Origin of the sequence: Nonomuraea composti (assembly GCF_012034275.1) — a bacterium.
GTDB lineage: Bacteria > Actinomycetota > Actinomycetes > Streptosporangiales > Streptosporangiaceae > Nonomuraea > Nonomuraea composti.
Genome location: NZ_JAATEP010000008.1, coordinates 1 through 57,671, shown reverse-complemented (window position 1 = coordinate 57,671; position 57,671 = coordinate 1). Strand labels below are relative to the sequence as shown.

48 protein-coding genes and 1 pseudogene (1 of these 49 running past the window's edge) are annotated in these 57,671 nt (G+C 67.4%); 19 read left to right on the top strand and 30 right to left on the bottom strand.

The window, feature by feature from the left end; translation table 11 throughout:
• From HCN51_RS13415 to HCN51_RS13380, 8 genes are all read right to left on the bottom strand, one after another.
• On the bottom strand, positions 1 to 885 hold the 5' portion of the coding sequence (locus HCN51_RS13415; protein WP_346433630.1) for a tyrosine-type recombinase/integrase. Its footprint begins 405 nt before the window's first position; 885 of the gene's 1,290 nt are visible here — the first part of the coding sequence; its start codon is at positions 883 to 885; the stop codon falls past the left edge of the window.
• Between the two features lie 89 nt (positions 886 to 974).
• Positions 975 to 1,166 carry a helix-turn-helix transcriptional regulator gene (locus tag HCN51_RS13410; protein ID WP_168009989.1) on the bottom strand — a complete coding sequence of 64 codons (192 nt, stop codon included), beginning with the start codon at positions 1,164 to 1,166 and terminating at the stop codon, positions 975 to 977.
• Positions 1,163 to 2,776, bottom strand: a complete 1,614-nt coding sequence (locus HCN51_RS13405) for a replication initiator (RefSeq protein WP_168009988.1) — start codon at positions 2,774 to 2,776, stop codon at positions 1,163 to 1,165. Before HCN51_RS13405 ends, HCN51_RS13410 begins: the two co-directional genes overlap by 4 nt.
• Positions 2,773 to 2,922: a hypothetical protein gene (locus tag HCN51_RS13400; protein ID WP_168009987.1), complete on the bottom strand. Its 150-nt coding sequence runs from the start codon at positions 2,920 to 2,922 to the stop codon at positions 2,773 to 2,775. Before HCN51_RS13400 ends, HCN51_RS13405 begins: the two co-directional genes overlap by 4 nt.
• The gene (locus HCN51_RS13395; protein ID WP_168009986.1) at positions 2,919 to 4,337 is read right to left on the bottom strand and encodes an FtsK/SpoIIIE domain-containing protein; all 1,419 of its coding nucleotides are present in this window, start codon (positions 4,335 to 4,337) and stop codon (positions 2,919 to 2,921) included. Before HCN51_RS13395 ends, HCN51_RS13400 begins: the two co-directional genes overlap by 4 nt.
• A gap of 84 nt (positions 4,338 to 4,421) precedes the next feature.
• The gene (locus HCN51_RS13390) at positions 4,422 to 4,736 is read right to left on the bottom strand and encodes a hypothetical protein (RefSeq protein ID WP_168009985.1); all 315 of its coding nucleotides are present in this window, start codon (positions 4,734 to 4,736) and stop codon (positions 4,422 to 4,424) included.
• Positions 4,733 to 4,999: a hypothetical protein gene (locus HCN51_RS13385; protein ID WP_168009984.1), complete on the bottom strand. Its 267-nt coding sequence runs from the start codon at positions 4,997 to 4,999 to the stop codon at positions 4,733 to 4,735. Before HCN51_RS13385 ends, HCN51_RS13390 begins: the two co-directional genes overlap by 4 nt.
• Positions 4,999 to 5,412, bottom strand: coding sequence for a plasmid replication, integration and excision activator (locus tag HCN51_RS13380; RefSeq protein ID WP_127935275.1), 414 nt, complete (start codon positions 5,410 to 5,412; stop codon positions 4,999 to 5,001). The genes HCN51_RS13385 and HCN51_RS13380 overlap by 1 nt, the downstream gene beginning before the upstream one ends.
• A gap of 163 nt (positions 5,413 to 5,575) precedes the next feature.
• Between HCN51_RS13380 and HCN51_RS13375 the strand changes: the two genes are divergently transcribed.
• Positions 5,576 to 5,989 (top strand): hypothetical protein, encoded by a 414-nt coding sequence (locus tag HCN51_RS13375; RefSeq protein WP_168009983.1) that lies wholly within the window; start codon positions 5,576 to 5,578, stop codon positions 5,987 to 5,989.
• Positions 5,990 to 6,001: 12 nt separating this feature from the next.
• Here the strand turns inward: HCN51_RS13375 and HCN51_RS13370 are convergent, their stop codons facing one another.
• Both HCN51_RS13370 and HCN51_RS13365 read right to left on the bottom strand, forming a co-directional pair.
• Positions 6,002 to 6,736 (bottom strand): GntR family transcriptional regulator, encoded by a 735-nt coding sequence (locus HCN51_RS13370; protein ID WP_206066969.1) that lies wholly within the window; start codon positions 6,734 to 6,736, stop codon positions 6,002 to 6,004.
• Positions 6,737 to 6,986: 250 nt separating this feature from the next.
• Positions 6,987 to 7,268, bottom strand: a complete 282-nt coding sequence (locus HCN51_RS13365; protein ID WP_168009982.1) for a hypothetical protein — start codon at positions 7,266 to 7,268, stop codon at positions 6,987 to 6,989.
• A 345-nt stretch (positions 7,269 to 7,613) separates the two neighbouring features.
• Between HCN51_RS13365 and HCN51_RS13360 the strand changes: the two genes are divergently transcribed.
• From HCN51_RS13360 to HCN51_RS13350, 3 genes are all read left to right on the top strand, one after another.
• Positions 7,614 to 8,903 (top strand): NsdA family TPR-like regulatory protein, encoded by a 1,290-nt coding sequence (locus HCN51_RS13360; RefSeq protein ID WP_168009981.1) that lies wholly within the window; start codon positions 7,614 to 7,616, stop codon positions 8,901 to 8,903.
• Between the two features lie 233 nt (positions 8,904 to 9,136).
• Positions 9,137 to 10,648 carry a reverse transcriptase domain-containing protein gene (locus tag HCN51_RS13355; protein ID WP_168009980.1) on the top strand — a complete coding sequence of 504 codons (1,512 nt, stop codon included), beginning with the start codon at positions 9,137 to 9,139 and terminating at the stop codon, positions 10,646 to 10,648.
• Complete coding sequence (locus tag HCN51_RS13350) at positions 10,618 to 11,205, top strand: hypothetical protein (protein WP_168009979.1); 588 nt, start codon at positions 10,618 to 10,620, stop codon at positions 11,203 to 11,205. The genes HCN51_RS13355 and HCN51_RS13350 overlap by 31 nt, the downstream gene beginning before the upstream one ends.
• A 445-nt stretch (positions 11,206 to 11,650) precedes the next feature.
• Here HCN51_RS13350 and HCN51_RS13345 read toward each other — a convergent pair whose 3' ends face one another.
• Entirely contained in the window at positions 11,651 to 11,926 is a 276-nt protein-coding gene (locus HCN51_RS13345) for a hypothetical protein (protein ID WP_168009978.1), read from the bottom strand.
• Positions 11,927 to 13,107: 1,181 nt separating this feature from the next.
• Here HCN51_RS13345 and HCN51_RS13340 point away from each other — a divergent pair.
• From HCN51_RS13340 to HCN51_RS62940, 3 genes and pseudogenes are all read left to right on the top strand, one after another.
• Positions 13,108 to 17,601 carry a glycohydrolase toxin TNT-related protein gene (locus HCN51_RS13340; protein ID WP_168009977.1) on the top strand — a complete coding sequence of 1,498 codons (4,494 nt, stop codon included), beginning with the start codon at positions 13,108 to 13,110 and terminating at the stop codon, positions 17,599 to 17,601.
• Positions 17,601 to 17,828, top strand: a complete 228-nt coding sequence (locus HCN51_RS13335; RefSeq protein ID WP_168009976.1) for a hypothetical protein — start codon at positions 17,601 to 17,603, stop codon at positions 17,826 to 17,828. The genes HCN51_RS13340 and HCN51_RS13335 overlap by 1 nt, the downstream gene beginning before the upstream one ends.
• 345 nt (positions 17,829 to 18,173) lie before the next feature.
• A pseudogene (locus HCN51_RS62940) lies at positions 18,174 to 18,497 on the top strand (ISAzo13 family transposase); the annotation flags it as partial.
• Between the two features lie 236 nt (positions 18,498 to 18,733).
• Here HCN51_RS62940 and HCN51_RS13325 read toward each other — a convergent pair.
• The 6 genes from HCN51_RS13325 to HCN51_RS13300 form a co-directional block, all read right to left on the bottom strand.
• Positions 18,734 to 19,786, bottom strand: coding sequence for a hypothetical protein (locus HCN51_RS13325; protein WP_168009975.1), 1,053 nt, complete (start codon positions 19,784 to 19,786; stop codon positions 18,734 to 18,736).
• A gap of 218 nt (positions 19,787 to 20,004) precedes the next feature.
• On the bottom strand, positions 20,005 to 20,463 hold the full coding sequence (locus HCN51_RS13320; RefSeq protein WP_206066965.1) for a helix-turn-helix domain-containing protein: 459 nt from the start codon (positions 20,461 to 20,463) through the stop codon (positions 20,005 to 20,007).
• A 252-nt stretch (positions 20,464 to 20,715) separates the two neighbouring features.
• Positions 20,716 to 20,982 carry a hypothetical protein gene (locus tag HCN51_RS13315; protein ID WP_168009974.1) on the bottom strand — a complete coding sequence of 89 codons (267 nt, stop codon included), beginning with the start codon at positions 20,980 to 20,982 and terminating at the stop codon, positions 20,716 to 20,718.
• Positions 20,983 to 21,175: 193 nt separating this feature from the next.
• Positions 21,176 to 22,171, bottom strand: a complete 996-nt coding sequence (locus HCN51_RS13310) for an endonuclease/exonuclease/phosphatase family protein (RefSeq protein ID WP_168009973.1) — start codon at positions 22,169 to 22,171, stop codon at positions 21,176 to 21,178.
• A 155-nt stretch (positions 22,172 to 22,326) separates the two neighbouring features.
• Complete coding sequence (locus tag HCN51_RS13305) at positions 22,327 to 23,871, bottom strand: alpha/beta hydrolase (protein ID WP_168009972.1); 1,545 nt, start codon at positions 23,869 to 23,871, stop codon at positions 22,327 to 22,329.
• 143 nt (positions 23,872 to 24,014) lie between these two features.
• Positions 24,015 to 24,356 (bottom strand): DUF418 domain-containing protein, encoded by a 342-nt coding sequence (locus HCN51_RS13300; protein ID WP_346433629.1) that lies wholly within the window; start codon positions 24,354 to 24,356, stop codon positions 24,015 to 24,017.
• Positions 24,357 to 24,845: 489 nt separating this feature from the next.
• Between HCN51_RS13300 and HCN51_RS13295 the strand changes: the two genes are divergently transcribed.
• Positions 24,846 to 24,998: a hypothetical protein gene (locus HCN51_RS13295; protein ID WP_168009970.1), complete on the top strand. Its 153-nt coding sequence runs from the start codon at positions 24,846 to 24,848 to the stop codon at positions 24,996 to 24,998.
• Positions 24,999 to 25,283: 285 nt separating this feature from the next.
• Here HCN51_RS13295 and HCN51_RS13290 read toward each other — a convergent pair whose 3' ends face one another.
• Positions 25,284 to 25,658 carry a tyrosine-type recombinase/integrase gene (locus HCN51_RS13290; protein WP_168009969.1) on the bottom strand — a complete coding sequence of 125 codons (375 nt, stop codon included), beginning with the start codon at positions 25,656 to 25,658 and terminating at the stop codon, positions 25,284 to 25,286.
• Between the two features lie 269 nt (positions 25,659 to 25,927).
• On the opposite strand from HCN51_RS13290, the gene HCN51_RS13285 reads away from it, so the two are divergent.
• Together HCN51_RS13285 and HCN51_RS13280 are read left to right on the top strand one after the other, a co-directional pair.
• Positions 25,928 to 26,266, top strand: a complete 339-nt coding sequence (locus HCN51_RS13285; protein ID WP_168009968.1) for a hypothetical protein — start codon at positions 25,928 to 25,930, stop codon at positions 26,264 to 26,266.
• Positions 26,267 to 26,345: 79 nt separating this feature from the next.
• A complete protein-coding gene (locus HCN51_RS13280) occupies positions 26,346 to 27,485 on the top strand; it encodes a DUF6461 domain-containing protein (RefSeq protein WP_168009967.1) in 1,140 nt (379 codons plus the stop codon).
• A gap of 1,368 nt (positions 27,486 to 28,853) precedes the next feature.
• On the opposite strand, the gene HCN51_RS13275 is transcribed toward HCN51_RS13280, so the two are convergent.
• From HCN51_RS13275 to HCN51_RS13255, 5 genes are all read right to left on the bottom strand, one after another.
• A complete protein-coding gene (locus HCN51_RS13275) occupies positions 28,854 to 30,146 on the bottom strand; it encodes a TIGR02679 family protein (protein ID WP_168009966.1) in 1,293 nt (430 codons plus the stop codon).
• The gene (locus HCN51_RS13270; protein ID WP_168009965.1) at positions 30,143 to 34,270 is read right to left on the bottom strand and encodes a TIGR02680 family protein; all 4,128 of its coding nucleotides are present in this window, start codon (positions 34,268 to 34,270) and stop codon (positions 30,143 to 30,145) included. The genes HCN51_RS13275 and HCN51_RS13270 overlap by 4 nt, the downstream gene beginning before the upstream one ends.
• The gene (locus HCN51_RS13265; protein WP_168009964.1) at positions 34,270 to 35,421 is read right to left on the bottom strand and encodes a TIGR02678 family protein; all 1,152 of its coding nucleotides are present in this window, start codon (positions 35,419 to 35,421) and stop codon (positions 34,270 to 34,272) included. Before HCN51_RS13265 ends, HCN51_RS13270 begins: the two co-directional genes overlap by 1 nt.
• The gene (locus HCN51_RS13260) at positions 35,418 to 36,950 is read right to left on the bottom strand and encodes a TIGR02677 family protein (protein WP_168009963.1); all 1,533 of its coding nucleotides are present in this window, start codon (positions 36,948 to 36,950) and stop codon (positions 35,418 to 35,420) included. Before HCN51_RS13260 ends, HCN51_RS13265 begins: the two co-directional genes overlap by 4 nt.
• Positions 36,951 to 37,370: 420 nt before the next feature.
• Positions 37,371 to 38,252 (bottom strand): TIGR03854 family LLM class F420-dependent oxidoreductase, encoded by an 882-nt coding sequence (locus HCN51_RS13255; protein WP_168009962.1) that lies wholly within the window; start codon positions 38,250 to 38,252, stop codon positions 37,371 to 37,373.
• Between the two features lie 676 nt (positions 38,253 to 38,928).
• Between HCN51_RS13255 and HCN51_RS62935 the strand changes: the two genes are divergently transcribed.
• Entirely contained in the window at positions 38,929 to 39,180 is a 252-nt protein-coding gene (locus HCN51_RS62935) for a TNT domain-containing protein (protein ID WP_240972787.1), read from the top strand.
• A gap of 291 nt (positions 39,181 to 39,471) precedes the next feature.
• Here the strand turns inward: HCN51_RS62935 and HCN51_RS13245 are convergent, their stop codons facing one another.
• Complete coding sequence (locus tag HCN51_RS13245; RefSeq protein ID WP_168009961.1) at positions 39,472 to 39,639, bottom strand: hypothetical protein; 168 nt, start codon at positions 39,637 to 39,639, stop codon at positions 39,472 to 39,474.
• A complete protein-coding gene (locus HCN51_RS13240; protein ID WP_168009960.1) occupies positions 39,636 to 39,911 on the bottom strand; it encodes a hypothetical protein in 276 nt (91 codons plus the stop codon). The genes HCN51_RS13245 and HCN51_RS13240 overlap by 4 nt, the downstream gene beginning before the upstream one ends.
• A 215-nt stretch (positions 39,912 to 40,126) precedes the next feature.
• Here HCN51_RS13240 and HCN51_RS13235 point away from each other — a divergent pair, with 215 nt between their 5' ends.
• Entirely contained in the window at positions 40,127 to 41,779 is a 1,653-nt protein-coding gene (locus HCN51_RS13235) for a WD40 repeat domain-containing protein (protein WP_168009959.1), read from the top strand.
• A gap of 367 nt (positions 41,780 to 42,146) precedes the next feature.
• Entirely contained in the window at positions 42,147 to 43,265 is a 1,119-nt protein-coding gene (locus tag HCN51_RS13230) for a TolB-like translocation protein (protein ID WP_168009958.1), read from the top strand.
• A gap of 72 nt (positions 43,266 to 43,337) precedes the next feature.
• On the opposite strand, the gene HCN51_RS62245 is transcribed toward HCN51_RS13230, so the two are convergent.
• On the bottom strand, positions 43,338 to 47,159 hold the full coding sequence (locus tag HCN51_RS62245) for an nSTAND1 domain-containing NTPase (protein ID WP_168009957.1): 3,822 nt from the start codon (positions 47,157 to 47,159) through the stop codon (positions 43,338 to 43,340).
• Positions 47,156 to 47,305, bottom strand: a complete 150-nt coding sequence (locus tag HCN51_RS13220; RefSeq protein WP_168009956.1) for a hypothetical protein — start codon at positions 47,303 to 47,305, stop codon at positions 47,156 to 47,158. Before HCN51_RS13220 ends, HCN51_RS62245 begins: the two co-directional genes overlap by 4 nt.
• A 386-nt stretch (positions 47,306 to 47,691) precedes the next feature.
• Between HCN51_RS13220 and HCN51_RS13215 the strand changes: the two genes are divergently transcribed.
• The 6 genes from HCN51_RS13215 (at position 47,692) to HCN51_RS13190 (ending at position 55,448) form a co-directional block, all read left to right on the top strand.
• Positions 47,692 to 50,055: a hypothetical protein gene (locus HCN51_RS13215; RefSeq protein ID WP_168009955.1), complete on the top strand. Its 2,364-nt coding sequence runs from the start codon at positions 47,692 to 47,694 to the stop codon at positions 50,053 to 50,055.
• A gap of 489 nt (positions 50,056 to 50,544) precedes the next feature.
• Entirely contained in the window at positions 50,545 to 51,957 is a 1,413-nt protein-coding gene (locus HCN51_RS13210) for a hypothetical protein (RefSeq protein WP_168009954.1), read from the top strand.
• 6 nt (positions 51,958 to 51,963) lie between these two features.
• Positions 51,964 to 52,671 (top strand): TIR domain-containing protein, encoded by a 708-nt coding sequence (locus HCN51_RS13205; RefSeq protein ID WP_168009953.1) that lies wholly within the window; start codon positions 51,964 to 51,966, stop codon positions 52,669 to 52,671.
• 3 nt (positions 52,672 to 52,674) lie between these two features.
• The gene (locus tag HCN51_RS13200; protein ID WP_206066963.1) at positions 52,675 to 53,544 is read left to right on the top strand and encodes a macro domain-containing protein; all 870 of its coding nucleotides are present in this window, start codon (positions 52,675 to 52,677) and stop codon (positions 53,542 to 53,544) included.
• 19 nt (positions 53,545 to 53,563) lie between these two features.
• Positions 53,564 to 54,856: a hypothetical protein gene (locus HCN51_RS13195; RefSeq protein WP_168009952.1), complete on the top strand. Its 1,293-nt coding sequence runs from the start codon at positions 53,564 to 53,566 to the stop codon at positions 54,854 to 54,856.
• Between the two features lie 229 nt (positions 54,857 to 55,085).
• Positions 55,086 to 55,448, top strand: coding sequence for a helix-turn-helix domain-containing protein (locus HCN51_RS13190; RefSeq protein ID WP_168009951.1), 363 nt, complete (start codon positions 55,086 to 55,088; stop codon positions 55,446 to 55,448).
• 16 nt (positions 55,449 to 55,464) lie between these two features.
• Here the strand turns inward: HCN51_RS13190 and HCN51_RS13185 are convergent, their stop codons facing one another.
• The 3 genes from HCN51_RS13185 to HCN51_RS13175 all read right to left on the bottom strand — a co-directional run.
• On the bottom strand, positions 55,465 to 56,055 hold the full coding sequence (locus tag HCN51_RS13185) for an ATP-dependent Clp protease proteolytic subunit (RefSeq protein ID WP_168009950.1): 591 nt from the start codon (positions 56,053 to 56,055) through the stop codon (positions 55,465 to 55,467).
• Entirely contained in the window at positions 56,052 to 56,678 is a 627-nt protein-coding gene (locus HCN51_RS13180; RefSeq protein ID WP_168009949.1) for a ClpP family protease, read from the bottom strand. The genes HCN51_RS13185 and HCN51_RS13180 overlap by 4 nt, the downstream gene beginning before the upstream one ends.
• 140 nt (positions 56,679 to 56,818) lie before the next feature.
• A partial coding sequence (locus HCN51_RS13175; RefSeq protein ID WP_168009948.1) for an alpha/beta hydrolase occupies positions 56,819 to 57,671 on the bottom strand: 853 nt, incomplete at its 5' end.

Genomic DNA, 57,671 nt, shown 5'->3' with positions numbered 1-57,671 from the left:
GCGCTCGTCGTGAGCCTGCCCCGAATCGGTGAACCGCCTGTTGCTCTGCGGTCTGGTCTTCTCCAGCGTCAGCAGCCCCCAGCCCTGCTCTGGGAGCCGGCAGTCCTTCTGCCGCAGTCCCGCCGCCTCTGCCGGGCGAAGACCGCCGAAGTACATGCAGGCGAACATGGCGGCCAACATCGGCCCTCGCGACCGCCCCACGTAGGTCACCGCGGTGAGCAGTTCACGTGCCTGGCTGGGGCTGACCACCGAGCGCCGATCGATCTCGCCGCTCACCTTGGCCTTGCGGAACTTGACCTTGTGCAGCGGATTTGCCGAAAGCTCTTCCAGCTCCACGGCGTACTCAAGCGCGTGATGGAAGACGGCCCGCTTGCGGCGGTACGTCGAGGTCGCCGCAGGCGTGCCGTCCAGGCACAGCGCCAGGGCTTCCAGCGCCGCACGGGCGTGCTTGGTCTCCTCCAGAGCGCTCAGCGGGAGCGAAGCGCCCTCCAGCCAGCGGACAGCGCGGGAGATCTCCGGGGTCGGCTCCCGCCTGCGGTCCTCGGGCAGGAAAGAGTACTCGCGCAGTGCCCGCCGGATGATCTCGTCGGACGGACGTCCGGGTACGTCGCCGACCAGGATGCGGGTGACGGTGGCGAGGGTGTCGGTCATGCCCTCACGGGACTTCGCCGCCGCGTGAGGCCACCAAGCGTGGACGTATGCGACGGCGAAGGCATACCAGGTCCGGGCATCCTTGGCCTTGACCATCGAAGCGGGAAGGCCGCTATCCATGTCGAAGGCTTCGCCCTTCTTGGCCGCCTGCCGCAGGTCGGACAGGAAGCTCTCGGCCAGCCCCTTGGTCTTGAAGGTCTGCGACTTCTCGCGGTTGCCGACCGTCCACCGCACAGTGTGGGAGACGATCCGGGGCTTCTTACCGGGCTTGTCCGCTCTGGTGTTGGTGCGGATGTCCCAGAACTTGACCTTGTAGGAGGTGGTCATGCGGCGCTCCGGAGGGATTCGAGCCATGCGTTGAGGTCGCTGCGGTAGATGCGGAGTTCGCCGTTGGGCAGGCGGATGCCCTCTGGTGCCTTGCCGATCTCGCGCCAGCGGTAGAAGGTGCGGCGGGAGACGCCGCCAAGTTCGTCGAGGACTTGTCGGACGGTCAGTAGTTCGTCGTGCTTGGTCATGCGGCCCTCCCGACGTCCTCGGTTGCCGAAAGATCTTGTCCGGTTCCTCTGGCTTCCAGTTCGCGGAGGTGGGCTCGCCAGCGTTGGCGTTCGTGGACGGACCGGAGGAGCCGGACGGCGAGGGGTGGCACGTTGGCGTCTCCGGCCGGTACGGGGCGCCAGACGTAGCGGTGTGGGTCGGTGGGCTCGTCGGCCTGGCCGAGGGCTTCCAGGACCCAGGTGCGGCGGTCCTGCTTATGCTCGGCGATGGTCTTGTTCGACCACTTCCGGGAGACCAGGATGCGGCGACCGGCGTAACCGAGGTGTTCGGGTTTGTGGGCCTTGCCACGGCACCAGCCGGGGAGCATGCCGGGCTTGGCGTCTTTGGGCTGGATGCCGTAGCGCAGCCAGTTCGGGCAGGTGGGCGAGCAGGGTTCGTAGCGGAGAACGTCCAGCATGCGCGCCGCGTGCTGTTGCTGGGCCTGTCCGCCGTCGAGGGCGTCGCCGATGGACTTGGTGAGGTATTTGGACAGGTAGCGGATGCACTGGTCGGCGTCCGGGGTACCCGCGAGCACGCCTTGCACATCGATCTGTTCGCCGAAGCGGATGACGTGGAGCGGTTCGGCGTCCTCGTCGATCGCGTCGAGGGCTTCGTCCCAGGTGGGCAGGACTTCGCCGGTGGCCGGGTTGAGGTAGCCGGTGCCGTCCTGCCAGACGGGCAGGTGGTCGCCGTCGAAGATGACTTCGTCGGCCTGTGGCCACCAGACCTGGTGGTAGGTGGCGGCGGCGATCTGCTTGATCTCGGCGCGTGGGAGCGTTCCACGGATGGCCATGTGCAGGTGCGGCGCGAGCCGCTTTTGAGGCTCCACGGCGGCGAAGTACTGCACGTCGTAGCCCGCGACTCGGCGCAGGTTCTGTACGAAGCGATCGACGAGCTTGGAGAAGTGCAGCGCGTCTCGGGCGGCGCGCCGGTAGTCGTAGGTGTCGGGGTCGATGGGTGCGCCGTCGCGAACCTTGCCGTACGAGGGCAAGGTGAGCGTGACGAACAGGGACGGCCGGTAGGTCTTGCCGTCGCTGCCTTGGAAGGTGCGTCCAAGGGTGGTCCTGGTCATCTTGCGCTTGGGCAGGTCGGGCGCGTCCTGCCGTCGCCTGGTGGAGCGGGAGCGCTTGGCGGTCGCACGGCCGAGGACGTTGCCGCGCATCCCGGCGGCGTTGATCTCCTCGTCGAGGCCAGCGATCAGCGCATCCAGTTCGGCGGTGTCCTGGCCGGCCTTGTCAGCGGCGTCTCGCTGGGCTTGGACATCGGCGCGGAGCTCCACGAGCCAGCGCTGTTCCTCGTTGGCTTCGTTGGGCCTGATGGCGGGTTCTTCGTCAAGGTGCCAGCCCTCGCGGCACTGGGCCTTGCGGAGCTGCTTATTGCGCTTGGCGCAGGGCGGGCACTTGCTGTCGAGGGTGGCCCCGCACGGTACGTCGATGATCTCCCACTTGCCGGTGTGGGTGTCGAGCCGCTTGAGCGGGATGGGCCGGATGCAGACGCCGTGGAGCTTGGCGACCTCTACGAGCACGTCGCGGGCCATGGGCATGGCCTCTCGGACGGCGCGGGGGAGGGCGCGGTCTTGCGCATGGGTCATGCGGTCCTCCCTTCGTCGGGATCGGTGATGATGAACGCGGTCTGGCTGCACTCGGAGCACTCGACCACGGCGCGGACCGGGTCGAGCCAGAGAACGTTCAGGGTGAGGCAGGTGGCGCAGCGCAGGCCGTGGAGCAGGTGAGTCATGCGGCCTGCCCGTAGTAGGCGACCATGGCGCGGATGTCGATGTCGGAGACGTAGGCGGCGCGGACCCGGATCGGTTCGGGTGAGGTCTCCAGGCGCATGTACGCAACGCCCGCGCCCAGTTCCGGGACGGGTGAGATGTGGTCGGCGAGTGCGCCCCGGTCGCGTGCGCCGTCGCCGAGGACCATGTCTACCTGCTCGGATTCGTCGAGCCGGAGGGCGATCTTGTCGGGGAACAGGTTGCGGATGTTCATGACTTCCTTGCGCGGGTCTTGGAGGGCGGCCATGACGCCGACGCCGACTGAGCGGCCTTGGGTGGCGAGTGTGGCCAGGGCGGCGGAGATGCGCTGCCGGAGTTGCCGGTCGGGCTGGTAGGCGGTCAGGAATGCCACCTCGTCGACGAGGACCAGGACGAACGGGTCCTCGATCGTTGGGACGTGGGAGCGCTGGAGGCCGGCGAAGCGGGCGGCACGCTTCTGCATGACGGAGACGGCCTCGTCGAGCAGATCGGCGCAGTCGGCTGGGTCGGCGGCGTAGCGGCCTTGGAACAGCTCGCGTCCGAAGGACAGCTCCATCAGCTTGGGATCCAGCGCCCAGACCTCGGCCAGACCCGCCCGCATGGCGGGGAGCAAGCCGCGGATGGTGTCCCACAGGAACGAACCCTTGCCCGCCCCGGTCGCGCCCGCGATCAGGACGTGCGTGCCGTGGACCTTGAGCCGGAGCGGTCGGCCGTCCTCTTGCTTGCCGATCTCGACCGGTCCGACCGATGGTTCGTCCGGGATGGGAAGGGCGGGCATGGGCGCGGCGAGTGGATCGCTGCGCGGGAAGGTCAACAGCAGTCGGCCACCCTTGACGAGCGCGACCCGGCAGGAGGTTGCGCCGAAGCCTTGGGCGAGGTTGTCGATGCGGTCGGACCAGTCTTTGACCGCCTGGCCGCCGAGCATCCGGACCGTGATGCGGTCGGCCCAGCCGTCGCAGGTGACGCGGAGCAGACGCGGCATGTAGATCCGACCGTTGACGCGCTTGGCCAGGCCGGAGACGTCCATGACGCCATGCCAGTGGCGCCGGTAGACCGACATCAGCCGCCACCAGGCCAGCAGCCGGAAGCCGACGAGACGGGCGAAGAGATCGCCGTCGGTGCAGGCCCACGCGAGCAGGGACAGGACGACGAAGCCAAGGGTGGATGCCGCAGCAGGCCAGCCGTACCAGTACCCGATGCCGCCGAGGGCGACGGGGACGGCGACGGCGACAGGATGCCGCCATGTCGTGCGGACGAGGGCGTACAGGAAGCGCCAGCCGTAGACGAGGAAGGTGATGATGGCGGGAGTCTTGAGCACGGCCGGTCGGAAGACGACGGCCGTATCCGGCGTGGTGGAGACGAGGTTGCGCGCCTCGTCGCCAGGCAGCCGCTTGAACATAAGCTGGGAACCTCTCGTGATGTGGAGTCAGGGGAGAACCGAGTGGCCGCCGGAAGTTGCCGCTTCCAGCGGCCCCGCTTCGTGTCAGGCCGCCGTGCAGGTGGCGTCCTTGGCCGACTCTTCGGCGTGCAGCAGCTCGCAGTCGGCCAGATAGCGGGCGGCGGCGTTGAAGATCTCGCGGGCGATATCCAGATCGGCGTCGGTGACCGGCCCGGCCCCAGTGGTAGAGATGTGCACGTTGGCCTCGTGGGAGACGAACTCCAGGTACGGCCGGGGGTTGCTGACCAGCAGTCCGGCGCGGACCTTCAGCCGCGACGTGTGGAAGGAGATACCGACGTGTGGTGCGGTGTCGGGCCGCATGGACAGGGTGACGTAGGTGTAGGGCCGGTGTTCGCTCACGCCGCCATCCCCTTGCCGTCGGGCAGGCCGTAGAAGCTGCGCTCCACGGATCGGGCGAAGCGGTGGGCCTCGCGGGCGAGCTGGCGTGCGAACTCCAGGTCTTCCGCCGTCACGGGACCGCTCGTGGTGACCAGGACGGAGGTGGCGCCGAAGTCGAGCGCCAAGACGGGTTCACGGCGGGCGAACGGGTGGTTCATGGTGCGGGCGGCGTGTCCGGTGGTCAGCCGGATCACGCTGTTGCGCGGGGTGCGGCGTCGGGTCATTAGGCGGCTTCCTTTCCGGCCTTGGCGGGTTGGGCGGTCTGTCGGGGAGCGTGCATGTCGTGGACCTTGATGGAGTAGGCGAGACGTCCGGCCGCGTTGACGTACGGCGTGACCGAGATGCCGTCGAACTCGACGGGCGTGAACGGTAGCCCCGGCATCGGTTGCGGCGGCACCGGCTGAACCGGGGCCAGGATCTTGACCGCCACGGTCTTCTGGGCGGGCTTGAGGGTCGGGTCACCGTCCATGACCGCGACCTGCCAGACCAGCTCAGCGGTCTGCTTGTCGCGGGCCTGCACGAACCGGCCGTTGGACGAGGCGTCGAAGTCCTTGACGGGCTCGACCTCGCCGACGATGTAGCAGCCGTGCGGGAAGACCATGGCGAAGGTGACGGGGATGGGGCCTTGCAGAGCCATAACGGGTTCCTCTCTTGGATGACAGGCACTCGACCTATCAAGTAGTTAGACCGTAACTCTGCGTAGCTTGCTAGGTCAAGTGACTAGGTGTCAGGTGACGGGCGTGTCACCTGTGCGATAGACAGTCGCCCAAGCCGATGGCCCGGCATGTGGGGAGGATCTGGTGCGAATCCTGTGGGGCTGCTTAGCCGTGGTCGTGATCGCCCCGCTGGTCGGGCTGTTCCTGCTGATCATGATGCCGGAGTGGCGTGACGATGCCCGGCTCGACGACTTCCATGAGCGAGTGCGAGCCATCCCACTGCCACCTGAGACACGCAGCACCGGCGACAGCGCAGCCGAATTCGGCAAGAACTCCGGGGGAAGTGGCGACTACTGCCACTACGAGATCCGACTGCCCCTCAGTACTGGGCTATCGGCGGGCGAGATCGGTGCCTACTATCGCAAAGCCGCAATCGCCGGAGTGGAGAACGAGGCTAACGTCCGTCTGGACTGGGGCGAGGACACCGGAGACGGTAGAGCCGTCGTTGTGGAGTTCAGTGACATCAGCTCTAGCGATTGGAACTTCCGCTGCACATAGACGGCAGCCCGATCACGTGATCGGGTAGGCGTCTTCCAGCTCGTGCCGGTCGGCAGGTAGCAGGACCTCGACGACAGCAAGGGGCCGGCCGGAGGCGTCACGGACGGCGCCGAAGACTGCTAGGAGCGGGATGTTCTTGGGCATGCCCAGTTGCTTGGCCTCGTCGGCCGAGGGCATGCGCGCGGTGATCTGCTCAACGATGTGATCGAACCGGACGTTCTTACGAGCCTGAAGATGCTCCCGGAAGCCCTGCCGCAACGGCTCACCACTGGTGAGATCCGTACCGCCGGAAAGATCCAGCGGCAGCCAGAGCGATACCAGCTCGGTCGGCTCGCCGTCACGCACGATGAGCCGTCGCCGAACGAACACCTTGCTCTTGGGCTGCACGTCGAGCAGCACACCGATGCGGTTCGGAGCGGTGACAGCGCCCACTTCAACAACTTCGCCGACGGTGTCGGCCTCCGGCTTGGTCAGGTACGCCTGTCCAGGCCGCTTCTGCTCGATGGAGGCCATGGCCGGACGACCACGTACGAAACGGCCCTTGCCCTGCTGGGACTCGATCCATCCCTGCTCGCGAAGCACGCGTAGGGCGGCGACCACGGTGGGACGGGAGACGCTGAACTCTTGGATGAGCTGGTTCTCGCTGGGGAGAAGCGTGCCCGGCGGGTAGTCTCCGGCCTCGATGCGCCTCTGAAGAGTCTGGACAAGCTGCGCATACTTAGGCGGCACGGACTCTAGCGACATCATGACCGTCCAACAGCCGACAGGTTGTTTTACCAAGTTTGAGAGTAACCGGCGAACCACAGCCTGTCCACGCGGTTGGGAGCAAGGCGGGGAGCCGTACAGAGAGAACCGGCAGGCAGCACAGCAGCCGGGCAGGGAAAGGACGCCGCGGGGGCCACCACTGCGACCGCCTGCCGGGGCGGCGCGGTGAGACGAGGCGGCGGCGTCCCTACCCCCTCCGATAGGGAACGCGCTCGTCTCGCCGCGCCGGTCATCACCTGGCGATGTACTCAGCCAGGAGCTTCGCCGCGCCCTCCGGATCGCGGGTCGGGTGCCGCTGCTCGGCGCTCTGCCAGGAGTAGTAGGCCCCGCCGAACCCGACGAACACCCACACCGGCATCCCCGGCTCCCGCTTGTGCACCATGAGCGCGGTGTTGTTGTCCCGCAGCTCGGCGTTGACACCGAGGTTCGTGAGCTGGTCGCGCAGCCGGACGAGCATGTCGCCCTCTTCCCGATTCTGTGGGAAGTTCAGCGCCGCTTGCATGATCGAGTTCATTTCCCGTTCCCTTCGGCCTGGCCGCCTCCGAGGCAGTCGAGACACTCCCGCTCCTCACTAGGGGTCTGATCTGTGTCGCTGTCGCCGATGAGGAGCGCACGGCGCGAGTCGCGCAGCTTGTTCCCGCGTCCCCGGCAGCCGGGGCACGGCGACGTCTTGCTCATCTCGTCTGGCCGGATCACCGTCGCCATCTCCTCGTTCATCCGGCGTTCCCTGTGGCGGGAGGCCGCGTGACGTACCGTGGTTGATTGATGACAAGTCCACCGGCAACTGAGTTTGAGCAGGACCCCTGAACGGCCCCCTCATTTCCCCTTTCGAGCCCCCAGCCGGGAGGAAGAACCGCAGATGCCCGACTACATCCCAAACGTTCGCCTTCGGGCTTGGCGCAACGAAAACAGGCTCACCCGCGCGGAAATGGCCGACCGCATCAACGCCACGCCGATTGGCATCGCCGAACGGCTGACATGCGATGAGGAACGGGTCCGCCGCTGGGAGGCCGGCGAGGTCCGATGGCCCCGCACGCCATACCGGCTGGCGCTGACCCAATTGACCGGCCTGGAGCCGGAAGCACTCGGGTTCTCCCAGACCAAGCAGACCGGCAGCGGTCTTATCGAGGCCCGCGTGATCCCCGCCGACGCCCTCCGAGCCGAGGCGGACCTGTACGGGACCATGGAACTTGCCCAGCAACTCCAGGCATCCGACGTCGGAACCGGGACCCTGGATGCCCTTGCTGAGGCCGTCGATCTCCTGTGCCGGGCCTATCCCGTCGTGCCCGCAGGCACGCTACGCGATCGCACGCAGAAGCGCCTGGCACAAATCACCCGCCTGCTTGCCGGACGGCTCACCCTGGACCAGCATCGCGAACTGCTCGTGATCACAGGTTGGCTCACTGCCCTGCTGGGCTGCGTCCACTATGACCTAGGGGAGAGAGAAGAGGCCGAAACGGCCCGACGCGCCGCCTTCGAGATGGGCCGCCAGGTTGGACATGGCGAACTCATGGGCTGGGCACACGAAATGTCAGCCTGGTTCGCCCTCGTCGAAGGCCGCTACGAAGACGTCGTCACCGCCGCCCGCATGGGCCAAGCCGTAGCCGGCACCAGCAGCGCCATGGTTCAACTCACCCTCCAAGAAGCCCGCGGCCTGGCCCGCATCGGCGACCGCCGCGAAGCCGACCGTGCTCTTACCCGAGGTGCAGAGGTTCTCAATGGACTTCCGTTCCCAGAAAACCCTGACCACCACTTTGTGTTCGACCATTCAAAGTGGGTCTTCTACGCTGCTACCTGCTATACCTGGCTCGCTGATGACGACAGGGCCGAGGAACATGCCCGCGAAACGATCCAGATGCACACTCGCCCGGACGGCACGTCGAACGCGCCCATGAGAATCGCAGACGCGCACATAGACCTTGGCATCGTACATGCCCGACGCGGCGACCTTGATGCAGCTGTAGATCATGGCATGGCTGCCTTCGATATCGACCGTAGATCCCTTACCGACTTGGTCCACCGCGCTGGCGATCTCGACCACGTGTTGCGGCAACGTTACCGCCGAGAAGCACTAACCGCGGAATTTCACGACCGGTTCGTGACCGTACGGCGCGCTCTCGCGGCCCGTCGCCCCGACTTGCTCGACTGACCTCAAGCGGGTGCTACCCCTGCCGCCTTCCTGTAACAACCGATATGGAAATGTCTCATCGGCGATGCCGCTAAGCGTAACTCGATTGCACCACCTAGACACACAAGTGATAAATGCCGCATATTGCGCGAAACGGATCGCGCGGTGCGAACCGAAGTGACGATATGAACCATATGTGGCATGATGTGGGGTGGTAGCAATCCGGCTCCCCTCGATGCTGTGTGGGATGATAGATGCGTCTGGACATTTCATATCTCAAGACCTTGGATCTTGAGAAGAGTGCTCAGTATGTTATGCAGACGCCGCTCGACCACTTCCCCCGCCTAGTTATGGACCGGTGTCTGGAGAATGCGACCTCAACTCTCGCCAGTCATATGTCGGCGGCTTTGAACGCAGGCATGGTAATTGAGAGTGAGGTTCTGACCATGCCTCGTGCAGGTTTCGGCCCTAGGCCCGTTGTGCTAACTGGGCCCGTAGAACGAACACTATATCGATCGCTCGCGCAGGCAATAGAAAAAGATCTTCCACCGCAATCTAGGGGTGCTGGAAAGTATGATGCGCTCAAAAGCTTCGGTCTCGATGGAAGATCTGAATATATAGTCGAGATCGACATAGCCGCATGCTATGAGTATATCGGACATGGCATATTGTGTGATGAACTCATGCTTCGTTCGATGGATTTTAATACTGCCGATGCGCTGAAGGTCTTTCTTGGCGAAGTGTCGAAACAGTCTCGCGGATTACCTCAAATGCAAGACACGAGCGATCGGCTTGCTGATGCTTATCTCAGTATCCTGGATCGCAGACTTGGTCGCCATGGTTATGACGTTCGGCGCTATGCGGACGATATCAGAGTTACGGCGAAAGATTGGCTCACGGCTAATGAAATAATAGAACGCGCCGCCGAATATGCTCGGGAACTCGGTTTGATACTGTCTGCCCACAAGACGGGAATATATCGTCGAGAAACGCTGATCGAGCAACAGCAAAGTGAGGCCAACTTCTTTAATGGGTACATCTGGCGCGCCAAAGAAACTCTAACGCGGTTCTTCTTCGCGGTTCCGCCCCCATACTCGGACCAGGCGCCGGAGGAGATCATCGTCGAGCCTGAAGAAAAGGCCACCGCTCAGCGCGCATACTGGGACCTGCTCGCAGATTGGAGTAAAGGCCGGAGAGGGCGATCTGCGGTAGAAACCGAGGGGTCCAACTGGATACCGCTCATCTTGTCCGGCCTCCAATCGTATCAACGGCGAATTTCTGATCGCCGCCTGGACCAAATTGTGTTCCGGCATCCCCGGTATCTGGAGGCTGTGTCCAACTATATCACTGCGCGCTCAAGAGTATGGCCAGAGGAAAAGCATTGGAACTCGGTAGCGCGTCTAATTGGTATGGCTCGACAAAGTCCTTGGGCAAAGCTGTGGCTCCTGGACACTATCGAGCGCGTCTCGCCGGTTGCTGGCGATGCTCCTCGCAGAGTAAGAGAATGGGTGGCTCAGCAGCTAGGTGATCGGCATGAGTCTGTGAGGGGTCAGGCAGCCTGGGTTCGAGCTATTTTGGGTGAACTGACAGCCAATGAGGTCGGGAATGTTTATCGAGCCGCGTCGCGCATGACCAAGCCTGCCATTGCTGCGGCATCAACACTTCAGCAAGGAATAGATAAGCCCATTGTTCTTGCCATCGAAGGTGACTCCCCCCTGAATCGAGAAGCGGCAAAATGGGCCAACGCATTGATCCCCAAGTCCTGACAGATCCGGCCGATCGATGTCTCCTGGCGCTCGCTCGTCTCGCGTACAGAGGCAGCTCTGATAAGCAGAGCGATCAGCACTGGTTCATCACCTCGGCTGCGACTCTAGTAGAGGGGTACGCCGATGGATTGTTGCGATCCTTAGTTGAGATGAGCGATATGGGTAAGTCGCGCTTCGGGAGTGCACTGCTTAGCGCCATTGGTGACGATCCTTACAGGGCGTGGGATTCGCGGCTGAAATGGCTTAGGGACGGCTTCTCTGTCTCAGTAAAAGGCGACAAGGCAACACAAGGTTTCCTGACCTTGGTGGACGCAAGGAACGCGATCGTCCATGGAGAAGGAAAGCTTACTCGCTTGCAGGCAGGGAAAATTGGTCAGCTGGTGAATCTGTCTCAAGATTTGAAGAGGGTTCTAGATATAGACCTCTCCTCTACGCGTTTGGTCTTTTCGCCGACGTCTTGCCCGCTCGCAGTTGCAGTATGCCGCGAGTTTGTTCGTCACTTAGACGAAAAGGCTCTTGAAGTGGAACCGCGCCTAAAGACCTATGGCGTTCACTAGAGTGATTGGTGGCAGGCCAGGCGGACTTCCTAGTCTCGACTGGTCAAGCACTGCCGAATTGTTCTCTTAGATATCAAGCGGCGGCGCGGCGCGCCGCCGTACCCCCGGCCCTCCGCCCGCCCGCCGTCCGGGCGTGCGGCCTGGGGGCCGGTCCCGGACGGCGGCGGGACACCGGGCCGGGCACCGCACGCCGGCCCGCGCCGCGCCAACCGAACGCACCGACCAGGGTTGCCACGCCGCCGCACAGATGCAGCCCTACGATCGCCACTGCATGGTTAGCCGCGGTACGTGCTTGGGGGCGATCGACGATCCGTGCTTCGTTCCTCAGCACGGCTCAGCGAATGGGAAGGTTGCGGTCTTCCAAGCTGAGCAGTTGTGGCCAGGACATGGCGTCGGCAGCTCGCGGTCCCGGGTATGGGCCCTTCCCTTAGGAGGTGTGGTCGCCCTATTTGGCAATGAGATCAATCACGGCGACCACGGCCGAGATCATGCCGCAGAAGGCAGCGGTGGTGGCCACCCGCTTCTCTGGCCCAACCCATAGTCCTCGGTTAAGTTCACGCCACTTCGGCGGCACTACGGCGAACTTCAGCTTCTGCCACTTGTGCTGCTGATACGAGCACCCCATCAGGAGGCCGTTAGCGTTTTTCCGGCAGGGTTCTCTATCGCGTGTGAGGGCGCCGCACCACACAGGCACGCGAAAGAGGAAGAACACCGTGGTCAACCCAGACAGAGCAAGCAAGCCCGCAGGGCCGACTGATTGTGTTAGCCAACCTGTGATCACGACCACAAAGAGGAGGTAACCCCAGTACTTCCCGAGGGATCCCGATTTCCTTTTAGCCACGTCCGGACACTACTCAAAGCGTCGGAGTATGAACAGAGAGCGAGTGTTCACCCCGCAGCTATGCGCATGTCACGTTGGCTGGGCTCGCATACCTCTGCCGCCCTGTGCTATAGGCGTCAGACGGTGCCATCGCGGGGCTGGTCGCGGGAATCGTTGTGTAGCCGTCGGCGAGGGTTTGGTAGCCGCGCACGCCTGGTTCGAGGGTGCCTTTATCGGTGTCTCTGCCTCGGAGGCACGACCCTCGGCGTGACCGGCATGGTTGGCCGCAAGCCTTTTTCCAGGAGCGTCAACAAGATCCGGACTATGCGCGGAACGCCTGCCATGGGCGGTCCGAGACGATACCCGAAGCACCAGGTCAGAGCGCCGTAAAGGCAACAAGAGCCGTCCACTTCTAATCCGACGGTCGCAGGTTCGAATCCTGCAGGGCGCGCTTTGATCATGGCCTGACCTGGGGTTATGCGGGATCCGATGCGTTCTAGAATTTTCGTCTAGGTGTTGCGTGCTCCGTACGTGCTCGCCCGCACCAACCCTGCACACACCATGATCCATTCACCATCCTCCCACGCAGTGCAAGAGCAGCGGCCCCGCCTCGCCGCGAGCAGGCGGCGAACGCGGGGCCGGATGCTCAAATCGACGGCCCACCCTGTTGCAAGCGTGCAAACCAAGGGCCGCATAGGGTCTTGAGCTGGGGTAACGCTCCTGTGGCGTGGATGCCGAGGGTTGGCTTCGGGGACGCCGTGCTCGGTGTGTGCTCGCGCGCACGGACTCTGCTCAAGACGCCGACGCAGCCGTTCCGGTTCACGGCGGGCCTTGCCCGAACGATGGGCACCATTGCCCTGGGTCCCGGGGGCCAGTCGTGTGATCGTCCTGGTTGAGGCTGGCGACGCGCCGCCTGATGTCTCTGGTGGCCTTCTCGGGGCATAGGGAAGACCCGCTGGAACTGGTCACCTGAACTCCTATCCAATCCCATCGAACCTCGCGCTTTGTCATTTACGTACCGGTGAGGAGGGAACCTCCACGGAGCAGGTGATCGCATGCCAGGCGGATGGGAGACATTGGGGTTGACCGGTGACCCCACGCCGGGAAACCCGGAGGAAGTCCGAACCCTGGCTGAGAAACTGCTGGGCCAGGCCAAGCTGGCCGAGGACAACACCGCTCGGCTGAACGGGGTGGCTTCCAACGGTTCCGCACTGCGGATGCGTGGCGATTACGCACCGAAGTACACCGAAGCGCTGAGCGGGTTACCCGCGGAACTGGCCAAGCTGGGCGCTGCTTACCGAGGTGCGAGCAACGCGTTGAAGACCTATGCGGACAGCCTGGGCCAGGCCAAGATGCAGGCAGGCACCGCACTGAGCCAGGGCCGATCGGCCGATATGCAGTATCAGGGCGCTCTGCGCGAGATTCGCGCTCTACTGCCCGCGGCGTCTGGGCTCACCAGCCTGGCCGAGGTCGAATCAGCGGTGAAAGCCGCTGATCCCGGCCTGCAGGCCTCGGTACGCCCGGCGGTGCAGCGAGCGCAGAACGCCGAGGCCGACCGAGGCAGGGCACGGCGGATCGCCGACGAGGCGGCCAGGCTGCGCGGCCAGGCCGCGAACAGGGCGGCCGAGGGTATCCAGCAGGCGCTGGAAGGCTCTGGCATCCAGAACAAGTCCTGGCTGGAGCAGGCCTGGGACACCGTGAGCACGCCGTTCCGCTCCTGGGATGATTTCGTCAATCTGGCCCGCAACGTGGCGATGGTGGCCGGGCTGGCGCTGCTGGTGGTCGGTACCGGTGGAATCGCCGGGGCCGTCTTGCTGGGGGCGGCGGTGGTAGCCGGGGCGGTGGTGTTCGCCGACTCCCTCAACAAGTTCCGCCAGGGCAAGGTCGGCCTGGGGCAGGTCGTCATGGACGGGATCGGCGTCTTACCGGGCGGCCGGCAGGTAGGGCTGCTGGCGCAGGGGGCCAAGGCAGTGGCCGGATTGCGCGGCATGGCCGCCGGCGTACGCGCCGGCGGTGGTCAACTGCTGGGGCTGGGAGCGCTGCGCGCCGGATTGCCGGCAGGGGCGACGGCGCTGCGCGGCGCGTTGCCGGCCGGGCTCAGGGCTGCGGGCACCTCCACCATCCGGTCGGCGATGCGGGCCGGAGCAGGGCGTGTGTCCACTGCGGCGAGCACGGCGTGGCAGAAGACCAAGCAGTTCTTCAGCAAGGATCCGGTGCACTTCCCGTCCGGCACGGTGCTGTTGCCGCAGACCGACGTGGAACTGCCCGGGGTCCTGCCGCTGCTGCTGGAGCGGACGTACCTGTCCAGCTATCGGCAGGGGCGCTGGTTCGGCCCGTCGTGGGCCTCGACGCTGGATCAGCGGCTGGAGATCGATGCGGAGGGGGTGTGCCTGGCCACCGCCTCGGGCGCGCTGCTCACCTTCTCTCATCCCGATGGGGAACGACCGGTTCTTCCCAGCAACGGCCCCCCTTGGCTGTTGTGCCGGAAGGCCGATCACTACCTGGTCACCGATCCCGCCGCCAGCCACACTCTCCACTTCGCGGTATCGCCCGACCCGCCCATCGAGGAGGCGGGGGAGCCGCACGTGCTGCCCCTGGGAGCGATCACCGACCGGAACGGCAACCGCATCGACCTGCGCTACACCAGCGAAGGCGTCCCGGTCGAGGTGGTGCACTCAGGCGGCTACCACCTCGGCCTGGAAACCCATGCCGGTCTGGTCGTCGCCATCCGGCTACGTGAGGCGGCCCAGACCCTCATCACGTACGGCTATGACGAGCACGCCAACCTCACCGAGATCACCAACTCCTCGGGCCTGCCGCTGCGCTTCTCCTACGACGCCGACGGCCGCATGACAGGCTGGCGGGACCGGATCGGCACGTGGTACGCCTACACCTACGACGGTCAGGGGCGCTGCACGGCCGGTACCGGCATCGACGGCGTCTTCGACACCGAGATCAGCTACGCCGACAGGGTCACCACCGCCCGCGACTCCCTCGGCCACGTCACCACCTACCGATACAACGACCTGCTCCAGGTCACCCAGGAGACCGATCCCCTCGGTCACACCACGACATACGAGTGGGACCGCCACGACCGCCTGCTGGCCCACACGGATCCGCTCGGCCGCACCACCACCTATCACCACGACGACCTGCACCTTCAAGCCATCACTCGCCCGGACGGCGCCCGCCGCACCTTCAACCGGGACGAGCACGGCATGCCGACCGTCGTCACCGATTTCGACGCAACCACCTGGCCGCTGACCCGCGACGAGCGCGGCAACCTGATCGCCGACTCTCTCCACCGCTACACCTACACCGAGCACGGCCACCTGGCCTCGGTCACCAACGCGCTCGGTCACACCCACACCGTTGAAACCAACGAGGCCGGCCTGCCCACCGCCGTGACCGACCCGCTCGGCGCCACCACCCGCTACGACCGCGATCCCTTCGGCCGCATCGCCTCCGTGACCGACCCGCTCGGCCAGACCACCTCCTACACCTGGACCGTCGAGGGCAGACTCGCCTCGCGAAACCTGCCCAGCGGGGCCACCGAGCAGTGGGCCTACGACGCCGAGAACAACCTGATCGAGCACCGCGACCCGCTCGGCCAGGTCACCCGTACCGACATCGACCCCTTCGACCTACCCGCGGCACAGACCACACCGGACGGCGCACGTCTCACCTTCACTCACGACACCGAGCTGCACCTCGTCCAGGTCACCAATCCCCAAGGTCTGACCTGGAGCTACACCTACGACCCCAACGGCGCCCTGATCGGCGAGACCGACTTCAACCACCGCGTCCTGACTTACATCCGTGATCCGGCCGGGAGGATCACGGAACGCGTCAACGGCGCCGGTCAGCCCACCCGCTACGCCTACGACGACCTGGACCGGCCGATCGAGCGGCAATCGGGCGACCAGGTCACGACGTTTACCTACGATCCTCTGGGCAGGCTGACCCGTGCCGCGAACGCGGACGCCGATCTGCAGCTCGTACGCGACCAGCACGGCCGCGTGATCGCCGAGACCTGCAACGGCCTCACCCTGACCAGCACGTACGACGCGATGGGCCGCCGTACTCACCATCGCACCCCATCCGGTGCGGAGAGCACCTGGGAGTACGACGCCGGCGATCGGCTCGTGGCCCTGCACACCTCAGGCCACATCATCCAATTCGGCTACGACCCGGCGGGCCGCGAAACCTCACGGCGCTTCGGCACCGGGATGTCGCTCACCCACCACTGGGATCCCGACTCCCGCGTACGTGCCCAAACCCTCGGCCCCGCGTCCGAAGGTAGCCGCGCCATTCAGCGGCGCTCCCACAGCTACCGGCCCGACGGCTATCTCGTCCAGGTGGACGACCTGCTGTCCGGCCGCCGCCGCTACGACCTGGACCCGGCCGGCCGGGTCACCGCCGTCCACGGCTCCGGCTGGAGCGAGCACTACGCCTACGACTCCACCGGTCAGATCACCGACGCCGCCTGGCCCGGGCCCAGGGACGCTCAGGGGTCGCGCGCCTATGCCGGCACCCTGCTCCAGCAGGCGGGACACCTCCATTACGAGTACGACTCCCAGGGCCGAACCGTCGCACGCCGGCGGGAACGCCCGGGAGGCCGGACGGAGACGTGGCGGTACACCTGGAGCGCCGACGACCGCCTGACCGGCGTTACCGCACCCGACGGGCAGGAATGGCGTTACCTGTACGATCCACTCGGCCGCCGCATCACCAAGGAACGCGCCGACGGGACCGGCCGTGTGCACTTCGTGTGGGACGGCCTGAACCTGGCCGAGCAGATCAGCGAGGACCGGACCACCGTATGGAACTGGGCCCCCGGTACCTTCCGCCCCCTTACCCAGACCGAACGCATCCCCGCGCAACACGCCCCGCAGGAGTGGATCGACGCCCAGTTCTCCCTCGTCATCACCGACCTGATCGGCACCCCACTCGAACTCGCCGCCCCTGAAGGCCACCTCACCTGGCGCCTGAACCAGGCCCACTGGGGTACCTCTCCAGGCGCGATCACAGCGGGCGCGGATTGCCCGCTGCGCTTCCCCGGCCAGTACGCGGACCAGGAATCCGGCCTTCACTACAACTACTTCCGCCATTACGATCCCCAGACCGCCCGCTTCCTCAGCAACGATCCCCTCGGCCTGGCGGGCGGCTGGCTTCCCCACGCCTACGTCCTCAACACCACCGGCTGGCTCGACCCCCTCGGCCTTGCCGCATACCCTCGCGACAACAACTACAGATGGCCACGGAACAACGGCTTCGACGGGCCGCCGGTAGATCTCCGGCTGAACTCAGGGGACCGATTCGACAGGTACGGCTACGACCCGGCGCTGGACGGAGGCCGATTCGTCTCTCCAGCGGGCACGGCCTTCGAGACCCGGGCCCTTGATCGGTCGGCGAGATCTCGCAGGCTGACGACCTATGAGGTGACGCGACCCATCGACGTCCAGTATGGTCTCGTCCGCCCATGGTTCGGCCAGCCGGGAGGCGGCTTCCAGATACTCCTGCCCAACGGCATCGACTCGCTGCTCAAGAACGGGGATATCAGGGTGGTCTCGTGATGAATGTTCAAGAGCTGCGGGCAGCACTCGCCGACACAGACATCGATCCCCACCTCTACTGCATCCTGGAACAACCGGATGACAGCCAGTGGTGTTTGCGTAAGCAGGGAAAAGTATGGCAGACGTTCTGGTTCGAACGCGGCGCCAAATATCACTTGCAGCGATTCAAGGACGAACATGCTGCTTGTGAGTACTTTTTCAACCAGGTCACGCAGCGAGCGTTCTGAGCTGGACCGGTGCGCGCAACTGCGTGTGGTGCTGCCAGCCGCTATGACGTCACTTCCCAGGCTGAACCTTGCCAAGCTGGGCCATGTCGAAGAATGACGATCTTGTGGGTGTGGTGGTTCCGAGGAGATCTACTTGGTGGCGTAGTCGGGTGGGATCACCCTTGATCCCTTCCGGGCAACCCGTACCAGTACCCCATGAGCTGCCGGTAAGTGTCATCGGCCGTCGCCTCGGGCTCGCCTTTGGGCAGGAGGACGATGATGGTATTGCTGTGGATTGCCCATTCCTCGCCGATGAGCAGGCGCCGCCGGGATATTTTCAGCGTTCTGATGACATACCAGTGGGGGTTCGACCAGCTTGTGACAGAACTCGAGCCCTGGCGCAGGACCGTGGCCGAGGCCGAACGCGAGAAGCGCAAGGGCAACAACGGGCGCGGATGCAACCCCGGCTTCGGATTTCTCGACCACCGGCATCGTGTCCTGGCCACTGTCCTGAGCCACCGCAACACCGTCACGCTCACCCTGGCAGCCCGGCTACTCGGCCGAGACCGCAACACCCTCAGCTGCTACGCCCACAGGACCAGGCCTCTGCTGGGCTTCGCGGACGATCACAAGATGCGGCGACATCGACTGCCGCGTCTCGGAACTGCGCGACCGCTGCGCCGCCACCATCTGGGACCCGACCACACAAGCCCACGGGAAGGAACCGCTCGGAACTCTCACCACAAACACCGCTGCTGGGACGGGAAAACCTGGATCGGCATCCGCCTGATGCCCACGACCCTCGGCGAACTGAAAGTTGGCGACGAACTCCACCCATGCCGGCCGACCAGACAAGGCTCCGGACGGCCTGTCGCAGGTTGTCATTCTCCCAGCCGATCGCGCGAGGATGGCGAACCTACTCAGCTTCAGATACAGCGCCACGAATATGCATAATCCGGATCAGTTGTGTAGGCCTGCGTTCCTGGATACCAAATCTGACATCCAATTGTGAGATCCTCGCGAGTCAGCTTCGGACCGTTCTTGGTGCACGACCATTGATAAGCAATATTTTTCCCGTACAGTTTTCTATCACTGTAGTCGGAATCGGATACCTGGCCAGGGATCCACGCATAAGCCCCTACTTCTCGACCTAATTTGCGGCACACGTCTTCCATGCCAATTACATTGGCCCATGCCGCCGCATCTGGTGGAAGGTGCGTCACCTCGGGGCGCGAGGGTTTTTGGCCAGACGAGCCATGCGACGGCTGGCGGTCCACGCGAGTACGATCAGGATTGATAGTAGCGTCAGGTGCGCCATCCCTGTGTGACGATGTTACGTCTACAGGCATGAAGCTGATGATCGGAGTGACGAAGAGGAGAACCATTGCCGTGAGAGGGGCGATCAACCACCCCAACACAGCTGTTGACTCGCGAACGTTTGTATATGCGTCTGCCTTGAGCGGCAGAACCGCAGCCGACCCTGCTGCCAGGAAACCATAACCAGCAAGCCGTCCCCAGAGGTGTAGTATCCACTCACTTTGTGCTCGCCGGATCGAGCCCAAGTCGTACAGCATTGCGGGCCACACCTGGGTAAGGCCGTACAGCGCCAGAGCGAATCCGCCTGTAACCACGGCTATTATGAGCGCTCCGATTCCGAGATACAGCAACCCCATGGCCATCGCGAATCCCAGCGAAGCGATACTTTCATATAGCCAACGCAGAAACCGAAAGGGAGCCAGCAGATAGGTGGCCGCCCCGACGTCCTCGGCGTTAAGGCGGAGTCGATGTGCAAGTGGTTGTACCGAAAGCTCTTCTTCCTGCCGGCCCACTCTCATCCCATAGATCAATATCGCTATTGCGCCGATCAGGAATCCTAGAGTGGGGAAGAGGAGGGCAGGTATGGCCAAGAACGCTGCAATCGGCACGTTAAGGCGCTTCGCGAGCCAGTCTCCCTCGCGAGAGCGACGAGGGTTGCTCATGATAACCCCTCTCCTCTCGGATGTTCATGTGACGAAAGGATCATGAAGTCGGTTTACGCCTTCAGACGTATTGTCCTCTCGCATTTCTTGATCGTCGCGTGGCGACCGGTCTGCCCGTGTCCGATGCAGGGATGCAGGGATGCAGGGATGCAGGCGCTAAAGGCGTTTCCCGTACGCTACGCGAAGTTCTCGCAGAGTCATGACCTGGGCGGATGTGATTATCGGCAGGTGCAGTGTTCGATGACGGCCAGGATGTACTGGCGCTGCCCGCTGAGAGTGATGGTCTCGATGAAGTTACAGGCCAGTAGCGCGTCGGCTTGGGAGCGCAGGAAGTCGGTCCAGGTGGTGGACGCCCGTTCGGGCGCCGGATCGAGACCCGCCCGTTTGAGGATCTCCCAGACGGTGGACGGTGCGATCTCGATGCCGAGAGTGGTGAGCTCGCCGTGGACCCGCCGGTAGCCCCAGCCGGGGTTCTCCTCAACAAGGCGCAGGATGAGGGTGCAAATGGAGCGGACCGTGGGTGGGCGTCCGGGCCGTTGAGGTCGGCTGATATGGGCGTGACGACGTCGCATCAGATAGCGGTGCCGGCGCAGGACAGTGTCCGGACGGACGAGGAGTCGCAGCCGGCGCAGGACCTCGCGCGGCAGCGAGGTGAGGAGAGCGGCGAGAAAGGCCAAGGAACTCGCCTGGTGCGGGCAGCGATCGACCGTTTTGTGCTTGGTCCGGCCGTCATCGACGTGGTGACCTTCGCCGCAGGCCGGCCGGGATCTGGCGGGCACAAGGGACGGGCACGCGGGACACTTCCGGTGGTCTGACGAGGGATCCTGTCACTTTGCCGCGGTCTCCACCGCCCAGCAGCGGCAAGTACGACAACCAGATCCTGCCTTCCGGGCATGTCGGCGGGCACGCCCCAAGGCCCAACGGCGGCCTCAGCGGCTCCGGCGGACGTAGGCCCGGATGAACATGACGAGGAATCCGGCGCAGGCCGTGGTCAAGGCCGTCATGGCCTTGAGATTTTCCAAGATCGCCGCGTAGATCGCCACCACGAGGCAGATCGCCGCGATCGTCAGGTAGGTCTTCCACCAAATGGCTGGTACGGGGGGTCGCGGGGGACGGCTGGGAGGGATCACTGACACGTTCACATCCTTGAGCACGAGCCGTCCGGCCCATGCGTTGATCGGGTGAGTCGGTTTCATGTCTCTGCATTGCGCGTGAAATCGAAGGGTTCGAGATCGCCGCAGGTCGGGAGAGCTTTGCTGCTGGACGCCGGGAAGCCGGTGCCCAGCAACCGGCGCGATCCCTACGAGCTGGTAAGCCGGGTGACCACGCGATCGCCTTCGTGGGCTCGGCCCGTCCGGTGGCCCGGATCGCCTGCCACCGGCTTGCGCGTCACTGCCCGGCCACGACCGAGACGGTGGCGTCGACGATGCGGTGATCGGAGCAGGGCTTGTCGCGGTTGCCGCCGCAGACGTGCCCGATGGGATGGGCGTCCGCTCGGTAACTGACGAGCCGGTCGGCGGGGGCGAAGATCAGATCGACCTTTCCCGACTGGCCACAGGCGCCCAGCTCGTTGCTCTCGGTGGTCTGCTCGCCCCAGCCCGGGCACACGGTTTCGCGATCGTCGAGCTCGTGGTAGCGGCCGGCGTTGCCGCGATTGGCGGCGGTGTCCACTGAGGCGTCGTACCAGGTGTCCAGCAGTGGGGAGTGCGGCTGCACGTTGAAGTCGCCCGCGACGATCGGGAGGTGCCCCTGGGAGCGGTAGGACTCCAGGACGCTGTGCACGGCGGCGAGCTGGTCGGCCCTGCTGGCGGCGACGGTCGTCAAGTGGGTGGTGCAGAACCTGGTCCAGGGGCGCGCCGCGATGGGTGCGCAGAGGAGTTTGCGCTGCTTGCCCGACCCGTCGTAGGGCAGGGTCTCGCGCAACGTGTCGCCCAGCGCGAAGCGGCTGAAGATGGCGATGCCGATGCCGTGCCCGGCGCAGTAGCCGGAATCGCCGGCCGTCGTCATCGGCTCGTAGCGGGCGAAGTTCGCGGGGCTCTGCGGCCAGCCCATCTTCTGCAGGGCATCGATCACGGCGCCGTACTGGTTGCGGCAGATCTCATTGATCGACACGAAGTCCGGCTGACGGACGCTGATCGAGCCGGCGATCGCCTGGATGATGCCGTTCGTCGTCGAGCCGAGGTGCTGATGATGCCCGGCCATGTTCCAGTGCCAGATCTTGTACGTCGTGGTCGCGGAGGACATCGCGACCGCGGGACCCGCCACCACCGTGCTCTGCCCGCCGCTCGTGGCGGCGTTCGCGGCCACCGGTACGAGCCCGAGCACCGCGAGCAGCGTGACGGCGGCCAGGACCATCCGGCTGCTGCGGCTTGAGGTTCGAATCAAGGTCATCATTCGACGCGTCCTCACAAGGATTGGTGTGCATGGGTCATCCCGGGCACGACCGAAGCGTGCCCGGAAGATTTGTCGGGCGATCGAGGAGGCGCGAAGATCGGCCAGCCATCGCCAGGGTTTGCCAGGCTTGGCAGCCTGCCGCGGCGTCAGCGCGCCGCAGGTTCGGGGAACGGCTCATCGTCTTGCTCGCAGACGGTGCCCGCCGGTGGCAGCGCGCCGGTCAGCAGGTAGCCGGTCTCGTACGTCGAGGCGCACGCGCTCGGGTTCGCGAGCGCGGTGTGTCCGTAGCCGTCGACGGTCAACAGCCGGGAGTTGGCCAGGTGGCGCGAGAGCGTGACCGAGTTCTGGTAGGGAGTGGCCGGGTCGCCGGTGATCCCGACGAGCAGGATGGGGTTGGCCGTGCGGGCGTTCCACGGCCCCTCGTAGCGGTCCTGGCTTCGCGGCCATCCGGCGCACGGCGCGGTCGGCCAGGCCCAGGTCAGGCCGATCGGCCCGGACCGGGCGCGGGCCAGTCGCGCGCCGGCCTCGTACGCGAGCGGGTCACGAGGGTTCGGGCTGTCGGAGCAGATGACGGCGAGGGCCTGCTCCTGACCCGTGTAGTAGCTGGGCCCGGCACCCGGATCCGGCTCGGCCTTCGGGACCGGTCCGGCAGTCGCGTCGCCTCCCTTGGTCGTGGCCGTCCAGAGTTGCTGCAGCTGGCTCGCTCCGGCCTGCCACTGACGCACCCGGCGAAGCGGTACGGTGGCGAGCGCGCACGCGTACCCGCAGGTGCCCGGCGGGCCGTCGACGGTCACCGGGCGTCGGCGCAGCCGTTCCAGCAGGGTGTCGAACTTCGCTCTCGTCTTGGCCGGTGTGCCCGTGGAGAACGCGCACGCGGCGGTGGATGCCTTCCCGCACAGGTCGAGGAAGGCCTTCAGGGTCGACGCGGACGCTTTGTCGCTGCCCAGCCGCAGGTAGGTCGGCAGATCGTTTTGAGCTGTCGTGTACCGTACCGGGTCGATGTTGCTGTCCAGGACCATCCGTCCGACCTTGCCGGGGAAGAGGTTCGCGTAGATCGTGCCGAGCACGGTGCCATAGGACAATCCCAAGTAGTTCAGCTGGGGATCACCGATGGCCTGCCGCAGCAGGTCCAAGTCGCGTGCCGCGTTCGCGGTGCTGTTGTGGGCGAGCAGGCCGGGGTCGGCGTGCTCGACGCACTCGCGGTCGAATCGGGCCCAGATCTCCTGCGTCGCCGCGATTTCCTTCGCACCGACCGGGAAGGGGACGGGCAGGTCGGCCAGGAACCGGTCCTCGGCGGCGGTGTCCGCAAAGCACTGCGCCGGCGTGCTGTAGCCGAAACCGCGCGGGTCGAAGGTGACAACGTCGAACCTGGCCCGCCAATCGGCGGGAAGGGTCGCGTACTGGGCGACGGTGGGGTCGATCTGCGCGGAGGGTCCGCCCCCGTTGACGAACAGGGTGCCGATCCGGTGGGCGGGATCGGTCGCCAGGTGCCGGACGACGGCGATGTCGATCTTCTTGCCGTCCGGTTGCCGGTAGTCCAGCGGCAGCTGTGCCGTCGCACACTGGAACCCCTCGTGGCACGGGCTCCAGCGCAGCTCAGGAACGGCAGGAGCGCTCGGCTCCCGGATCGCGGCGCTCACCGGCGCGGCGCAGGTGAGGGCCAGCATCCCCGCGGCCATGATCGCGGTCAACGGGCCGAAACGCCTGCTTGTACGGGGAGGGCCGGCGGTCGGCTGGTGGCCGGGCATCATCAGATGTCTTTCCTCTCACGATCACACCCATTGCACCGGGTGTCTGCACGAACTCCAAGTGATCACGCGGTGGTCGCCGCGCCTCAAGATTGCGAACCGTCACTGACGTGTACGACGTGTACGACGTGCCGGAGGGGCGGGCGGCGCCCCCAGGTAACCCAGCGCCGCAGCCACTCCAGCGGACCGAGCCGGTAGGGGCGCAGCCACGGCGTGGACAACAACCACTGCGTGGCGAGGACTCCGATCACGATGGCCAGGAGCACAGGCTGAGGCCAGTCCTCCGGGCGACCAGGCAGATGCGCCACGGCCGACAGCAGAAGCGAAGCGGTGAGATGGTTCGTCAGCGCCATCTTTTCCAGCGGCGCGAAGAGCACGTGCAGCGCCGCCCGCAGCGGCGTCCTGAGCAGGAGCAGCAGCACGCACACATACACTCCGGCCGATCAACATACCGGCGACCGCCATCACCACGCCGACGGCCCGGCCGGGCTCGTCCGCCTGGACGACTTGCAGCACGAGCGCCGGTGCCGCGGCCACCGCGAGCAGCACCCCTGTGAGGGCCGGTCCGGTCACGGACCGCTCGATCCGGTCGATCACGCCATATCTGACCAGGGGCGCACCTGCCAGCAGCAGGCCGGGGGCGATCAGACAGCCGCCGGTGACGACCAGGGACGCCATCAGGACCACAGCGGCGAGGACCGCGACCGCCCACCGCGGCAGCCAGGCCGACGGCAGAAGGAACACCAGCCGGGAGACCGCTTGGATGGCGAGCACGTCACCCGGCCAGAGCAGGGACATGTGCGCCAGGCCGACGCCGGCAGCACGAGCAGCCGCGGACTCCCTGTACGGTCCCCGGCCGACGCCAGCAGCAACCCGAACCCTACGCCGAACAGAACGGCGAAGGTGGGCAAGAACCGGTGATCTACGACGTGGCTCATCCAGTCATTCGTCCCGGGCGGCACGACCTGGCCGTTGATGTGGGGAATCGGCCCCACATCGGCCGGCAGAATCCCGCCCAGCGCGAATCCGCAGATCACATCAAGCGCGCCGATGCGCCGTCTTCTCTCTGACACGATGTCCAAGTCTGCGGGGCCATGCCCGTCGGCGACATCGGTTGAAAGCGCTGTCCCCTACAGTACTTTCAGCCGATTGCTACCCCGCATCCGCAAGATGCTCTGGGACCGCGGTGGGCCGGAGCGCCGCCACGCGCTAACCCCGGAAGAGGTTACGTCCGCGGAGTGGTGTATGGGTGGGAGCATGTGCCTGCGCACCGCGACCGTCATCTGATGATAAGGAACGGCCCCGTGCTGCCGTCTGGTCATGGCGACCACGGGGCCGGCTGCTGATGCGGCGGGTCAGCTCCGCAGCGGAATCACCTCTGCTGGCTTCTGCTGGTCCTCCTCCTCGGCGAGCAGGAGCGCTGCCGTCTTTTCCGCGGCCGCCATCGCCACCTCGGGAAAGACCGAGGTGTAGGTGTCGGCGGTGAAGGAACTGGAGGTGTGGCCCAGCGTCTCCTGCACGACCTTCATCTCTGCCACGGCCACCAGCATCAGCGAGGCCGCGCCGTGGCGGAGATCGGGCAAACGGATGGGGGGCGGGCCGGCGAGGTAGGCCAGCCACAGGAACGAGTCGGTGACGTGCTGGGGATGCAGGCGATCTCCAAAGTCTCCACCGAATCCGGGGCGAATCAACCTGGGGCTCGGCCAGAACGGTCTCAACTGCAAGACCACCTACGTCGAAGGCGGAGTCGTCAAGGACGGCACTCATGGCAGGACAACCAAGATCACCGACTGGGCCGGCGGAGGCGGCTTCGAATTCACGCTGAGCGTGCCTTGGGATGGACTCGACCACCCGGACAAAGTCGGCACTCGCGCCGTGCAGCCCTTCGTCCGCTACATCGACAACGCAGACATCACCGACCTGATGCGGTATTTCCATCCGCGCAGAACATCTATACGGCGCTGTACGACCCGCAGCACAGCAAGCCCAATCCCCCTGGATGGCCGACCAAGAAGATTCCGGGAGGTTGGAACATCAACAAATCCCGGCTGGAATTACGGAGCAGGACAGCCCGGCGGGTGTCTGCACCGGACGCGCCAGTCAACGCGATGCGCGAGAGCGACAACTGCTCATCCGGTTCCGGTTGTCGGCCTGCTACCAGAGAAACCGCATCAGAGAGCGCTCGCCCTTCTGGGTGGACGTCATCCAGCTCGGGCATTCACGCCCGGCGAGCGGAGTCCCCGGCATCGTGGCCACGGAGGCGCTTTACCCCGAAGAAATCTCCGATTTCCGAGGCTGCGGTATCGACGGAGTCGACAATCCCATCGGTCCCAACTGATCAGTTAGGTTGATCGGCGAGCGGTCTCCGGCACGGGCCTCGGCCCGTGCCGGAGACCCCGGCGAGCGGACGAGAGGCCATGAGCGACTACGCGGACATTGACGACGTCTTCCCCGACCCGGCGGGCCTCATCTGGATGAAGGGCATCGCTGCCGACCAAGCACTGCGCGACATCGGTGCCGATCCCTCCGGCGAGGTGGTGAACGCCGACTGGAGCCGGGTCCAGGCGACGCTCTGGGACTCTTATGAGGACGACGAGAACGACGAGAACGACGAGAACGAGGACCACGAAGCGTCCGGACGGACGGCGCTGCTCGCCGTGGAGGGCGATGGTGCGGTTCTGATCGAGCCGATGTCTTGCTGGGGCGCCGACACGGCGCTGCTGCGGCGGCTGACCGCCTCAGGTGGAGAGGCGCTGAGCCTGAGTTGGACCGTCAACCTCCACGTCTCCGTCACCTTTGCGGCTCGCGGAGAGATCCTGGCCACGTTCGACCCGATGGAGTTGTCCGCCGCCACCGGCGATGCCCCGGACGCCGTTGCCACCTGGCTGGACTCCCTGCCGGTCAGCGCTGCCGAATGGCACGGCAACGGCAAAGCGGCCGCCTTCGCCCTGGGCGAGCGCCTGTCCGGCATCCGCGTCGACAGTGCGTGGCTTGCGCGCCGCCACCGACTGGTGATCCCGTCCGACTCCACGTCGCCCCCCGCGCTGTTCCTCGACAAGCAGATGCGCGCCCTGGCCGCAGCCGATCCGCGGATAGGCGCCCTGGCCGCCGCTCCCGGACCGGACAAGCTGCCGGAGATCGTCCGCATGGCCGTGGACCTGGCACTGCGCACCACCGGCCTCGACGGAGATATCGTGGCGGAAGCCCTCGACCTACTGGCCACCGGCGAGCGAGGCACCCGCGCGGCAGCGGCCCGCGAGCGACTCAGGCGCCTGCACGCGACACTGCGGCAGGAGGCCCAGGCCGCGTACGAGCATTCTGGAGCGACCGGCTTCGCCGTGCCAGGCCACGACACGGAGGTCGGTCGGCTCATGCTGCGGCAGGAGGCGGTGGAGACACTACTGCACGCGCTCGACCCCGATCTGGAGAAGGCCGCTTCCAGCGCACTGAGCCGTGCGGCGGCCACCCGGCTGAGTCACGAGAACGGCGACTACCTTCGCCACCGCACGCTCACCGCGATCCAGTACTACATCGTCCGCGGTGAGAACTGGCTGTAGCCGGGCAAAACGGGCGGCTGTAGACCATTGGGGTCAGGCGCTCCGGAGCCGCAGCGGCCCTGAGACGCCTCCGGGTCCCGGTGAGACCGGAGCCGACGATGAGCGGGATGGGCGGCGGTAGCCGGACAGGCCGTGGGATAGTTGGCCGACACCTCGCTCAGAGGTGAGAGTCCATTTCGCCGGCGTGGCCCATGAAACTACGAGTGACCTGGGAAACGCTCTCAAGGCCAATAGCCTGGTGGAGATGAGTGCCCCTGCGGGATTCGAACCTGCGGCACCCGTTTTAGGAGAGCTCCAGCAACTACGAGTTTAGTTTCTCTATTGCTGTGGTGATATGTGGGTGCTGCTCGACACGTATGGAGCTCTTCGGCGTGGGCCTCCTGCGGCTGGCCGCACGACAGGCGTTCGAGCTGGTCAGGGCCTTATTTACAGCTGGCAGACCGTAAGACGCGCCCGCCCTTCAGATGCGGGTCTCTGCGGAGAGCTAGCGCCACTGCAGCGGGCTGGGCTCCGGGCGGAGTGGAACACCCGTAAGGGATCAAATTGGGTGTCGATTTAGGTTCCCGGGAGTTTGACCGCAGCCACCAAGCTCGATTCCCGCGGCGTCCAAGTCGCCCAGCCGACCGTACGTCTCGGCTATCAGCAGATGAACTTCAATGTCGGCCAGCCGGTAGCCGCCGGCGACCGCCATGACGAGCGCCTGCTTGAGCTCCTTGCATGGCGGACGGAGCCGTGGCGCCGAAACGCGGCCGCCGTCGGGCCTGTCCCGTCAATGCCCCAATGAGGACGTCGCGCCTGGTAATTCCGCGAGCAATACGCAAAGAGTGGTCATACCATTGGCGGGCGCCGTCTGGATCGTTCGCATCCAGGGCGAGATCGCCGAGTCCGGACAGGCACATGGCTTCGTCGCCACGCCGACCTGCCGCTCGGCATACCTCGAGATTGACTTGGTGGACTCGCCGCGCCTCACCGAAGCCCGCTACGACGGAACAGCCGCCCGACAGCGTCTTGACCCGGCCCAAGGTCCAGCGCCCGGGTAAGCCCGCGGCGGGCCGAGAATGCTCGAAGGTTCAGCCGCTCAGTGTCCTACCTCCAGCCCTTGCAGGAGGCGCACGCCTGTCTCGCATGCTCGCGGCTGCCTCGCTGCGGGCGAGGCCTTCGGGGGCGCTCTGCTCGAAGGCTTGGCTGAGCTCTCGGACGAACCGGGGTGACATGGCGAAGTCGTTCAGCCGTCCTTTGAGGGCCGCGGCCCGCTGTATGACGTCCATGACGACGCCGTCTCTTCCTTGGGCTCGTTCGGTTACTGGCCCACGGACATTCGATTGCTTCGGGGAGCGTGCGGGCCGAGCGTCGAGACCATCTCGATGATCACAACGAAGGTCGCAACTTCAGGTCGGCCACTAGCTCAGCGAGGACGAGCTCCTCCTCGACGCGTACGCCTCGTCGCTCCATCGCCACGGACAACTCCGGATCCCAGGGGGTCGGGCGTACCTGCCCGGACAGCGGCGCCGACGAGGGCACGGCTCGGTAGGAGGCGGCGTCGAAGCGCCACGGCAGGAATCCGACCCGTTCGTGGACCGCGGCGGCGATGGCGATCCCGCCCCAGTCGAAGTCCCCGTGGTAGGCGAACGTCGCGCCACCGGCCGCGAGCAGGCCCAGCAGCCGCCAGACGGCTGCCGACGGCCGGCCGCCGCCGCATACCAGGGGTGGGCAGGAGGCTCCGAGTTCGTCGGCCGCCGCCGCGACCACCACCGGGTTCTCGCAGATCCTGACCAGGTCCGCGCGCAGTGGTGCTTCGTGGCGGAGGAGCTGGCGCAGGGTCAGCACGCATGGCTCGCCCGCCGCGCCGGCCGCGCTGAGCATGCGTCCGGTGGGGGAGCGGTCGTCACCCGGCAGCCCCAGGCAGAGCACGAAGGAGGACAGGTCGTCGAGGTGCACGCCGACTGCGGCCCAGGCCGAACGGCGGGCGTCCGCGCCGCCTTCGCCCGCGTACGGCAGGCCGGACAGGGCACGCGCCGCGGACAGGGCCAGGGTCGCCAGCGGGCGTCCTTCGTCCAGCGCGTGGGCGTCCGCGCAGGTCTCAGCGGCGAGCCGGCCGAGGCGCGTGCCCGGTGACGGCAGCCGCTCCAGCACGGTGCTCAGCCGGTCGAGCAGGGTACGTGCTTCGCCGGCCGTGGTGGCGAGCCTTCTGACCAGGCCGGTGGACTCCAGCCACGATCGCCACCCGGACAGTTCGGGCCGCTCGGAGATGAGGGCGTCGAGCTTGGCGAAAGCCCGGTTCCAGTCCGCTGCTTGCGCGGCCTTTTCCCCCGTCAGGTCCCGGATCGGGCCACGTAGCCGGATGACGGCCTCACGCAGCCCGTCCGCGGCGATGCCGCCCACTCGCAGGATGCGATCCACCTCGTCCAAGGAGACCGACAGGGAGGACCCTGCTCCCGCGCGGCGGCCGAGCAGCACCTCGGCCGCGCGGCGCTGTGCGGGTGTCGCCGTCGTGAGCGTCACCGTTCCTGTCAGCGGTTTGCCCCGTTCCAGGCGGCGGCGTGCCCGGTCGACCAGCCAGGCGGTCTCGTCACCGCCCAGCAGCCGCCCCAGCCGCTCGCTCGCACCGCCGCCTGCCGCGGAGCCGCCTGCCGTGGGGCCGTTCGTGCTGCTGCCGCTCATCCGGCCGCGCCGCCCTCGTCCATGCCGAACAGACCGTCCTGCCGTACGGCCGGTGCGGGGGAGGGCGCGGGCACGGCGATGGTGGGACGTTCTGCCCGCCGCCGCTCGCGCCCGTCCCATCGCCAGGGCGTCACCAGCACGGCGTCGATGCCGTCCCGTCGTGAGAGCTGGCAGATCGCCAGCCCGGGCACCTGCGGGTAGCAACCCCATTCACGCTCGCTGGTCATCACCACGTCCATGTCGAACGTGGCCAGCAGGCCCAAGCACTTGGCCCGGGAGTCGTCATCCACCCCGGCGAACGCCTCGTCCAGCGCGACCAGGCGCGGCGCGTACGGATTGCCCGCGGACTTGTAGTGGGCCGAGGCGGCGGCGAACAGCGGCACCGACGCCGCCAGCACCCGTTCTCCGCCGGAGGCGGGACCAGTGGCGGGCCGCCACTGGCCGTCCTGGAGCCGCTGGATGGCGAACTCGTGCCAGGCTCGATAGTCCAGCGCTCTGGTCAGGGCCTCGGCCCAGCCCGCGGCTGGGTTGTCGGCGTGCTCGCGGGCGATCCGCTCCTGCAAGAACGCGCCGACAGCGGCCCGGTCGGCAGCGGACCAGGCGTCCACGGTCTGGCGGAGCTTGCCTCTGATCCGGTCGAGCCCGTCGGGGGCGTTCCTGGCCGTCTTCCAGATCAGGCGCAGCCGCATGCCGGTGGAGGTGGGGCGGGATTCCAGCTCCCCGTTCATCTCCCGGACCTCTGACTCCGCCGCTGCGATCAGCTCGTGGAGCGTGCCGGCGACCTCGTTGAGCAGATGGTTCTCCAGGATTTCGCGTTCCTTGGCCGAGAGGAGCTGTGCGCGTTGCCCGGTCTCCTCGGCCAGCGCCGCGGCCAGTTCGGGCATGTCCCTGGCACGCCCCTGAAAGATCACATCGACGATCATGACGCCGTCGTGCAGGGTCAGCTCGACGGAATGCCCGTGCCTGGCCATGGCGTCCGACAGCAGTTTGTGCTCCTCAGCGACCTTCTTCTGCACCCGGTCCCACGGGCCGTCGCCGTCGTCCACCGCGTCGAGCTCGGCGTTGACCGTCCTGGCCAGAAGCACGGCGGGGGTCGCCGCCCACTCTCCGCCCGGGTCGGGCACGTCCAGGTCTGCCAGCGCGACGTTCAGCAGGCCAGTGGCGGCGAACGCCTGGAACTCGCGTACGGCGGCGTCGCGTGCCGTGGCGGCCTCTCCGATCTGTTTGCGCAGGTTGTCGCGTTCGCCCTCGGCCTTGCCGCGTTCCTGCAGGGCCTGCTGCTCACGCAGGCGAGTGGCGCGTTCGGCGATGGCGCGCTCGCGTAGTTCGTGCTGCACCTGGTCGAGCCGGCGGAACAGCTCCTCCACGGCGGAGCCCGCGGTCTCGACCAGTGTGCGGTACGCCTCGGCCGCGGCGTCCGCCTCCTCATCCGCCTTCGCAGACAGTTCGGCGGCGTCGTCGAGCTGTTCCTTCGTCCTGCCGAGCTCCCCTGCGGAGTCCGCGGCGGTCTCGTGCGCGTCACGCCAGACTTGTATGGCGGGCCACAACTGGGCCAAAGCCAGCCGATAGCGGTTGAGCGCACCCTTGACCTCATCGAGCGCCACGGGATCCGCGGGCAGGCCGACGTCCGCGGCGAACTCCTCAGCCCGAATGCCCGCCTCCCGGAGCTCGTCCTGCCGATCGCGAAGCGCCATGCCCGCCGCGACGTGCGCTGCGTTGACCTCGTCACGCCGTTCGTAGGCGGTGGCGCGCTTGACGTGCGCCTCTCGCAACTCAGTGTCCGAAGGCAGGCCGCGGTGTTCCGCGGCGAGCCTGTCCCGGCGGGCGGCGAGCAATTCAAGCCGGCCGCGCAGGTCTTCGATCCGCCGATTGACCTGGTTCAACTCCCCGCGGAGGGTCGCCAGCCGAGTCCGCCGCGCCGCCTCTCTGGCGCCCTCTCCGATGTAGCGCGCCTCACTTTTGCGCCAGGAGCCGGTGAGCACGCCGTTCGCCCATCTGCCGTCGGCTGCCACCCACGCCCGGCCGTCGTGACCCGGCCCGAGCCCGATGGCGGACAACACCGCGTCCACAGCGCTGTCGGCCAGTGCCGCGGCCTGCCGATCGGCCCGGTCGACAGCCGGACGCAGGACGGCGACACAGGACGGGCCGGACAGCGGCTCACCGGCGACGATGACGGTGTCGTCCGCGGCCAGCAACGTCCCGTCCGGCGTCACCCAGGCGTCCAGGATGCCGGCGGCCTCCAAGGCGGCTTCCAGCCCGGCCCGATGGTCGCCGGGCACCGCGTCGGCGAAGTCCACCACCTTCCACAAGGGTGCGCCGGGACGGCCGAGGCGGGTGGCGGGGTCGCGCGTGTGCGACACAGGCGGCGCCTCGTGACCACCGGCCTCCAAGCGGGAGATCTCTTCGGACAGGTCCGCGGCGGCCCGCGTCGCCTCCTTGATCTCGGAGTCCAGCTCTGCTCCCAACCGGCCGAGCGCGTCGGTAGCCGTTCTGGTCGCGTCGCCCACGACGTTCGCGGCAGGGTTGGGGCCGTCGGTAGAGGCAGCCCAGGACCGCAGCGCGGCGATCACCTCATCGGGATCGTCCAGCCGCAGCTCGACGAGACCGGCCAGGTAGAGGGTGTACTTCTTGACCAGCCCGGTGACGGCCCCGCTGACCGCGTCTTCCGCGTCGGCGACGCGCTGAGCCACGGCCTGTGTCTCCGCGGTCAGCCGCTCCACCTCGGTGCGCGCGGCCCTCATCCGCTCCTGGGCCTGGCGTACGCGGTCGATGAGCCGCTCCAGCTCGCCGATCGCCTGCTCCTGACGATCCGCCAGTGCCTCGGCCTCACGCCTGATCCGCGCCAGCTCCGGCTGGCCGGCCACAAGGAGATGATCCGGCCCCGTACGGGCCGTCCCGGGCTCGCACCGCGCCTCACGGGCGGCCGACACGGTCAGATCGTGCACCCTGCCAAGGTCGCGCCCTGCCGCGTCGGCCTTGTCCCGGGCCGCATGGGCTCGCTGCTCGCGCCGTTGCGCCTCGCCTGCGAGGCGGTCGCGTTCCTGCGCACAGCGGCGAGCATGATCGGCCAGCCGCTTGGCCTCCTGTCCGTACTGCTTGAGCCGCTCCGCGTCACGCATCTCGGGGCTCTCTCGAAGCGCGTCCCGGCGTGCCTCCAGCAGAGTCCGCTGTTCCTCCAGTTCTTCCAGTACCTGCTGCGCTGCCGCCAGACTCGCCTCCGCTGCGGCGTGGCGGCCCTCGGCCTCGCCGAGGTCCCGGCCCAGATGCTCGTAACGGCTGTGTGCAAGTCGTGGCACGGCGGCCTTGCGCTTGGCAGCGATGGCGGCGTAGCGACGGTAGTGGATCAGGAAGCCGGTCGCCGCCTCGCGCGCTTCCTCCAGTCCCCGCAGGGCGTCGCGCTCCTCGTCGAGGCCGCGGAACGCCTCGGCGACCGTGGCGATCAGAGCGGGGCTGAGCGGTGGCAGCGCCTCGGTGAGGGCGCGGGACAGCAGCTTCTCGTCCGGCTTCTTCGACAACTGCGGCTGGCGCAACTGGATGAGCAGGTTCACCAGGGCCTCGTAGCGGTGCTCGCCGAGCCCGAAAAGCGCCTCGTCCACGGCCCTGCGGTAGTCGGCGGCCCGGTCGTACACCATCCCACGGCCCTCGACGGCCTCGCGTAGCTTCTCCCTGGTGAGCACCACGCCGGTGGAGGAGAGCAGATGAAGTTCCGCGCCGACGCGCTGCGGGGTGAGGAAGAACCAGTGCCGGACGATGCCGCGGTCCTTGACCGCCTTCAGCCCGCACCCGATCGTACGGAACTCCTCAGAACCGTCCGCCGTGCGCCGGCCGAACTCCATCCACGCGTAACCCAGCCGCTCGGGGTGCGGGTGCTTGCCGCCCAGCAGCAGGTTCCACTCCATGCGCTTCTGCCGGTCGCCGTCCGGTTCGACGCGATGCGGGGCCAGCTCTCCGTCAAGCAGGAACGGCAGTGTCAGGGCCAGCACCTTGGACTTGCCGGTGCCGTTGTTGCCACGCAACAGCAGACGGCCGTCGTGAAAGTGGAACTCCTCTATGTCGTAATAGAACAGGTCGACGAGCCCGGCGCGCAGCGGCTTCCAGCGTTCGGAGGTCGGGGAAGTCAGCATCACTGTCCTTTGATCGCAGGTTCGGCCAGTGCGTAGCGGGCGATGGCGGGCAGCCCCACGACCGCGCCCCCGGTGACGTGCGCGAGCCGCAGCGCCGTCAGCTTGTCCAAGGCCGTGGCGAGCAGGCCGGTCTCGGCGCCTGGCTCGGTCACGCCCTTACGCCAGAAGGAGGTGTGCTCGCGGGCCGCCTGCCGGACGAAGGCCTTCAGCTCTTCGAGCGTCAGCTCGCCGTGGACGGCCAGTTGCTCGGCCACCAGCAGCGTCACGTGGCCGTCGGTGTACTGCTCCGGCATGCGGACATCGGTCAGCTGGTCCTCGGGATCGACCATCGCGATGCCCTCGGCTCGAACTTCGGCCACCAGCCCGGTGGCCTCTTCCAGCCGACGGACGATGGCATGCCGCTGGGAGGCCAGGTACGCGCGCTCGGCTTCGTCGAGGTCGGCGAAGTAGATCACCGGGTCCTCCAGGAGCTTGCGGGTCAGCCGGCGGCGCAGCGCCTGGTTGCGCAGGTCGTCGGTGTCGGCGACCGGCTCGGCCATCAGCTCGGTGAGCCGCTCCTCGAACGAGGACGCGGAGACCGTGGACGGGCCCCGCGCGCCGGTGAGCAGCGTGGCCAGTACCGGCCTGCGTACGTCATACAGCACATCACCGGTCGCCGACAGGTAAGCCTCCTCATCGCCGGCGACCCTGCGCAGCACGCCCCAGTCCAGCAACATGCGCACGACGGCGACCAGATCGGCTCGTTCGGCCCGGGTATCGAGAGTGAAGGTGAAGTCCAGCTCCGGCTCTGCCGCGGCCGACAGCACCTCCTCCGCCAGCCGGCCGAGCGTGGTCTGCGCGTCCGCCCGTTCGAGTGTGGCCAGAGCCAGGCAGAACAGGACGTAGCGGCGCCTCCCGTACGGCTCCCCCGCCTTTCCTCGCGCCGGGTGAGTCGCGTCCCGCGCGTCCGGAGCGGTCTTGAACAGCCGCGCCGTCCCCGAGTCCACCATGAGCCGCCAGCCGGTTTCGCGGGCGAGCCAGTCGCGTAGCTCGGTCACGTGCCGGCGCACCAGTAGCAGCGCCTCTGGATCGCGCTCGGCGGTGAGCAGCGGTCTGGCCAGCAGCGCGCGCAGCGCGGCACGCCGCTGAGCCCGTTCCTCGTCCCCGATCATGGTCCGGCCGTCAGGTCAGTGATCTCGATCACGTGCTCGGGCCCGGTGAGCACGCCGTCCTCCGTATGGATCTCCACCTTGCCTCCATGCGGAACGAGCGTAAGGCGTATCTCCATCGATCCGTCCGCACTCACCGTCTTCACCTCCGTCTCGCCTGGCCGGCGGGCCGCGAGCGCGTCGCCCAGCAGCCCCAGGAACAACCGGAAGGCTCGTGGATCGAGACTGTTCAGCTCTGACAGCAGGACCGGGCCGTCGGTCCGCAGCGCGGCCCGAGCCGCGGCCGTCTCGCTCGCCTCCCGCTCGGCCTGCTCCACCAGCAGTCTGCGGGCCTGAGAACGGTCGGCTACCTTGTTCGGTCTACCGCGCCGCTCATAGGAGCCGGTACGGCGTAGTTGCGGCGAGATCCTGATCGGCGGCGCCTCCTGCCAGAGGACTCCTGCGTCGACCTCGTGCCATTCCTCCAAGGTCGCGGCCGTCACTGTGAGATGGCGGGATGGAGTCAGCCCGAACGCCGCCCGCCACAACCGATGCGCCGCGGCTTCATCGGGAGCCTCGGCGAACCAGCGCGCCAGCGCCCGGAAGTCCGCACTGCGATCGGAACGCCCGGACCGCCGCTCATTGAGCAGCCCCACCGTGTCGATGAGCTGCTTGATCGCCGTGATCGCCGCCTGGCGCAGCAGCCGCGCCTGCGACGGCCGATCGGCGCCCGTGGAGATGAACCAGTCCCGGAGGCCACGCCAGCGATTCGACCAGGAGGCGAACGCCGCTTCCTCGGCTTTGACGTACGCCTCCGCCGCCTCCTCTTCGCCGGGCACCGCGTCGGCGGCCTCGCGGCGCGCGGCCAGCCGGAGTAGCCGATCATGGTCCGATTTCTCCAGCTCACCCAGGAGCGTGGCAATCCGCGCGCCGGAGTTGGCGAGGTCGGCGATGAAACGGTTGATGTAGTCGATCAGCCGCTCCTTGTAGGCGATGAACCCCGCCACGTCACCGTCGGAGAAGTCGATCGCGCGCCGCAACGAGGCCATGAAAGCCTGCGCGTTGTCGGCCAGCGACGAGAACCGATCGGACAGGGACAGCAGCAGCAGGTGCGCGCGCGCAGGGTCGGGATCCGCATCGCGAGCGAGAACGACCAGCGACTGCAACTGCTCGGCGATGTCTCCCAATGCCACAGTCTGCAGCGCCCCGCGTTTCCCGATGGCGTCTTCGTAGAACGAGATCGCCTGCTCGGCAGCCTGCCCGGCATGCGTGAGCTGGAACAGGTACCGTTTGCGGTGGAAGTCCTCCACGCTCGTGACCCTGCCGGTGTCGGCGTCGGCCCGCAGGTTGCCCCATTCCCGCAGCTTGTCCAGCGCCTGCGCGAGCGCGTCGTCATTGTCCCGCCGCAGCTCCGCCGCCACGTCCTCGGGCCGGAGATGCACGATGAATCGTTCCTTCGCTCGCGCGAACGCTCGGAGAATCCCCCGGTAGAAGGCCGCGTTGGGCGTGCTCAGGTGAGCGAAGGGCTGATGCTCCTGAGACGGGAAAGCCATACCGACAGTTTCCCTGCCCAAAGGGAGTGCCGTGTTCGATGTCGGTGGAAGAGTTCCGGGAATGAGCAGAGTCTTTCCGCACGGCCACATCACCACGCCTCGTGGCGCGGCGTGCGCTAATCGGCTCCGTACGAAGGTGCCGCTCACCGGAGACCAGCAGACGTGACGGCAGGCACCGTTGCCGAAGAAAGTCACAGCCAGCGCGCTCGTAGCGTGGGCGCGGCCCGCGGAGGAAAGGGCGCCAGCGATGGTCGGCACGTCGCGGCGCCGGCGTCAAGCGCGCCTGTTTCAGGATCCGTCGGATCATCGCAACGCTCACCCGATCGCCCACAGGCTCTCAGCCGATCAACAGCGGACTACGTGGTCGGACAGGTAGCGGCGACCGCCGGCTCACGCCCGTCGTGAGTGGCAGGGTTGTGCTCAGCTCTGCAGTGGCATGAGGTGGCCGGCGAACTCGTCGAGCCAGCGCTCGACCGAGGGCACGGGCGTGGCGGGCCGTACGACGAATTTGGTGATCCCGGCTTCGACGAAGCGCTCGATCAGGTCGCGGGCGGCGGGCCAGCCGACCGGGACGATCTCGGCGGGGTCGGTGCTCGGGTTGCGCCGGGCGATGGCGTCGATCGCGGTGGCGGGGATCTCGGTCGCGGCCACCGCCAGGCTGGTGCCGTAGTGGTCGGCCTCGATTTCGCGGCCGGCCTCGGCCGCGTGTGCCGCGATCGCCTGACGGCCGGCGGCCGCCTGGTCGGGGGTGAGGAAGCTGGCCAGCCAACCGTCGGCGAGCCGGCCGGCGCGGCGCAGAGCGCGCTCTCCGCTGCCGCCGACCCAGATGTCGAGCGGCCGAGCCGGCAGCGGGCCGACCCCGGCGTTCTCCACCGTGAAGAACTCGCCGTGGAAGGTCACCTTCTCCTGCCGCAGGAGCAGCCTGAGCAGTTCGAGCGACTCGTCGAACACCGCGCCGCGTGGCCCGGGAACGGGGAACGCCTCCCGTTCGGCGGGCCTGGCCGGGGTCAGCCCGAAGGCGGGCAGCACGCGCTTGGGGGCGAGCGCGGCCAGCGAGGCGAGTTGCTTGGCCACCCGCACGGGATGGCGGCCCGGCAGGATCGCCACCCCCGTGCCGACCTTCAGCCGGCGGGTGGCGGCCAGCGTGTAGGCCATGCCGACGATGGGCTCGACGGACGGCCCGTGGACGATCTCCGAGAGCCACAGCGAGTCGATCCCGAGAGCCTCGGCCCGCTCCGCCAGCCCGGCGAGGCGGTCAGGGTGGTCTCCGGGTGGCGGCGCTATCCCGATCCGAACCTTCATCGGCCCATTATCGGGCCGGACCCGGGCGGGGCTGCTGATGCGGGATCTTTGAGTTGCCTCCATGGTGGGGCACGCGCCGAGCACTGTCAGCGTGATGGGCTTGTTCGGTCTGCTGACCGTGCTGATCTGCTCTGACCTGTCCAAGGGTGCTGAGCTGCTGGTGCTCCGTGAGACTTTTCCCACCTGATCGCGCTGGTCAACAGGGGCGGAGTCGGCACCGGTCGACGGAGGATCGCCGGGATCCTGGGCATGGCAATGCGCTGCAGCCAGGTGCTCAAACGGCAGGGGTCAGGCCGCCCGGCCTTAGCTCGACGGCACTACATGGGCTGGCCCATTTTCGAGCAGCTTGACACGGGTGGAGAGGTGTCGTCTCGCCGACGCCATAGAGGCGCACCGCGACCGACCGCAGGGCGTTCTCGGTCACCTCGCGAGATAGGGACATCAGGACAAGGGCCTCGAGCACGAGCGGCTTGATCTGCGGCCCGAAGGTGGGAGTCCAGGAGCCGTCTACCGCGCTCGGCCAGTGCAGTGACTGGCAGGCCTCGTCGTCGCCATCCGGCTACGTGAGGCGGCCGAGACCCTCATCACGTACGGCTACGACGAGCACGCCAACCTCACCGAGATCATCAACTCCTCGGGCCTGCCGCTGCAATTCGCCTACGACGCCGACGGCCGCATGACGGGCTGGCGGGACCGGATCGGCACGTGGTACGCCTGGACCTACGACGATCAAGGCCGCTGCACGGCTGGTACCGGCATCGACGGCATCTTCGACACCGCGGTCGGCTACGCCGACAGGGTCACCACCGCCCGCGACTATGGTCTCGTCCGCTCGTGGTTTGGCCAGCCAGGAGGCGGCTTCCAGATACTCCGGCCCGACGGCATCGACTTGCTGCTCAAGAACGGGGATATCAGGGTGGTTCTGTGATGATGTCCAAGAGTCGCGGGCGGCGCTCGCCGACACCGACACCGACACCGATCCTCATCTCTACTGCATTCTCGAGAACCGGATGACAGCCAGTGGCGCCTGCGCAAGCAGGGAAAAGTGTGGCAGATGTTCTGGTTCGAGCGGGCGCCACATATCGGATGCAGCGGTGCAGGGACGAAAATACCGCCTGTGGATACTTTTTCAACCAGTCACGCAACGGGCGTTCTGAGCCGGACGGGTACGATACCGTATTAGGCTTGAGCGCGCTGTGAAGGCGCCACTCACCAGAGATCAGCAGCCGGTCGGTGCATTCCGTGCCTGCCGTGTGGATCGCCGCTCGGCGCACGCGTTCGCGCGAGTCGCTTGCGGCGGGATCTCCAGCACCTGAATGTCGTCGCCTGCGAACACCTCATCGACGCTGCTGGTGAATGTTGTGTCCCGATCCCGCAAGACGGTCATGCTCGCGGCGGTACTGCTTCGCCGTGGCCGAGCACGCTACTCGGCGGGTGCACGTGCTGGGAATCACGGCGAACCCCACCGTCGGCTGGGGCGCCCAGCAAGCTCGCAACCTGATGCTCGGCCGAGGCGATCGGATTGATGACTTCCGATTCTTGAAGTCGGGGCAGCAGGTTCACCGCTCTGTTCGCTGCGGCGGCCTCCTTACGCTCACGCACGGGTCGCAGAAGAAGACGGGATATGCGGCACCCGCCACCCTTGATGAAGTCGGTCACCGCCATGAGGGTACCGGCAACGATGACGATGGAACGTCACCATCAGGCAGGCCGGAACGACAACTCGCAACAGTCGATAGACGTGCTCCCGAGTTGAACCCGGATACGGCCTGCCTATCGCCGGCTACTAATTGCTGATCTTGACTGGAGGTGTACTTTTCTGGCTTGATCAGGACGCTTCATCTCATTCTCATCCCATACGAGCGGAGCTTCATGTGCGCTTGTTAGCCGCGAAATCTCGTGAATCCGCCCTGTCACGACCGGGCGTGCTGTTCGGAGCCCTGGCCCTGACCGCCGGCCTGCTCATTGCCCCGGCTTCCGCAGCCTCGGCTGAGAACTCCATGACCGATCTCGGCGCCGCTTCCTCCATCACTGATCTGGTCGCCGGAGGTGACAAGGTCGCCGTTTCGATCGACGATCACATCGTCATCGCGGACAGTACTGGCCAGGTCAAGGGCACCATCACGGGCCTGTCCGGCGCGTACGGCCTGGCCATGACACCCGATGGCACCCACCTGTACGCCGCGCTGATGGGCTCGAAAGAGGTGGCCGAGATCGACACCGCCACGCTGGAGATCACCCGGCGCGTCGACCTCGCCGCCTACGGATGCCCCTCGAGCTTGGCACTCACCGGGGAGCGGCTGTGGGTGGGTTATGGCGGCTGCGGCGGTGCGACCGGCGCCCTCGGGCTCGATCTGTCGGTGACGGTGCCGGAGCCCGTGCCGTTCGAGGTTCCTCTGAAGGCAGGCCCGTACCTCGCTGCGGCGGGGAACACGCTGGTGGTCGGCGAAGGAGGCGGCAGCCCGGCGGATCTGTTCGTCTACGACGTGAGCGGTACCACTCCCGTCTTCCGCGGCGAGATCGACGGGCACACCTACTTCCACGGCGGATTGAACGATGTCGCCGTCACTCCGGACGGCTCGCACGTGATCTCGGCGTTCACGCTTCCGGACGCCTTCGAGAAGTGGGACGCCACCACATTGGCCCGGGTGCACGCGTACGAGAAGGGTCCCGAGGCCGAGGGATACCCGGCAACCGTCGCTGTCAGCCCGGACGGCGCCTACATCGCGGGCGGGCGCAACCTGTTCTCCGGCGAGATGACGTTGTACGACACAGCCTCAGGTTCGACGATCTACGCCGCACGCCCGCCGGAAGGGGAGATAGTCGGCGGAAGCGCTGCGTTCTCGGGCCACGACATCCTCAGCTTGGTGAAGACGAACGCGGACCACCTCTACCTGTGGCGGATCAACGACCCGACCGTGCGGAACTCCACGCTCACCGTGACGGCCGCGCCTGACGCGACCGCGCAACAACCGCTCACCCTGACGGGACGACTGACCTTCGACGACGGGACCGCGCCAGGCGCGCAGCCGCTGTCCGTGACCCGTACCCTGCCCGACGGAAGCAGCGCGGAACTGCCTGGCGCCACGACCGCGGCGGACGGAACCTTCACCATCACCGACACGCCACCGACCGGCGGAGAGGTTACCTATACCGTGCGCTGGAACGGTGACGAGAGCCACCGCGGAAGCGAAGCCTCCGTCACCACCGCGGTCAGATACGCGTCCATGCTGACGTTGAACGGGCCGACACGCGCGGTCGCCGGCACGAAACTCGTGTTCAGAGGATCGCTCCGGGTGGCGGGGATCACCGCGCCGCGCAATGTCCGGCTCACGGTCGAGCGTATCCGCAGCGGCGATGACGACGTCATACAGCGATCGGTAAGGACCGGCATCGGCGGGTCGTACGCGTTCACTGACATCCTGGACGCAGGCGTGTACACCTACACCGTGCGCTGGGCCGGCGATGACCGGACCGGACCGGCGCAGGCCGGCCACGTCGTCACGGTCCACGAACGGACCAAGTGACCAGCGGCGCTGCCCGGCCATGCCCGCCGGGCAGCGCCGGTCGTGGTGAGCTCTCCGCGGATCCGCCGGTAGGCCCGACGCGGGTTGTCCTGAACGGGCGCCGGTGTGATCGGCACAGGTTGCTACCCGGGTGGCTGGTACGCCCGCGTTGAGCCAGTCGAGAAGCCGCTGTGGCGCAGGTCGAGTATTCCTTCGTACCCACCGAATTCGCTGCCGCCGGCGCCGCACCGGTCGCACAAAGTCGCTCCGCCCACTGGCCTTATCTCTGCACGCCCCGCCGATGCTTTGCATGGGAGCCGGGTCGCGTTTGCTGGATGTGATGCAGCCGTGACGGTTGTGCTGGCCCTTGAAGCGTAGGATCGAAATCATGCTTCTGCCGGTACGTCCGAATGCCGCTGCCAAGGCCCGGAGTGCCGGCTTATGCAGGGCCGCGGCCATAGTGCTGATGCTGATTCCCGTCACGTTGTCCTGCACTATTCAGGAGGTCAGTACGCCTCTTCCCGGGCGTCCACAGGTGTTGCCTGAAGTGCCCGAATTCGAGTCGGCGGCGAGCATATGGCGTGATGCCATAGTCACGGTGCCGGCGAAGGTGAAGGGCAAGCTAGCCGTTGAGCCGGCTGCCATGTTGCGCGAGGACGAGGTTCTGATGGTCGCCTCGTTCGAGTGGCGGCCCACTTTTTACTCCTACGATCTTCGTACGGGCGGGTTCCGCGCTCTCGGCACTGCGCCGAAGTGGGCAGAGTGCAGTTTGTGCTTCGAGGTCATGAGCGTGGCCACCAGTGAGACGAGGATCGTGTGGACGGCAGGGGTCTATCGCTCGGAGCCGTGGAACGCGGGCAAACGGCACGTTGAACTCTGGACGATGCCTCGGTCGGGCGGCGAAATGAGGTTGGTGACCTGGCTGACCGGGCATGGCCAGGTGCCGTTCGAGGACAGGTTGTCGATCGTCGGTGATGACGCCGTTTGGCACGGAGATGGGCAGGCTTATCGTGTGCCGTTGGATGGAGGGGAGGCTCAGCGGCTCCCATCGGTGGAGCAGACGGTGCCGGCGGCTGTGCGGGAATTGGACGGAACACAGTGCGGGCGCGAGTGGTGTGTCGGCCTGCCGCCGAACCGTCGCTATGAACTGACCAAACTCGTAGTGCTGCGGAAGGACGGGACGGAACGCCGAGAAGTCGTGGCGTCGTACGGAGGGCCCCTGATGAACGATCGGTTCGGTCTTTTCGGGGGGCCGTATGTGAATGGCGACAAGGAGAGGCGCCATACGGCGAAGCATCCTGGGCCACAGCCGGTTTTATACGATCGGTGCACGGAGAAGTCAGGGAGGATCGGCGGGCTGCTGAAGGGCAGTGCCGATTACGACGTGTTCAGGGGTGGCGAGCGGGCGGCCAGTCCAGAGGAACCGCTCCTGTACTGGACCTCGTCTGACCGTAAGTCCTGGATAGTGCTTGACTTGTCGCGGATTCCCGACTCCTTGTGTGCATAAAAATGCTTTTGCGGGGCATGGCGGTCATTCCTCGCTGACGTCCCGTTCTGCTGTAGCACCGCCTGGGCCGGGTCAGCTGCAGGGCGGGTCGTAGGAGGCGTCCGCGCCCACGTACCGGCGCCAGACGTCGGGTGTCATGGCGCCGGCCGTGGCGGCGCAGATGCCGCGGATGTTGCTCTCCGCGTCCAGTTCCCACAGCTGGACGGACTGATCCTGCCCTGCGCTGGCGAGCAGGCGCCCGTCCGGGCTGAAGGTCACGGACGAGACGGTGCCCGTGTGGCCGTGCAGTGGTCTGCCGCGGAGTTCTGCGCGTCCTGGACCGAGCACCCGCCACAACCACACGGTCCCGTCATAGCCCGCGCCTGCGAGGGTATGCCCGTCGGGGCTGAACGCGACGGCCCCGAGGCCGTCGTCGGGCCCGGCCAGGGCCTGCGGCGGGCGTACAGGATCGGTGACATTCCACAGCTTGATCCATCTGTCCATCGTGCCGGCCAGCGTTCTGCCGTCGGGACTGAACGCCAGGGACGTGGCCGTGTCGGGAAGGTCCGGCAGGGTTCGCGTGCCGGATGGACGCGCGGGATCGGTCACGTCCCACAACCGGATCACTCCGTCCACGGCCAGGGCCAGGGTGCGGCCGTCAGGGGCGAACGCCGGTGAGGGGATGCCCTCGGACGGGCCGTGCAGCACCGTCGGCCCCTTGGGATGCGCGGGGTCGGCGAGATCCCACAGCAGGACCGAGCTGTCGGTGGTGACGGCGGCCATGAGCCGTCCGCCCGGGCTGAACCACACCGACTGGAAGCTGTCCCGGGGAGCGAGAGGGGGGCCGAGTCGTTCGGTGAGGTATGGCGCTCTGAGACGCCACAGGCGGAGGGAACGGTTTCCGTCCCGCTCGTCGCCGATGGTGGCCAGTGTGCGCCAGCCGGCGTCAACGGCGACGTATCCGTTGATGCCCGGGGTCCTGTCGGTCGGCCACGTGGGAAACAGGCCGAGGGGCTTCGGCCGAGTGGGCCGCGTTATGTCCCAGATGTGGGGATTCAAGTCGTCGAAGGCGGCGAGAGTTCTGCTGTCCGGGCTGAAGGCCACTTCGTTGAGGGACATCGACCGGTCGGTGAGGCGACCAGCCTGGACGTTCCACAACCGCACCGTCCCGTCATCGGACCCGCTGGCGAGCGTACGGCCGTCCGGGCTGAACCCCAGCGACTTGACCTGCCCGGTGTGGCCGGTGAGTGTCCGCCCGATCTGCCGGAGTTCGCTCTGGCCGGCGATGTTCCACAACCTGATGACTCTGCCGTCCGTGCCGGCGAAAGTGTAACCGTCGGGACTATAGGCCACGTCGGAGATGTCGTCGCTGGTTCCTCCGAGCGGCCGGCTGGCCATGGTCCCGCCGACCGGTTCCCACCGCCGGATGTCGTCGCTCGCGCTGGCCAGCTCCGTGCCGTCGGAGCTGAACGCCAGCGCGTTGACCGAGCTGAGGAAGCCGTCGTGCCTGATGGGCCGTCCCATCGGACGCGGGTGGGCCGGGTCGTCGAGGTACCAGCACCGTATCGTGCTGTCGTTGTCGCCGACGGCCAGCTTGAGCCCGTCGGGGCTGAACGCCAGCGAGTACACGTTGCCGGCGACGTGGGCGGGTACTCGCGCCAGTGGTTTCGGCCGGGCCGGATCGCGGACGTCCCACAGCCGCACCTGCGTGTCCCCGACGGCCAGGACGTGTCCGTGAGGGCTGAACGCGAGCGAGGTCAGGTACTCGTTCCGTCTGGGGAGGGGGTGCAGCGGCTGGGGCCGCACCGGGTCGCGGACGTCCCACAGCCGCACCGTGCCGTCGTTGCCCGCACCGGCGAGAGTACGGCCGTCCGGGCTGAACGCCACCTTTCTGAAGCCGTCGGCGGGCTCGGCGGGGGTGCGGCCCAGCGGCCGTGGCTTGAGGGGATCGGCGACGTCGTACAGTCGCACCTGTCCGTCGGCCCCGGCGGCGGCGAGAACTCGCCCGTTCATGCCGAACGCCACCGTGTCGATCCCGGTGTCCCGGCCGGACAGCAGGATGGACAGCGGGGTGTGCTGGAGGTTGAGCACCTGGGTGTAGGTGTCGTCTCCGGGTTTCATGCGGTGTGCGACGAGGGTGAGCTGGGCCGACAGGGAGATGTCGGTGTCGGCGAGCCGGTCCGCCTCCGCCAGGACGCGGTTGTAGGTGGCCGTGTCCCGCTGGAGCTCCGCCTCGCCCTGCGAGCGTACGGCCATCACAGCGGTGGTGGCGGCGACCACGGCCAGCACGGTCAGGGCGGCGATGACGCCGGCGCGCAGCCGCGCCGTACGGCGGTGCTGCCGGACGCCGGCCGTCAGAAACTCCCGCGCCGCCACGCTGATGTCGCCGGCCGGGGCCGAGGCCGCCCAGGTCCGGGCGACCTCCAGGCGGCTGCCCCGGTACAGCAGGGCGGGATCGCGGTCCGCCCGCTCCCACGCGGCCGCCTCCTCTTCGAGGTCCTGGTGTACGACCCGGCCCGCCCTGTCGGCGTCGATCCACCGGCGAAGCCGCGGCCAGCCACGCAACAGGGCCTCGTGCACGATCTCCACGGTGTCCGTGTGCCGGGACAGCAGCCGGGCCTCCGTGAAGACGTCCACGACGGCGGACGTGGCCGCCGGCTCTCCGAACGCCTCCGCCAACTCCGCCCACGCCACCCGTCGCCGGGTGTCGTCCGCGCCTTCGCCGATCCGTACCAGTCGCAGGAACACGGCGCGGGCCCTGGCTTGCCCGGCGGCGTCCAGGCCATCGATCGCCTGGTCGGCGGTGGTGGCCAGGGCACGCTGGATGCCGCCGGTGGCCTGGTATCCCTCGACCGTGAGCGTAGCGCCGTGGCGCTGCTGCCAGCTCATCCGCAGGGCGTGCGCGAGCAGCGGGAGCCGTCCGGCCTCGTAACCGGCCGGCTCCTCCCGGCCGCGGGCTCCGGAGCCGTCGCCTGTACCGGAGCCGTCGCCTGTACCGCCGGATGAGCCGAGGTCGCGCAGAAGCAGCTCGACCAGGCCGGGTTCGATGTCCAGCCCCACGTCCTGCGCGGGGTAGACGATCGCCTCCCGTACCTCCGCGAGCGACATCGCGCCCACCAGCAGCGGCGCGTCCTCCAGAGCCGCACGCAACCCTGGATGCCCGGCGCAGGCCGCGTAGAAATCGGCCCGCAGCCCGATGACCACGACCCCGGCCGGCCTCGCCGCCGCGGAACCGGCGATCCGGGTCAGCACGTCGATGAACTGGCGACGGCGGCGCTCGTCGTCGCACGCCGTGAACAACTCCTCGAACTGATCCACCACCACGACGACTCGCATCCCGTCGTCATCGCCGGCGTACTCGGCCAGCATCGCCGCGCCCGCGGCGGGATCGACGCCGAGTCGCTCGGCGGTCTCGGCCCGGTCCGCGCCCGTCAGAGAGCAGAGCTGGGCGGCCAAGGCGCCGATGGGGTCGTCCGTGGGCCTGAACAGCAGGACCGGCCAGCGATGGGAGCCGGGCAGAGCCGAGGCCGCCAGCCTTGGCAGCAGGCCGGCGCGCAGCAGCGAGGACTTCCCCGCCCCCGACGGCGCCACCACCGCCTGGATGCCGCCGGAGCCCAGCAGGCGCCGGTCGAGCCGGGCGAGCAGCTCGGCGATCAGCGCGTCCCGTCCGAAGAACCAGCGGGCCTGCTCCGGCCCGAACGCCGCCAGCCCAGGGTAGGGGCACTCGACGTCCACGCTGCCCGGGCGGGCCCGCCGACGCGCGTCCGGGCCGTCACCGTAGTGGAAGTGCTGGTCCCGGCCCGCCTGGTAGATGCGCGCCTGACCGGACGCGTACGCCTCCTGCCGCGGGCCTGCCCCTTCCGGAGCGCCGCGCGAAGTGTCGCTGGTGCCCGGGTCCGGGTTCGTGCGGATCACCTCCTGGCGATGTGCCGGCCCTTGCGCGGTAGACGCTGGAGCCGTACGTGCCAGGAACCCGCCGACGCCTTCCCTGCGCCGGCGTCGCCGTCACGCCGCGCCTCCAGCACCCGGGCCGTCCCCGCGCCCGGCCCGATCGGGTCCATCGCTCCCCCTCCCGGGCGTCGTGCCGCTCTGCATACGTGTCGTCTTTGATCATGAATGCATTACCGGCGCGCCGCGTGCTCAGAGGGCTGTATGGGCTGCCAACGCCCACGAAACACTTCAAGCGGTATGCGTGTACGCGTGCAGAACGTCGCCGAGCCCGTCTGGTCGGCATATGTTCAGATCGGCGATTCGCTATGGATGCGGTCAGGGATGGACGCCACGGGGCAGATGAGGGTGCCGATGGAGCGGATCGTGGATGGGCGCCCTGGCCGCTTCGCCCGGCAGAACGCGTGCCACCCTTATGCCAAATCTCCGGACCATCCTAGGGGCATCCCTAGCCTCGCTCCCGATGCGGCGCAACGCCTGTCCTGGCGATACTGCGCGAATGGTCCTCCTCCAGGAAATCAAGGCGCCCGATTTGCTCACCGACATCAACGAGAAAATGAAGGCCGGCGACGGCCATCCGGTGGAGTACAAAGATCGTGCCATCATCGGGGATCTCAAGTTGTCGAGAATGCGGCTGTCCCGGGCACTGTGCTTCGCCAACTGCACGTTCAGTGGCGCGATCGACCTCACCGCCACGCAAGCCGACGGCGACCTCATCTTCGTGGACTGCGAAATGCACGGACTCAACGCCCCGAACCTGCGTACGGAGGGTCATCTCATTCTGCAGCGGGTCCACAACGTCGGCGCGATCTCGCTCATGCGGGGGCGGCTGAACGGCAACCTGCGCTGTACAGGCAGCACGTTCGAAGCAACGGACGGCCCGGCCCTGGATGGCCGCAACCTCCAGGTCGAAGGCGGCGTGCAACTCGACGAGGGATTCGCGGCCGACGGGGAGATCACCATCGTCGCCGCCCAGATCAAAGGCACCATCAACGCCCGGGGAGCGCAGCTGCGCAACCCATCGGGGCGTACCATCGATGCCTCGCACCTGGCGCTGGACGGCGAGTTCCTGTGCGGAGCCGCATTTCGCTCCGAAGGCGAGCTGCGGTTGCGGCTGGCCAGGATAGGCGCGCTGCACGCCAGGCTGGGCCACTTCGTCAACCCCGGCAGGTACGCCCTCATGGCGGAGGGCGTCCAGGTCGCCACCGGCCTCTATCTCAGAGGCGGCTTCGAGGCCCACGGGATGGTCCTGTTGAGCGAGGCGAACGTCAGGGGAGAGATCAACTGTACGGGAGGCACGTTCGCCGACCCGCCTCCGGACCAGGCGGTGATCGAGGCGGAGCACCTGACGGCCGACGCCGTGCTGATGCAGTACCAGTTTCGCGCGAAGGGGAAGGTACGCCTGGACGGCAGCACGATCACCGACCGGCTCAGCTGCAATGGAGGCAGGTTCAGCAACAAGGGCGACATCGCCCTCAGCGCCAATGGCGTGAATTGCGGCGAGATCCGCCTGGGCGACGGCTGTGTGATCAAGGGCGGTGTCACCCTTCACGTCGCCAGGATCGCACGCGAGCTGAGCTGTTCAGGGGGCCGGATCTGCAATCCCGGCAAGATCGCCCTGACGGCTAACGGTCTGATCTGCCACGGCACGGTATACCTGAACGACGGCTTCAAGGCCGAGGGGACGGTGCAGCTCCTCAGGGCCCGCATCGCGACGGAGCTCAACTGCACCCGCGGCACCTTCAAGGGCGACAGGACACACCCCGCCCTGTCGGTCAATGGACTGATCTGTGGCGGCGCCGTCTTCCTCAACGACGGATTCAAGGCCGAGGGCATGGTGGAGCTCATCAACACCACCATTGAGAGCGAACTCAACTGCACCAATGGGCGTTTCCACAACGTGGGCGACGACGCTCTCGTCGCGGAGGGACTGGTCTGCCGCGGCAGTGTCTACCTCAACGAGAAGTTCGTCGCCAAGGGCAAGGTTCTGCTGCATCAGGCATCGGTGGCCCGCCAGCTCGACTGCACCCACGCCAAGATCGACGAGTTCTACGCCCGATGCATGAAGGTCGGCACGAACTTCATCTGGCGTCCCCAGGAAACCCCGAAGGCGGTGGACGTCTCCCATTCGCACGTCGGCAACCTCCAGGATCTGCCGGCCTCCTGGCCAGGTGAGCACGCGACGACCCTCGCTGGGTTCGCTTTCGACGAGGTCGACGACGAGGGGATCTCGCCCGACACGCGGATCACGATCAGTCAGCGTCTGGGCTGGCTCCGCTCGGCGGCCTTCGCCCCCGACGTCTACCAGCGGCTCGTCCGCATCTACCAAGGTGACGGCCACAGCGACAAGGCCAGGCGGATCGCCATCGAACTCCAGCGGCAACGGAGGCGCCAGCCGGACCTGAAACTGCGGCGGGACGGCTCGAACGGCCGCGTCTGGAACCTCGGCGGTCCGCTCCTGCGGCTGTGGAACTGGTTCCTCGACAAGTCCGTCAGCTACGGCTACGCCTTCCACCGCCTGCTACTGCTGGCGGTGCTGTGCTGGGTCGTCTCCTGGTTCCTGTTCACCCTGGCCCAAGGGCAGGGGCTCATGATCGCCGCTGCCGCCGGGCAGGGCGGCCCCCGTCCCCAGGTGTACGAGTGCACGGCGAGCTATCCGTGCTTCGTGCCGTCCATCTACTCCATGGAGTTGCTGCTGCCGGTGGTCAACCTGCGCCAGGTGACCTACTGGCTGCCGGACTTCGCGGTGTCGCCGCTGGGCAAGGTGCTTTGGTACTGGGTGTGGGCAGTGATCATCTTCGGCTGGATGATGGCGATCGCCCTCGCGGGCGGCATCGGCCACCTGTTCAGCCGCCGCGACTGACTCACGCGTGAATCGACCTCGGGCCAAGCAGGCGCCAGCGGACCCTGGCCGATGATCGTCGATCAGGGGCTGGTGACGTGGGCGCCAAGAAACTCGGTCGTCCCGTGTGACCCGCGTAGTGGTATTCGTTGACCGTTCCTGCGATGACTTCTTCAGCGTCGCGAGGCGGCCGAGGGGCACCCGCCGGTGCCGGGACCCCGGCTGGTTTGCACGCCGCTGGAAAGCGGGCGATCACCGCCGTACGACGTATTCCTGATCGCGGATCACTCCTCAGTACGAGGGGACACGTACCAGTGAAGGAGTGCGCGAGGAATGCGCAAAAACACACTGTGCACGCTCTGTCCGGGGCACTCGTCGGATGCCGGCGCCTGCCCCCCGTGCCCGCTCACCGAGCTCAGCCTCGAAGCGCCCCCTGACGATCGTCCGCCGTCTCTGGCTTCGGTCTTCCTGCGCCGCCACGCCAGGGACATCAAACGGGCGGACGACGAGGTGACCCGGCACCTGTGCTGCGCCGCACAGGCCGACTTCGTCTTCGCCCAACGGCTCTTCGACCACATCGTCCGTCAGCCGCGGCGCGGTATCGCGACGTCGCCTGGCGTGGACATCCCGGCGGTGCTGCGACACGCGTGCGCGGGCCGGCGGCGCCGGGCCCTGCGTGACTGCGGTCTGGCCGCGTTCAGCCTGTCCGGCCTGTTCACGGCGTTGGGCGCGATCGCCGTCGCGATCCACACGTTGTCGTTGGCGCCCCTCCGCCTGCTTCCGTGGGCGCTGGGCTCGATGCTGCTCGGCAACACCCTGGTGAGGTTCGTCTACGGGCTGACCTTGAACCGCGCGATCACGGTGTCCCTCAGGCCCGGCCATTTCTCGCCGGAGGGGGCGCCCAACCCGGTGAAGCCCCTGCTGCGCCGGCGGATCGCGCAGATCGAGGAGCTGACGCGGGGCAACCTGTCGATCTACCGCAAGTTCGAGCCGTTCACGGGGTACGGGCAGGTCATCGGCGGCTGGTCGTTCGCCATCGACGTCACCAAACCCCGGTACGAGGGAGCCCCCACGAAGCCCTTCGAGGTTCACGACATCCGGGAGCGCGTGGCGGCGCAGGTGCGGGCGCTCAACTGGAAAGGCCTTGAAGTCACGGACCGGATCTTCGTCAGTGGCCGCGACGTCTGGAAAGACGATGGTTATGTCGACGACACCGGCTGTCCCCTTCCGGGTGTCGGGGACACCAAGATCGACGAGCTGCTGGCGGAGCGGGACGGCCGGGCACGCCCGTACACGGTGATCCGGTTGATCGGCTGGGACGGTGAGCTGGCGCTCACCATCTTCCTGCGGTTCGCGATCGTGCAGCAGAACCTGTTCATCGAGGCGAGCCATTCCGTGCTCACACCGTTGCAGGCGCGCTTCCACAAGTACGACAAGGTTCGCCCGATCACGTCGCCGTGGAGCCTCGCCTGGCTGGCGGTACGCAGCATCGGCCTCTTCGGTGGCGTCATGGACGTGTTCGGTCACCTGTCGGAGTTCGTACGGGACCGCAGCGCCCTGGCCGAGCCGGCCGTCGCCCCGCAGGACCGCAGTTTCAACCACGGCGCCTCCTACTGCGTCCGCGAGGAGGCCAGCGACTCGCGGTACCAGCGCTATTTCCAGAAGCTCGACAGCGAGATGTACACGAAGGTCGTCGAGCAGCGCATCTTCGACGCCATGGTGGAGTTCTTGGACGAGCGCAACGTGCACACCGGGGAGCTGATCGAGCGGCAGACGACCATTCTCAACAACGGGGTCCTGGTGACCGGCGGCAGCTCCATCAGCGGAAGCAGCGTCGCGGCAGGGGACAACGCGCAGGCAACCACCCATATGCCCGCGCCGAGCGACAACAGGAGCAAAAAGGGCAAGCAGAAGGAGAAGTGAGGCATCGTGGCCGACAACTACGGCATCCAGGTGAGCGGTGGGTACGTGACCGGATCCTCCCTCGCAGCCGGGCCCGGGGCGCGGGCGACGACCTACGGCACCCCGCCGCCGGACGACGACGCGACCGAGCTCGCGCCGGTCGGTCACGCGCCCGTACCGGAGAAGGAGCGTAAGGTCTTCGTGATCCACGGGCGGGACGAGCAGGCACGGTTGCGCGTCTTCGACCTGCTGCGCCGCATGGGCCTGGAGCCGCTCGAATGGGAGACCCTCGTCCGCGAGACCGCGACCATGAGCCCGCACCTCCTGGACGTCGTCGGGCGGGCGTTCGGGACGGCGCAGGCGGTGGTCGTGGTGATGACGCCCGACGACATCGTCCGGCTGCACCCCGAGCTCGCCGGCGACCACGGCGACCACGGCGACCACGACCAGCAGTGCCAGCCGCGGCCGAACGTGCTGTTCGAGGCCGGCATGGCGTTCGGGGTCGCCCCGGCGCGCACGCTCCTGCTGCGACTGGGCCGGGTGCGGCCCTTCTCCGACATCGCCGGGCTGAACCATGTCCAGGTCGACGGCTCCGCGACGAGCGTGCTGAAGATCCGGCAGCGACTGGAGACCGCGGGCTGCCGCCTGTCCGGGACGGGCGTGGACTACGTCGAACCGAGCCTGCTCCGGGACCTGGCCGCCTACACCCGCCGGCCCCCGCGACGGGGACGATGACCGGTGGGCCTGATCCACGGCCTGCGGCAGGTCGTCCGCACGTCCCGGGGCCGGGTGTTGCTGGCGACGCAGTTCTTCATCGCCTTCGGCGTCGTCTCGGCCGGCGTCCAGTTCGTCGGCCAGGTGTTCGGCGTGCGGTTCGGCAATCCCGGCGGCGTGACGGCGATCTCGCTGGCGGCCTGCCTGGCCTGGGGCGTCCTGGCCGCCTATTCGCGCGGCCGGGTGTCGCGCGACTTCCCCCACCCCGACATGACGATCACCATCCAGGTCGGCGACCTGTTCGCCCAGGAGGCGGATCTGGTGGTCGGCTTCACCGACACCTTCGACCTGGACACCACCGACGACATCATCATCAATCGCAACAGCCTGCAAGGACAGCTGCTCAGCCGCCTGTACGAGGATGATCTCGCGCGGCTGGACGGAGAGCTGAAACGGGCCCTCGCCGCCACCGTCCCGGTCGCCACCGAGCCCGCGGAGTCCAAGCCGCGCGGCAAGCGGGATCGCTACCCTCTCGGCACCGTCGCCGTGATCGGCTCGCCGCGGCGCCGGATCTACTGCCTCGCCTACAGCAGGATGGGCAACGACCTGGTGGCGCGCTCGTCCGTCGACGACCTGTGGGCCGGCTTGGCCCGGCTGTGGGCCGCGGTCGGGGACCGCAGCCAGCTCGGTCACGTGGCGGTGCCCGTCATGGGGGCGGAGCTGGCGCGGGTGCATGCCCTCGACCGGGAGAACCTGCTCAAAGTGATCATCCTGTCCTTCGTCGCCCACTCCAGGATGCGTCCGGTCTGCCGCCGGCTCACCGTGGTCATCCGGCCCGAGGACGTGGAGAAGGTGGACCTGCTCGAAATGCGCGCTTTCCTCGCCGCCCTCTGAACGCCGTAGGATCGGCGCCGTGGCGAAGAAGCGTAAAGGGAAGGCGAGCCCCACGCGCGGGGTCAGTGGCAACCCCGCCCGGCGCGCGCAGCAACTCGCCGCCCGTCAGCCCTCGCCTGATGCTCGTTCGTCGGTGTTCGAGTCGCTGCTGGGGACCGCCGGGGATCAGTGGTGGCCGGGCTCCCATCGTGCGATCATCGAGCGCCTCGCCGGTCTGCCCGTCGGCTCGCCGCTGCGGCTGGAGAGCGCGGTCGTCGACCTGGTCGGCGAGGAGATGTGGGCGCGCACCCAGGCCGAGACCATGGGTTTCCACTGGGACCAGTACCTGGCCTCGCTGGCCGACCTCGTCCGTGACCGGATCCGGCACGCCGCACGCGCCGGCGGGCAGGTGGACGACCTGTGGCGGCTGCTGCACGGGCTCGCCGCGATGACGCCGCCGTCCGGCGGGGAGATGTTGCGCCGCGACCCCGACCTCGCCGTCCGCGAAGCCGTCGAGGACAGCACCGCAGCTCTGGCCGAGGCCGGTGCCGTTCCGGGGTGGCCGGGTGAGGTCCTGCGGGCGGCTCCGGCCGGAGAGCCGCTGCTGCTGACCGACGTGTACGGCTCGCGCCACGCGCTCGTGGCCCCCTTCGCCTGGGATGGGGAGGACCCGCACTGGTACTGCTGGGACATCGACCGCTGCACCGGCGACCGGGTCGTGCACGCCGCCGTCTTCGCCTCAGCGGAGGAGGCGTTCGCCGAATGGCGAGCCGCCGTGGGGGCGCACGCGGCACCCGACTCCACCCGCCCGGCCCCGTGTGACCAGGTCACCGTCCGTGACCTGGTGGATCCGCTGTGCCGTTCCGACCTCCTGAGTGCGCTGATGATCGGCACCGAGTCGCGACAGTTCATCGCCGAGCTTTTCCGCCAGCGTCAGCGCGCCAGAGCCCTCTGCGAGCCGTTCACCGTCGCGCCCGAGGCCGGTCCGGACCTCATCCCGATCATCGACGACTTCGCCGCCTGGCTGCGCGACCGGGACGGCCGCAGGCCCGAACGGGAAGACGTCGCCACGCTCGCCGACAACTGGTCCGACCTGTCCGGGCCCGGCTACTACGCCTGCTCTCCGCATCGGATCGAGCACACCGTGATCCTCGTCGCGGACGGGTACGCCGACGAGTACGCCGAGGCCGCCCTCGACCTCCTGCCCGAGTGGGTCGAGTGGTGCATCGAGCGCACCGGCCTGACCGGCGAGCCGGCCGAGCGGGCCCGGCAGGCAGCCGCGAACAACCGGTGGCACGGATCCGACAGCATGGACCTGCGCCGCACCGAATAGGCGAATCGCTCCGGAAAACGGCCATGTCCCGCGGGGATCGCCGGGCATGGATGCTCTTGATCATGCCCAGGACGGTCGCCGGCAGGGCTCGGCGACCTGGTCCTGAGCGAGAGGGATCTCTACGAGGCATAGCGCCCTTCACCGAGCGGCGGTCGCTCGGTGAAGGGGGCTGGTTCCGCTCTGCGCGAAGCCGGCAGAGCCCGAACGCCCTGGCTATTTATGGTGAGGTATGGCCTCATCCATCCCGTCGCGTCCAGTGTTCGATCGGACCGCCCCCAAGCCCTTCCCGGCCGGCGAGCCGCTGTGGCGGCACGTGCTCGGTGAGTGCTTGAGAGGGCTTCGCCATGAGCGGGGCGAGAAGCTGAGCGAGACGGCACGTCGTGCCGGGGTCTCGCCGCAGTATCTGTCCGAGATCGAACGGGGCGTCAAGGAGCCGTCGAGCGAGATGATCGCCGCGGTCGCCGGTGCGCTGGATGTGACGCTGGTCGATCTGACCCTTGCCGTCGCCGAGAGCCTGCGGCCCGCTCAGCACGGCGCGTCGAGGGGGGCCACCTGCTCGGCGGCGGCGACGGTGTACGCGCTGGCCGCCTAGCGCGGCCGGTCTCGGGTTACGAGCGCTCCTCGATGATCTGGTCGAGGAGCCCGTACTCCAGGGCCGCTTGGGCGGTGAACACGCGGTCGTGGTCGGTGTCGGCGCGCAGGGTCTCGACCGTCTGGCCGGTGTGCCGGGCGAGGATGCGCTCGATGTCGGCCCGGACGCGTACGACCTCGTCGGCCTGGAGGATCAGGTCGGGGATCGTGCCGCGGCCCTGGGCCGCCGGCTGGTGCAGGATGATCCGGGCGTGCGGGAGGGCGGCCCGCTTTCCTTCGGCGCCCGCGGCGAGGAGCACGGCACCCACCGCGACCGCCTGTCCCACACAGGTGGTCGAGACGCGCGGGCGGATATGGCGCATGGTGTCGTAGATCGCGAGCATCGCGCTCGGGTCTCCGCCTTCGCAGTTGATGTAGAACTGGATCTCCGCGTCGGGGTTGTCCGATTCCAGGAAGATCAGCTGCGCGATGAGGGCGTTCGCGACGCCCGCGTCGATCGCGGTGCCCAGGTAGACGATCCGCTCGGTGAGCAGGTGCGAGTAGACGTCCATGATCCGCTCGCCACGAGGGTGCTGGGCGATGACGTTCGGGATCGTGTAGCTGGTCACTGGCCGACTCCTTGGGTGACGCCGAATCCGGGCCGTGGGCGATGTTGTGGCGCGATCTCGTCGAAGTTCTGCACGATCGCGTCGATGAAGCCGTAGTCCAGGGCCTCCTGCGCCGTGTACCAGCGATCGTGCAGGGAGTCCTCGAAGATGCGCTCGACGGGCTGGCCCGTGTCCTCGGCGATCAGGCCGAGCACCGTGTCGCGGGTGTGCCGGAGGTCGCCCGCCTGCAGCTCGATGTCGACCGCGGTGCCGCCGATCCCCGCCGAGCCCTGGTGCATCAGCACGCGGGAGTGCGGCAGGGCGCGGCGCTTCCCCCGCGTTCCCGACGACAGCAGGAACTGCCCGGCGCTGTAGGCGATGCCCAGCACGAGGGTCGACACGTCACAGGGGATGATGCGCATGATGTCGCGGATCGCCAGCATCGACGGGACCGAGCCGCCGGGGGAGTGGATCCACAAGGAGATGTCGGCCGACGCGTCCTGCGTGGCGAGAGCCATCAACTGGGTGGCCAGCAGCGTCCCGTTGTCGTCGTCGAGAGGGCCGTCGAGAACGAGGACACGCTGCTCGTACAGCTCGCGCCTGACCCGCGGGTTGAACAAGGGGAGTTTCGACTCTTCGCTCATGCGTCCATCTTGTGAGGCCGCCGGGACCGGAGTCGACACGATCTGCCTGCGGCAGATCTGCTGTGAGCAGCGTGAGCTGCTGAGCCGGTGGCGCGGGCCTCCTGGTGGTCGAGGAAGGTGCGCGCGGCCGGCTCGCCGCTCTAGCGCTTGAACAGGCGCGGAGCCAGGTCGATGAGGTTGTTCTGCCACACGTCCCAGCCGTGCGGCCCGGGGGTGACCCCGTCGAACTCGTAGCGGATGCCGAGCCTGTCCAGCGTGGCCAGTGACGCCGTGAAGAACGGGTACACGAAGTCCGTGCGGTCACCGACGTACAGGCGCAGCAGCTTGGTGCCCTTGTTGATCGCCGCCGCGTCGACCCCTGTCTCGTCGCCGAACCAGCCCGAGAACACCCCGATGTAGGCGAACTGGCCCGGGTGCGCCTTGAGCACCCCGAACGTCTGGACGCCTCCCATGGACAGGCCGGCGAGGGCCTGCTGGGATGGGTCGGAGGAGACGTGGTAGTGGGAGCGGGCGGCCGGGACGATGTTCTCCAGCAGTTCCTTGCCGAAGTCGGGCACGTTGCCGTTGCCCATGACGACGACCATCGGCACCAGGTCCCCGTCGAGGAACCGGTGGTCGAGGATCTGCTTGGCGCGGCCCATCTCGACCCAGTCCGTGTAGCTCTGGCCGCTGCCGTGCTGGAGGTAGAGGACGGGGTACGGCTCGGCGCGGTCCGGGTCGTAGCCGGGCGGGGTCCACACCAGCGCGGTGCGGTCCGCGTTGGCCACGGTGCTGCGGTAGGTCATGCTCTCGACCTTGCCGCCCTGGCCTGCGGGGACGTCCGAGAGGAGGCGGGCACGCTTCCCCGGCACGAAGAAGGTGCTCCAGTTCGGCTCGGAGGTCACCTTCGTCGGGTTCGACACGTCCTTGGCCGAAACCCCGTCCACGATCAGCTGGTAGTAGTAGAACCACGGGTCGAGCGGGCCGACGGTGACGCGCCAGCGGTCGCCGGCA

What these genes read in the sequence shown, in the direction of transcription:
- HCN51_RS13410 (WP_168009989.1), bottom strand. Translation starts at nt 1,166, where the DNA reads ATGACCAAGCACGACGAACTACTGACCGTCCGACAAGTCCTCGACGAA.
- HCN51_RS13405 (WP_168009988.1), bottom strand. Translation starts at nt 2,776, where the DNA reads ATGACCCATGCGCAAGACCGCGCCCTCCCCCGCGCCGTCCGAGAGGCC.
- HCN51_RS13400 (WP_168009987.1), bottom strand. Translation starts at nt 2,922, where the DNA reads ATGACTCACCTGCTCCACGGCCTGCGCTGCGCCACCTGCCTCACCCTG.
- HCN51_RS13395 (WP_168009986.1), bottom strand. Translation starts at nt 4,337, where the DNA reads ATGTTCAAGCGGCTGCCTGGCGACGAGGCGCGCAACCTCGTCTCCACC.
- HCN51_RS13385 (WP_168009984.1), bottom strand. Translation starts at nt 4,999, where the DNA reads ATGACCCGACGCCGCACCCCGCGCAACAGCGTGATCCGGCTGACCACC.
- HCN51_RS13380 (WP_127935275.1), bottom strand. Translation starts at nt 5,412, where the DNA reads ATGGCTCTGCAAGGCCCCATCCCCGTCACCTTCGCCATGGTCTTCCCG.
- HCN51_RS13370 (WP_206066969.1), bottom strand. Translation starts at nt 6,736, where the DNA reads ATGATGTCGCTAGAGTCCGTGCCGCCTAAGTATGCGCAGCTTGTCCAG.
- HCN51_RS13365 (WP_168009982.1), bottom strand. Translation starts at nt 7,268, where the DNA reads ATGAACTCGATCATGCAAGCGGCGCTGAACTTCCCACAGAATCGGGAA.
- HCN51_RS13360 (WP_168009981.1), top strand. Translation starts at nt 7,614, where the DNA reads ATGCCCGACTACATCCCAAACGTTCGCCTTCGGGCTTGGCGCAACGAA.
- HCN51_RS13355 (WP_168009980.1), top strand. Translation starts at nt 9,137, where the DNA reads ATGCGTCTGGACATTTCATATCTCAAGACCTTGGATCTTGAGAAGAGT.
- HCN51_RS13350 (WP_168009979.1), top strand. Translation starts at nt 10,618, where the DNA reads ATGGGCCAACGCATTGATCCCCAAGTCCTGACAGATCCGGCCGATCGA.
- HCN51_RS13335 (WP_168009976.1), top strand. Translation starts at nt 17,601, where the DNA reads ATGAATGTTCAAGAGCTGCGGGCAGCACTCGCCGACACAGACATCGAT.
- HCN51_RS13325 (WP_168009975.1), bottom strand. Translation starts at nt 19,786, where the DNA reads ATGAGCAACCCTCGTCGCTCTCGCGAGGGAGACTGGCTCGCGAAGCGC.
- HCN51_RS13315 (WP_168009974.1), bottom strand. Translation starts at nt 20,982, where the DNA reads ATGAAACCGACTCACCCGATCAACGCATGGGCCGGACGGCTCGTGCTC.
- HCN51_RS13285 (WP_168009968.1), top strand. Translation starts at nt 25,928, where the DNA reads ATGGCCGACCAAGAAGATTCCGGGAGGTTGGAACATCAACAAATCCCG.
- HCN51_RS13280 (WP_168009967.1), top strand. Translation starts at nt 26,346, where the DNA reads ATGAGCGACTACGCGGACATTGACGACGTCTTCCCCGACCCGGCGGGC.
- HCN51_RS13275 (WP_168009966.1), bottom strand. Translation starts at nt 30,146, where the DNA reads ATGAGCGGCAGCAGCACGAACGGCCCCACGGCAGGCGGCTCCGCGGCA.
- HCN51_RS13270 (WP_168009965.1), bottom strand. Translation starts at nt 34,270, where the DNA reads ATGCTGACTTCCCCGACCTCCGAACGCTGGAAGCCGCTGCGCGCCGGG.
- HCN51_RS13265 (WP_168009964.1), bottom strand. Translation starts at nt 35,421, where the DNA reads ATGATCGGGGACGAGGAACGGGCTCAGCGGCGTGCCGCGCTGCGCGCG.
- HCN51_RS13260 (WP_168009963.1), bottom strand. Translation starts at nt 36,950, where the DNA reads ATGGCTTTCCCGTCTCAGGAGCATCAGCCCTTCGCTCACCTGAGCACG.
- HCN51_RS13255 (WP_168009962.1), bottom strand. Translation starts at nt 38,252, where the DNA reads ATGAAGGTTCGGATCGGGATAGCGCCGCCACCCGGAGACCACCCTGAC.
- HCN51_RS62935 (WP_240972787.1), top strand. Translation starts at nt 38,929, where the DNA reads ATGACGGGCTGGCGGGACCGGATCGGCACGTGGTACGCCTGGACCTAC.
- HCN51_RS13245 (WP_168009961.1), bottom strand. Translation starts at nt 39,639, where the DNA reads ATGACCGTCTTGCGGGATCGGGACACAACATTCACCAGCAGCGTCGAT.
- HCN51_RS13230 (WP_168009958.1), top strand. Translation starts at nt 42,147, where the DNA reads ATGCTTCTGCCGGTACGTCCGAATGCCGCTGCCAAGGCCCGGAGTGCC.
- HCN51_RS13220 (WP_168009956.1), bottom strand. Translation starts at nt 47,305, where the DNA reads ATGGACCCGATCGGGCCGGGCGCGGGGACGGCCCGGGTGCTGGAGGCG.
- HCN51_RS13215 (WP_168009955.1), top strand. Translation starts at nt 47,692, where the DNA reads ATGGTCCTCCTCCAGGAAATCAAGGCGCCCGATTTGCTCACCGACATC.
- HCN51_RS13190 (WP_168009951.1), top strand. Translation starts at nt 55,086, where the DNA reads ATGGCCTCATCCATCCCGTCGCGTCCAGTGTTCGATCGGACCGCCCCC.
- HCN51_RS13180 (WP_168009949.1), bottom strand. Translation starts at nt 56,678, where the DNA reads ATGAGCGAAGAGTCGAAACTCCCCTTGTTCAACCCGCGGGTCAGGCGC.